The organism is Pseudarthrobacter sp. MDT1-56 (assembly GCF_059383555.1).
Genome location: NZ_JBWZCK010000014.1, coordinates 1 through 57,223, shown reverse-complemented (window position 1 = coordinate 57,223; position 57,223 = coordinate 1). Strand labels below are relative to the sequence as shown.

At 65.5% G+C, this 57,223-nt stretch carries 52 protein-coding genes and 1 pseudogene (1 of these 53 cut by a window edge); 25 read left to right on the top strand and 28 right to left on the bottom strand.

Going from position 1 to position 57,223, the window contains the following annotated elements; all coding sequences use genetic code 11:
* The 7 genes from AC50YC_RS17740 to AC50YC_RS17710 all read right to left on the bottom strand — a co-directional run.
* A protein-coding gene (locus AC50YC_RS17740) for a TRAP transporter permease (protein ID WP_494954612.1) crosses the window boundary here: on the bottom strand, positions 1-911 show its start. It extends 1,243 nt beyond the left edge of the window; only the first 911 of its 2,154 coding nucleotides appear in the window; it begins with the start codon at positions 909-911; the stop codon falls past the left edge of the window.
* Positions 908-1,423, bottom strand: a complete 516-nt coding sequence (locus tag AC50YC_RS17735) for a hypothetical protein (protein ID WP_494954611.1) — start codon at positions 1,421-1,423, stop codon at positions 908-910. Before AC50YC_RS17735 ends, AC50YC_RS17740 begins: the two co-directional genes overlap by 4 nt.
* Before the next feature lie 6 nt (positions 1,424-1,429).
* A complete protein-coding gene (locus AC50YC_RS17730) occupies positions 1,430-2,446 on the bottom strand; it encodes a TAXI family TRAP transporter solute-binding subunit (protein ID WP_494954610.1) in 1,017 nt (338 codons plus the stop codon).
* The gene (locus AC50YC_RS17725; RefSeq protein ID WP_494954609.1) at positions 2,443-3,132 is read right to left on the bottom strand and encodes a carboxymuconolactone decarboxylase family protein; all 690 of its coding nucleotides are present in this window, start codon (positions 3,130-3,132) and stop codon (positions 2,443-2,445) included. Before AC50YC_RS17725 ends, AC50YC_RS17730 begins: the two co-directional genes overlap by 4 nt.
* Positions 3,125-3,871 (bottom strand): SDR family NAD(P)-dependent oxidoreductase, encoded by a 747-nt coding sequence (locus AC50YC_RS17720; RefSeq protein WP_494954608.1) that lies wholly within the window; start codon positions 3,869-3,871, stop codon positions 3,125-3,127. The genes AC50YC_RS17725 and AC50YC_RS17720 overlap by 8 nt, the downstream gene beginning before the upstream one ends.
* 125 nt (positions 3,872-3,996) lie before the next feature.
* Entirely contained in the window at positions 3,997-4,680 is a 684-nt protein-coding gene (locus AC50YC_RS17715) for a GntR family transcriptional regulator (RefSeq protein WP_494954607.1), read from the bottom strand.
* Between the two features lie 676 nt (positions 4,681-5,356).
* Positions 5,357-6,565 (bottom strand): MFS transporter, encoded by a 1,209-nt coding sequence (locus AC50YC_RS17710; protein WP_494954606.1) that lies wholly within the window; start codon positions 6,563-6,565, stop codon positions 5,357-5,359.
* 163 nt (positions 6,566-6,728) lie between these two features.
* On the opposite strand from AC50YC_RS17710, the gene AC50YC_RS17705 reads away from it, so the two are divergent.
* Positions 6,729-7,058, top strand: coding sequence for a hypothetical protein (locus tag AC50YC_RS17705; RefSeq protein WP_494954605.1), 330 nt, complete (start codon positions 6,729-6,731; stop codon positions 7,056-7,058).
* 56 nt (positions 7,059-7,114) lie between these two features.
* On the opposite strand, the gene AC50YC_RS17700 is transcribed toward AC50YC_RS17705, so the two are convergent.
* The 4 genes from AC50YC_RS17700 to AC50YC_RS17685 form a co-directional block, all read right to left on the bottom strand.
* Positions 7,115-8,161: a hypothetical protein gene (locus tag AC50YC_RS17700; RefSeq protein ID WP_494954604.1), complete on the bottom strand. Its 1,047-nt coding sequence runs from the start codon at positions 8,159-8,161 to the stop codon at positions 7,115-7,117.
* Positions 8,162-8,206: 45 nt separating this feature from the next.
* Positions 8,207-9,064 (bottom strand): phosphatidylinositol-specific phospholipase C/glycerophosphodiester phosphodiesterase family protein, encoded by an 858-nt coding sequence (locus tag AC50YC_RS17695; protein ID WP_494954603.1) that lies wholly within the window; start codon positions 9,062-9,064, stop codon positions 8,207-8,209.
* 234 nt (positions 9,065-9,298) lie between these two features.
* Entirely contained in the window at positions 9,299-11,302 is a 2,004-nt protein-coding gene (locus AC50YC_RS17690) for a vWA domain-containing protein (protein WP_494954602.1), read from the bottom strand.
* Between the two features lie 45 nt (positions 11,303-11,347).
* Complete coding sequence (locus AC50YC_RS17685; RefSeq protein ID WP_494954601.1) at positions 11,348-12,736, bottom strand: sigma 54-interacting transcriptional regulator; 1,389 nt, start codon at positions 12,734-12,736, stop codon at positions 11,348-11,350.
* Positions 12,737-12,789: 53 nt separating this feature from the next.
* Between AC50YC_RS17685 and AC50YC_RS17680 the strand changes: the two genes are divergently transcribed.
* From AC50YC_RS17680 to AC50YC_RS17670, 3 genes are all read left to right on the top strand, one after another.
* The gene (locus tag AC50YC_RS17680; RefSeq protein ID WP_494954600.1) at positions 12,790-13,455 is read left to right on the top strand and encodes an MSMEG_4193 family putative phosphomutase; all 666 of its coding nucleotides are present in this window, start codon (positions 12,790-12,792) and stop codon (positions 13,453-13,455) included.
* A gap of 13 nt (positions 13,456-13,468) precedes the next feature.
* On the top strand, positions 13,469-14,170 hold the full coding sequence (locus AC50YC_RS17675) for an SCO1664 family protein (RefSeq protein WP_494954599.1): 702 nt from the start codon (positions 13,469-13,471) through the stop codon (positions 14,168-14,170).
* A gap of 167 nt (positions 14,171-14,337) precedes the next feature.
* Positions 14,338-14,730, top strand: a complete 393-nt coding sequence (locus tag AC50YC_RS17670) for a DUF8548 family protein (RefSeq protein ID WP_494954653.1) — start codon at positions 14,338-14,340, stop codon at positions 14,728-14,730.
* Between the two features lie 229 nt (positions 14,731-14,959).
* Here AC50YC_RS17670 and AC50YC_RS17665 read toward each other — a convergent pair whose 3' ends face one another.
* From AC50YC_RS17665 to AC50YC_RS17650, 4 genes are all read right to left on the bottom strand, one after another.
* Complete coding sequence (locus AC50YC_RS17665) at positions 14,960-15,136, bottom strand: CsbD family protein (protein ID WP_494954598.1); 177 nt, start codon at positions 15,134-15,136, stop codon at positions 14,960-14,962.
* Positions 15,137-15,263: 127 nt separating this feature from the next.
* Positions 15,264-15,728, bottom strand: coding sequence for a GNAT family N-acetyltransferase (locus tag AC50YC_RS17660; protein ID WP_494954597.1), 465 nt, complete (start codon positions 15,726-15,728; stop codon positions 15,264-15,266).
* Positions 15,729-15,913: 185 nt separating this feature from the next.
* Entirely contained in the window at positions 15,914-18,355 is a 2,442-nt protein-coding gene (locus tag AC50YC_RS17655) for an Ig-like domain-containing protein (RefSeq protein WP_494954596.1), read from the bottom strand.
* 26 nt (positions 18,356-18,381) lie between these two features.
* Complete coding sequence (locus AC50YC_RS17650) at positions 18,382-19,008, bottom strand: hypothetical protein (protein WP_494954595.1); 627 nt, start codon at positions 19,006-19,008, stop codon at positions 18,382-18,384.
* A gap of 330 nt (positions 19,009-19,338) precedes the next feature.
* Here AC50YC_RS17650 and AC50YC_RS17645 point away from each other — a divergent pair, with 330 nt between their 5' ends.
* Entirely contained in the window at positions 19,339-19,896 is a 558-nt protein-coding gene (locus tag AC50YC_RS17645) for a hypothetical protein (RefSeq protein ID WP_494954594.1), read from the top strand.
* Positions 19,893-22,763, top strand: a complete 2,871-nt coding sequence (locus AC50YC_RS17640) for an ATP-binding cassette domain-containing protein (protein ID WP_494954593.1) — start codon at positions 19,893-19,895, stop codon at positions 22,761-22,763. Before AC50YC_RS17645 ends, AC50YC_RS17640 begins: the two co-directional genes overlap by 4 nt.
* On the opposite strand, the gene metH is transcribed toward AC50YC_RS17640, so the two are convergent.
* Positions 22,753-26,400, bottom strand: a complete 3,648-nt coding sequence (metH, locus tag AC50YC_RS17635; RefSeq protein ID WP_494954592.1) for a methionine synthase — start codon at positions 26,398-26,400, stop codon at positions 22,753-22,755. The two genes, AC50YC_RS17640 and metH, sit on opposite strands and share 11 nt — an antisense overlap.
* 78 nt (positions 26,401-26,478) lie before the next feature.
* On the opposite strand from metH, the pseudogene AC50YC_RS17630 reads away from it, so the two are divergent.
* From AC50YC_RS17630 to AC50YC_RS17620, 3 genes and pseudogenes are all read left to right on the top strand, one after another.
* Positions 26,479-26,661: pseudogene (locus tag AC50YC_RS17630) on the top strand (IS3 family transposase); the annotation flags it as partial.
* A 599-nt stretch (positions 26,662-27,260) separates the two neighbouring features.
* Positions 27,261-28,412, top strand: a complete 1,152-nt coding sequence (locus tag AC50YC_RS17625) for an AAA family ATPase (protein ID WP_494954591.1) — start codon at positions 27,261-27,263, stop codon at positions 28,410-28,412.
* A 137-nt stretch (positions 28,413-28,549) separates the two neighbouring features.
* The gene (locus tag AC50YC_RS17620; protein ID WP_494954590.1) at positions 28,550-29,614 is read left to right on the top strand and encodes a hypothetical protein; all 1,065 of its coding nucleotides are present in this window, start codon (positions 28,550-28,552) and stop codon (positions 29,612-29,614) included.
* Positions 29,615-29,651: 37 nt separating this feature from the next.
* Here AC50YC_RS17620 and AC50YC_RS17615 read toward each other — a convergent pair whose 3' ends face one another.
* The 6 genes from AC50YC_RS17615 to AC50YC_RS17590 all read right to left on the bottom strand — a co-directional run bounded on the left by AC50YC_RS17615 (position 29,652) and on the right by AC50YC_RS17590 (position 34,729).
* Positions 29,652-30,119, bottom strand: a complete 468-nt coding sequence (locus AC50YC_RS17615) for a hypothetical protein (RefSeq protein ID WP_494954589.1) — start codon at positions 30,117-30,119, stop codon at positions 29,652-29,654.
* 126 nt (positions 30,120-30,245) lie between these two features.
* The gene (locus tag AC50YC_RS17610; protein ID WP_494954654.1) at positions 30,246-30,551 is read right to left on the bottom strand and encodes a hypothetical protein; all 306 of its coding nucleotides are present in this window, start codon (positions 30,549-30,551) and stop codon (positions 30,246-30,248) included.
* A 50-nt stretch (positions 30,552-30,601) separates the two neighbouring features.
* The gene (locus AC50YC_RS17605) at positions 30,602-31,696 is read right to left on the bottom strand and encodes a heme-dependent oxidative N-demethylase family protein (RefSeq protein ID WP_494954588.1); all 1,095 of its coding nucleotides are present in this window, start codon (positions 31,694-31,696) and stop codon (positions 30,602-30,604) included.
* A 13-nt stretch (positions 31,697-31,709) separates the two neighbouring features.
* Positions 31,710-32,681 carry a PDR/VanB family oxidoreductase gene (locus AC50YC_RS17600; protein WP_494954587.1) on the bottom strand — a complete coding sequence of 324 codons (972 nt, stop codon included), beginning with the start codon at positions 32,679-32,681 and terminating at the stop codon, positions 31,710-31,712.
* Positions 32,678-33,283 (bottom strand): dimethylamine monooxygenase subunit DmmA family protein, encoded by a 606-nt coding sequence (locus tag AC50YC_RS17595; protein ID WP_494954586.1) that lies wholly within the window; start codon positions 33,281-33,283, stop codon positions 32,678-32,680. The genes AC50YC_RS17600 and AC50YC_RS17595 overlap by 4 nt, the downstream gene beginning before the upstream one ends.
* Before the next feature lie 6 nt (positions 33,284-33,289).
* Entirely contained in the window at positions 33,290-34,729 is a 1,440-nt protein-coding gene (locus AC50YC_RS17590; RefSeq protein WP_494954652.1) for an APC family permease, read from the bottom strand.
* A 423-nt stretch (positions 34,730-35,152) separates the two neighbouring features.
* On the opposite strand from AC50YC_RS17590, the gene AC50YC_RS17585 reads away from it, so the two are divergent.
* The 3 genes from AC50YC_RS17585 to AC50YC_RS17575 are packed head-to-tail and all read left to right on the top strand — an operon-like array spanning position 35,153 to position 37,205.
* Positions 35,153-35,917, top strand: coding sequence for a FadR/GntR family transcriptional regulator (locus AC50YC_RS17585; RefSeq protein WP_494954585.1), 765 nt, complete (start codon positions 35,153-35,155; stop codon positions 35,915-35,917).
* The gene (locus tag AC50YC_RS17580) at positions 35,914-36,615 is read left to right on the top strand and encodes a cache domain-containing protein (protein WP_494954584.1); all 702 of its coding nucleotides are present in this window, start codon (positions 35,914-35,916) and stop codon (positions 36,613-36,615) included. The genes AC50YC_RS17585 and AC50YC_RS17580 overlap by 4 nt, the downstream gene beginning before the upstream one ends.
* 47 nt (positions 36,616-36,662) lie before the next feature.
* Positions 36,663-37,205, top strand: coding sequence for an HPP family protein (locus tag AC50YC_RS17575; RefSeq protein WP_494954583.1), 543 nt, complete (start codon positions 36,663-36,665; stop codon positions 37,203-37,205).
* Position 37,206: 1 nt separating this feature from the next.
* On the opposite strand, the gene AC50YC_RS17570 is transcribed toward AC50YC_RS17575, so the two are convergent.
* On the bottom strand, positions 37,207-39,246 hold the full coding sequence (locus tag AC50YC_RS17570; protein ID WP_494954582.1) for an ABC transporter ATP-binding protein: 2,040 nt from the start codon (positions 39,244-39,246) through the stop codon (positions 37,207-37,209).
* A complete protein-coding gene (locus AC50YC_RS17565; RefSeq protein ID WP_494954581.1) occupies positions 39,243-40,982 on the bottom strand; it encodes an ABC transporter ATP-binding protein in 1,740 nt (579 codons plus the stop codon). The genes AC50YC_RS17570 and AC50YC_RS17565 overlap by 4 nt, the downstream gene beginning before the upstream one ends.
* Positions 40,983-41,124: 142 nt before the next feature.
* Here AC50YC_RS17565 and AC50YC_RS17560 point away from each other — a divergent pair, with 142 nt between their 5' ends.
* Complete coding sequence (locus AC50YC_RS17560) at positions 41,125-42,609, top strand: amidase (RefSeq protein WP_494954580.1); 1,485 nt, start codon at positions 41,125-41,127, stop codon at positions 42,607-42,609.
* 103 nt (positions 42,610-42,712) lie between these two features.
* Here the strand turns inward: AC50YC_RS17560 and AC50YC_RS17555 are convergent, their stop codons facing one another.
* Together AC50YC_RS17555 and AC50YC_RS17550 are read right to left on the bottom strand one after the other, a co-directional pair.
* Complete coding sequence (locus AC50YC_RS17555) at positions 42,713-43,738, bottom strand: DUF808 domain-containing protein (protein WP_494954579.1); 1,026 nt, start codon at positions 43,736-43,738, stop codon at positions 42,713-42,715.
* Positions 43,739-43,870: 132 nt separating this feature from the next.
* Positions 43,871-44,791, bottom strand: coding sequence for a 2-hydroxyacid dehydrogenase (locus tag AC50YC_RS17550; RefSeq protein WP_494954578.1), 921 nt, complete (start codon positions 44,789-44,791; stop codon positions 43,871-43,873).
* A 174-nt stretch (positions 44,792-44,965) separates the two neighbouring features.
* Here AC50YC_RS17550 and AC50YC_RS17545 point away from each other — a divergent pair, with 174 nt between their 5' ends.
* Positions 44,966-45,880 (top strand): serine hydrolase, encoded by a 915-nt coding sequence (locus AC50YC_RS17545; protein WP_494954577.1) that lies wholly within the window; start codon positions 44,966-44,968, stop codon positions 45,878-45,880.
* 94 nt (positions 45,881-45,974) lie between these two features.
* Here AC50YC_RS17545 and AC50YC_RS17540 read toward each other — a convergent pair whose 3' ends face one another.
* The gene (locus AC50YC_RS17540; RefSeq protein WP_307464437.1) at positions 45,975-46,142 is read right to left on the bottom strand and encodes a DUF8730 family Cys-rich protein; all 168 of its coding nucleotides are present in this window, start codon (positions 46,140-46,142) and stop codon (positions 45,975-45,977) included.
* A 203-nt stretch (positions 46,143-46,345) separates the two neighbouring features.
* Between AC50YC_RS17540 and AC50YC_RS17535 the strand changes: the two genes are divergently transcribed.
* On the top strand, positions 46,346-47,191 hold the full coding sequence (locus AC50YC_RS17535) for an alpha/beta fold hydrolase (protein WP_494954576.1): 846 nt from the start codon (positions 46,346-46,348) through the stop codon (positions 47,189-47,191).
* Between the two features lie 291 nt (positions 47,192-47,482).
* Entirely contained in the window at positions 47,483-47,950 is a 468-nt protein-coding gene (locus tag AC50YC_RS17530; RefSeq protein WP_494954575.1) for a hypothetical protein, read from the top strand.
* Between the two features lie 111 nt (positions 47,951-48,061).
* Here the strand turns inward: AC50YC_RS17530 and AC50YC_RS17525 are convergent, their stop codons facing one another.
* The gene (locus AC50YC_RS17525) at positions 48,062-48,301 is read right to left on the bottom strand and encodes a hypothetical protein (protein ID WP_494954574.1); all 240 of its coding nucleotides are present in this window, start codon (positions 48,299-48,301) and stop codon (positions 48,062-48,064) included.
* 256 nt (positions 48,302-48,557) lie between these two features.
* Here AC50YC_RS17525 and uraD point away from each other — a divergent pair, with 256 nt between their 5' ends.
* The 9 genes from uraD to AC50YC_RS17480 all read left to right on the top strand — a co-directional run.
* Complete coding sequence (gene uraD / locus AC50YC_RS17520; RefSeq protein WP_494954573.1) at positions 48,558-49,055, top strand: 2-oxo-4-hydroxy-4-carboxy-5-ureidoimidazoline decarboxylase; 498 nt, start codon at positions 48,558-48,560, stop codon at positions 49,053-49,055.
* The gene (gene uraH / locus AC50YC_RS17515; protein ID WP_494954572.1) at positions 49,052-49,393 is read left to right on the top strand and encodes a hydroxyisourate hydrolase; all 342 of its coding nucleotides are present in this window, start codon (positions 49,052-49,054) and stop codon (positions 49,391-49,393) included. Before uraD ends, uraH begins: the two co-directional genes overlap by 4 nt.
* Before the next feature lie 409 nt (positions 49,394-49,802).
* Positions 49,803-51,143 (top strand): MFS transporter, encoded by a 1,341-nt coding sequence (locus AC50YC_RS17510; protein ID WP_494954571.1) that lies wholly within the window; start codon positions 49,803-49,805, stop codon positions 51,141-51,143.
* A 69-nt stretch (positions 51,144-51,212) separates the two neighbouring features.
* Complete coding sequence (locus AC50YC_RS17505; protein ID WP_494954570.1) at positions 51,213-51,896, top strand: GntR family transcriptional regulator; 684 nt, start codon at positions 51,213-51,215, stop codon at positions 51,894-51,896.
* On the top strand, positions 51,893-52,684 hold the full coding sequence (locus AC50YC_RS17500; RefSeq protein ID WP_494954569.1) for an aspartate/glutamate racemase family protein: 792 nt from the start codon (positions 51,893-51,895) through the stop codon (positions 52,682-52,684). Before AC50YC_RS17505 ends, AC50YC_RS17500 begins: the two co-directional genes overlap by 4 nt.
* 24 nt (positions 52,685-52,708) lie before the next feature.
* A complete protein-coding gene (locus AC50YC_RS17495; protein ID WP_494954568.1) occupies positions 52,709-54,160 on the top strand; it encodes an amidohydrolase family protein in 1,452 nt (483 codons plus the stop codon).
* Positions 54,161-54,168: 8 nt separating this feature from the next.
* Positions 54,169-54,897 carry a maleate cis-trans isomerase family protein gene (locus AC50YC_RS17490; RefSeq protein ID WP_494954567.1) on the top strand — a complete coding sequence of 243 codons (729 nt, stop codon included), beginning with the start codon at positions 54,169-54,171 and terminating at the stop codon, positions 54,895-54,897.
* A gap of 45 nt (positions 54,898-54,942) precedes the next feature.
* Complete coding sequence (locus AC50YC_RS17485) at positions 54,943-55,788, top strand: fumarylacetoacetate hydrolase family protein (RefSeq protein ID WP_494954566.1); 846 nt, start codon at positions 54,943-54,945, stop codon at positions 55,786-55,788.
* A gap of 201 nt (positions 55,789-55,989) precedes the next feature.
* Positions 55,990-57,223: thiamine pyrophosphate-binding protein (locus AC50YC_RS17480; RefSeq protein ID WP_494954565.1), on the top strand; the 1,234-nt coding region annotated here is incomplete at its 3' end.

The window sequence follows — 57,223 nt, the reverse complement described above, 5'->3', positions numbered from 1 at the left end:
CCCGACACGGTGCCGAGCAGGAAGCCGGCCAGGGTCACGGTCCGGCCGGGGCCCGACTTCGACTGCCCGAAAGCCGAGAACGAGAGGTCGATAAAGAATTTGGTGGCGCCCGAGGCGCCCAGAACGGCGCCGTAGATGGTGAAAAGAATGATGTACGACGCCGCGACCTCGGTGGGAACCCCGAACAGCCCTTGCGTCCCCATGACGTTGTGGCCGATAAGCCGGATCCAGTTAAAGGAAGCCGTGTTGAACGGTGCAGGGACGAAGGAACCGAGCGCCGCATAGGCGAAGAAACCGATCACGACGAGCGGGACGAGGATGCCCACCGTCCGACGGGCTGCCTCCAGCGTGACCAGGATCGCGATCACGCCCATGGCCAGGTCGAGGTAGGTCGGCGTGATTGCGCGGCGGAAAAAGCTGTCCCAGTCCGAGATGATATACGCGAACGGAACCACGGCAATTGCAGCGAGCATCCAGTCCAGTACGGGCGGGTTGTCGGAACTTCCGGCCTCCTTGGCCGCAGCCGAGCGGCCCCACCCGCGGTAGACCAGGAAGGTCAGGGGCAGCCCGAACATCAAGAACGCGGGCAGGTAGAACTGGGTGGGCATCGGTTTGAACACCCAGTAGAGCGCAAACAGGGACATTGCCACACAGATGGTTTTCACCACGGCGGCGGGTATCCCGCTCAAGTGGCGTGCGGGTTTCTCCGCCTCAAACTCCGCGATCAGCGCCTCTTCATCAATCACCCCGTCCCTGGCCAGGTCCATAGGGTTGACGTCGGCGTCCTTGTCCGCGTCCGCCCGCACGGTGCTCCCCTGCCGCGCGGTGCTCCCCTGCCGCACGGGACTCCCCGGTGGTTCAGGCGAGGTGCGTGCGTCAACGGCTCCGTTGCCGTTGGGTGTCTCGGTCATGGGGTCTCCTTGAGGGATAACACAACGAACGGGTCGCTGTCTTCGACTAACTTCCATAGTTCAAGCGGCGGGGCACCCGGGATGTACACGGTGCGGCGGCCCAGATCCGTTGCTGCCAGCGACAGCCGGCTAAACTCCGCAGGGTGCCCCGGATCGGGGTCGGTCACCCATTTCCTCCGGTCGGTGTCCCCGGCCGCCGACGGCGGTCCGGGAACGGCGTAGTACTCTTCCAGCACCGCCAGCTGGTCGGCGGCCAGCTGCGCCAGGCGATAACTCCCGTCCTCCTGCACGGTGTACCGCTCTTCAGCGACGGTGCCGTAGATGGAATTGCGGTAGCTCACCGCGAAGGTGTCCCCGGAAAGGGGAATGCTGGCCAGCACGCCGCCGTCGTTGCTGATCACCAGGGCGCGGGAACGGTGGGATTCAGCCGGCGCACCGGCCACGGCAATCCCACCCGCTCCCAGCATGCCGAGGCAAACGAGGCCGACGACCGCGGCGGCTGGCTTAGGCATGGGGTCCTAGCTTCCGGCCTTGTCGAAGTAGGCCTTCGAACCTGGGCAGGTCTCCACGAAGGCGACCTTCCCCGCGGTGGCCGGATCCATCTCGCTGGCTGCCGGATGGACCTTGATCAAGGCCTCCTTGTTGTCAAAGAGGGCGGTGGTGATGTCCTGCTGAAGCTTTTGGTCCATTTTCTTGCTGGCAACCAGGATGTTCGGCGAAGCGATCGCCGGGACGGCCTCGGTCTGCCCCTCATAGGTGTTGGCCGGGATGTCCTGCTTCACGTAGTAAGCGCCGTATTTCTGCGCGAGCGGGTCCGCGTACTCCCCGATGGGCAGCAGCTTCATGTCGCCGTCGCCGGCCAGGTCAATCAACGCGCCGGTGGGCAGCCCTCCGGACCAGAATCCGGCGTCGATCGTTCCGTCGCGCAGCGCAGCGATAGTCTCAGCCGCTCCGAGCTGGCGGCGCTGGATGCCCGAGGTCGGATCGATTCCGGCGGCCTCAAGGATGCGCAGCGCCCCTACCTCGGTGGCGGAGCTGGGCGCGCCGACCGAGACGACCTTGCCCGCCATGTCCTTTACGTTCTGGATGCCCTTGTCGTCAACGGTGACGGCCTGCATGAAGTTGTTGTAGATGTTGCCAAGGGAGCAGACCTCCTGGGGCTTTCCCTTGAATTCGCCTTCGCCTTTGACGGCATCGGAAACCACGTCGCCCACAGCGAAGGCAAGCTGCGCCGACCCGTTCTCGATCAGCAGCATGTTGTCCACGGAAGCGTTCGTTTCCTGGACGGTGGCGTTATAGCCCTCGACCTTGTCCCCGATCACGGTGGCGAAGCCACCACCCAGCGGATAGTAGACGCCGCCGGTGCCGCCCGTAGCGATGGACAACGTGCCGCCCTGGCCCGACGCACCGCCGCCACCGCCACCGCCGCTGGGAGCGGGGCTACCGCACGCGGTGAGGAAAACTGCCGGTACAAGGGCTGCTGCCGCCCACAGACGCTGCATGCGCCTCCGGGCAGGGATGGTCATTGCGGTCATGGTTGTTCTCCCTGGGTAGTGATGATGGTGTTGGTTGGATGAATGTCAGTTGGCCTGGTGAGCGTTTCTCCGGTGGCGGCCGGCGGCGCGGGAACATCTCCGGCGGCGAGGATGCCTGCCAGCAGGCGGTAGTACCCCACCAGCACCGAAAGCTCCGTAATGCCTGCCTCTCCGAAATGTTCAAGTGCGGCCGCATGTACTTCCGGGCCGACGGTTTTGCCGCGCAGCAGGGCACTCGTGAGGCCAAGCGCCGCGCTTTCGTCCGCGCTCAGCGTGTCCGGGATGTCGCCGTCGTGCAGCTTCTTCAGCTCTGTGCCGCTGATGCCCACGCTCGTGGCGACCAGGCTGTGCGCGTACCACTCGTAGGCGGACTCCAGTTCCGCGGCGACGGCGCAGATGACCAGTTCCCGAGTGCGGTCCGGCAATGACCCGCCAAAGCGCAGGACGGCGCCCAGGGTCTGTACTGCATTTCCAATCGCCGGCGAGTACAGCAGCGCGTTGAAGGGGCCGCTGAGACGGCCGGCTTCGTCGACGATGGAAAACGGGCCGTTTCCCCTCGGTGGGCCGGCGATCGCGCCATACAGATCGCGCTGCTGGTCCGAGAGTTCGTGGGGGGCGAGGAGGGGAAAGCGGCCGCCGCGGGCGGATCCCGGAGCGCCAGCTTCCCACTGAGTCGATTTAGACAAGGGTCCTGCCCCCGTCCACGTACAGGACATGACCGGTGACGAACGCCGCCTGGCGGGATGCCAGGTAGAGTACGGGACCGGTGAGGTCGTTGACCGTACCGAGGCGGCCGGCCGGGACCATCGAGGTGTAGTGCTCGCGTACCCCGGGGCGGTCCAGATGCGCCCTGGTGAGTTCCGTGTCCACGTAGCCGGGGGCGATGGCGTTTACCGTTACTCCGCGGGAGGCCCACTCGCGGGCCATGACCCGGACCAACTGGTTGATGCCGCCTTTGCTGGCTGCGTAGGGACCGTGGTCGGGATGTGCCAGGATGCCGGAGACCGACGAGCAGTAGATCTGGCGCCCGAAGCCGGCCCCGACCATAACGCGGCCGGCGGCGCGGCCCAGCCGGAAGGCACTGGTGAGGTTGAGTTCCAGGATGCGGTTCCAGTCCTCATCCGCTGTTTCGAGAATCGGCACCCGGTGGTTGACGCCGATGGAGTGCACCAGGACGTCGAGCCCGCCGAGCCGTTCCTGGGCTGCTGCAACGGCAGCCTCGCAGCCCTCCGTGGACGTGAGGTCGAGGCGTTCGGTGGCCACGCCCTGGCCCAGGGCAGCCAGCCGGGAGTCATCGCGGTCAACCGCGAGCACGCTTGCCCCTGCTGCTGCGAATTCCGCAATGCAGGCGCTCCCGATTCCACCGGCGCCGGCAACCAGCACCCGGGCACCACTCAACCCGAGCCAGTCGTTCACGGACGCCACGACGTTCCGGTGGGCGGTTGTGCCACACCAGCGGTGAAGGCCGCGTCATTGCGGATTACTCGAAAGACCATTTGGATAATGTATCCAATTTTGTAATCGGATGTAACCCATGTCACACAACTTTATTAAGTCTGGCTGATCTTCCCGTCCAGGAAAGTACGGAGAGCATCCACGGCATGCTCCCGGTGCTCGTCCATCAGCGCGACAAGCAGCTCGGCGTCCCCCTCCGCGTAAGCCTGGACAATGCGAGCATGTTCGCGCTCCACTCTGGCCCGGTTGCTCTCCGCCCCGTAGTACACGAACCGGTACGCCTCAGTCGCGTCCCACAGGACCTGAACGATCCGTTCCAGACGCGGCAGGCGGGCCGCTGCCAACAGTTCGAAGTGGAACCGCCGGTTAGCCTCGGTCATCTTCAGCAGATCACCGGCGGCGCTGGCCAGTTCAACGTCCCGGGCGGCCGTCCTCATCGCGGCGAGTACACCGTCGCTCCGGTACCCTACGGCAACCCGGGCGGCCTCGGATTCCAGCAGCTTCCTGAGCCGGTAGACCTCCAGGAGGTCCGTGAGCGACAGGCTGGCGACTTTGTGGCCGCGGTGGGGCTCGTAGACCACCTGGCCCTCGCTTTCGAGGACTTTGAAAGCTTCGCGGACCGGAACGCGGCTGACACCGAATCGCTCGGCGAGAGTGTTCTGACGCAGCGGCTGTCCCGGCAGGAATTCCCCCGCGATGATTGCGCGGCGAAGCTCGGTTAGGACGAAAGCCTGGGCGGTGGGAGGGCGCCTGGACTCTTTCGCGGCGTCCTCGCTCACGCCGCCACCGCCAACACGTCTGCTTTCACCCCTGAATTCTAACTGGCGGCATCCGTGGCCGTTATCCACTGCCGGACACACCCCGGGTTCGAACGCTAGGACTGGCCCCGCGGCTTTGGTTGCGGATCTTACGTTTCGGTTTCGAAAGGCGCGCCCGCGGCCGGCGGCTCTCCTGCCGCGAGACGGTCCGATTCCCGAGCCCCAACAACAGACTGGGCTCCCCCGGACCCGGCTTCGGCAGGTGAAGGTCCAGGCGGTACGCCCCCGGTCGTTAATGGCGAGCCGGTCACGGTCCGCTGCCCCTTGGTCATAGCGGGGTCGTTGAACACCTGCTCGACAGGCGCTTCGCCTGTCTTGGCCCGTTCGGGATGCGAGTGATCCCCCTGCGCACTGGTGCCTGACTCCGCGGTATCGACCGCCTCTCCCACATCTGCACCGCTGCGGGAGTCATCGGCCTGGAGGTCTGCACCGGCCGAGGCGCGCCGGGCTTGGGATGTAGCGTCTGGGGATTCTTCTGGTTCCAATTTTCTGGACGCCTGATCTGCAGGCAATTCAGAGTCGCTGCGGTCTGTCATGATCCTCACCCTTCCGAAACGAATTCGTGCGTCTGCTCCGGCGCAATTCAAGTCTAGACAGAGCCGCGGCAGCCCAACAGGCCCGCACGATGGACCTCATATCAAGCTGACACGCTGATCACCCTGTCACGCCCGGCAAGCAGCCCCATCACGGCGAGAACCGCCATAAGGCCCGCTGTGACGAGGAGCGGAAGCGTCCAGCCCCCGCTGAGGTCGCGAAGACCCCCGAACAACACCGGCCCCGCCGCAGCCAGACCGTAGCCGAGGGATTGCGCCATGCCCGACAATGACGCTGCCTGCGGGTAATTTACGGTCCGGAGGCTGAACAGCGACAAAGCGATGACAATGAGGCTCCCGCACCCGATTGCCCCAAGAACGACCCACAGCAATACGAGGTCCGGCGCCAGCGCCAGCCCGAGAAACGTCACGAACGTGAGCGCGCTGCTCGTGAAGGATACAAGCCGCTGGTCCGGACCGCGGTGAAGGATTCCCCCTGTGGCAAGGCTGGCGAACACGCTGATGAGCAGGAAGACGGACAGATGGACGCCCGCAGTAGTGGCGGGTACCCCCTGGCTTTGTTCGATGGTGGGCAACCATGCCATCAGGACGTAGAAGGCGATCGATTGCAGTCCCATGAAGATTGTCACCTGCCAGCCCAAGGCTGAGGCCCAGGGCGACCGGTAGGCACCCTCCGGCGTGCTGGCGCGCGCGGTGCCTTTGCTGGGCCGGCGCAGCCACGGCAGGAGCACCGCCATGGCGATGAGAGCCAGTCCCACCCAGATTCCAAGGGCAAGCCGCCAACCCGCCGGGGAGGTTTGTGCCACGGGAACGACGACGGCTGCCCCGATCGCGGCGAAGGCGGCCTGTGTGGCGGTGTAGCCTCCGGTGACCTGGCTGACCCTCATCGGAAAGTCCCGCTTTACCAGGGAGGGCACCAGGACATTGAGAAATGCGATAGCCAAGCCGATCAGTGCGGTGCCCGCCCAGATGACGCCGGGCAAGGGCAAGGAGCGAAGCACGATGCCCGAGGCGAGGATCAGCAGGGACATCCACAGTGCCCGGTCCAGACCCAGACGGAAAGCGAAGCCGGGTGCCAGCGGGGAGAAGACTGCGAAAGCAATGAGCGGAAGACCCGTGAGGAACCCCGCTGCGGCACTGGATAACTCAAGGTCGCTGCTGATGTTCCCGAGTACCGGTCCCACGCTGACAAAGGACACCCGAAGGTTTACTGCGATGAGCAGAACACCGATGAAAGCGAAGCCGAATCTGGCAGTGCGGTCCGGCGCGTTCCGGGTGGCAGCGGGCATCATGCGTTCTTCCGTCCTTCGGGAGGTGAGGAGCACCCTTGCGCCTCTTGCGTTTCCGCCTTTGTCAGAAAAAAGTTGACTGGGCATTTCAATTTGCCGACAACCCACCTTATGCCGACATAAGCTGATACCAGAACCGTCTCTTCCAGCGCCCGGGAGGGTCATCATGGACTCTGAAACCGCCGATGTGATCGATCATGATGTCACCACCATCACCTGCGTGTGCGGCAACACCGTCAGCAAGGACGGGTTGATTCAGGCCAACTCACAAGGCGTCCCCATTTACATCGGAGACAACAGCCCGGTTCCCGCCGAGTTGGCGGAATGGCCTGCGGATGAGGACCTCTACACCCTGTGTCCCTCCTGCGGCCGGGTCTACCGTGACTCGGTCATCGAAGAGACCGGGACCGCGCCCGTTGCTTTCCGGGTCGACGTCACCGCTGGCCCAATTGCTGAGGCCATCCGAGTCCACTGGAACCTCAGCGCCCAGGAGTGATCCTGGCGAGCGGACGACGGCGGCACCTCCCGCCGTCGTCCGCTTACGTCTGGTGCCTACTGGCTGAAGGGGACCTTTTCCCAAGCCAGAACGTCCGCGCCATCGGCACTGTTGCCGGCGACGGTGAACCTGACGTAGTTGGTGGCGTTGGCGGATCCGTCCACTGTGATGCGCTGCAGGTCATCGGCGGCGGGCTGGCCGTAGATGTCCAGCCAGGGTGAGCCCTCCGCGAGCGGCTGGTTCTCGGCGAAGACGTGGCTGTCGCCGTTGATGAGGTAAACCGGGGCGTCCAAGCTGTTGGTTTCGTCGATGATGGCCTGCACGATTTCGCGGAAGCCGGACATGGTGTCCGGGTTGGCGGTCGCGGCGGCGAGCAGGGACGGGTCGAACATGTCTGCCTGGGTCATCAGGACAACGGCGCGGTCGTTGCGGCGTTCGGCGTCGGCGAAGGTGTTGCGGATCTGGGCCAGGACGGCGTCCGTCCGATGCTCAACTTCGGCCAACTGCTCGGGCGTGGCGGTGGTTTCGCCCAGGCCGGTCCACGGCTGCAGCGAGTTGTTGCTGCCCTGGATATTCAGCACGGAAAACGCCACCCGGTTCTGGGTGAAGCGGACGTTTTCCGGCAGCCCGACGTCCGCCTGGGTCTTGACCGGCATGGTGGCGCCCAGGGTCTTGCCCGGCTCGTCGAAGAAGACATCCCGCAGCTTGTCGAGCCGTTCCAGCGGGTTGTAGGCGCCGTTGTTGGTGCGATGGCAGTCCACCCATTCGTTGTCGCCCGGGGTGAAGACCAGCGGGTGCTCGAAGGTGTCGAACTGCGTGCGGATGTTCTCGTAGTACTCGTCCGAGCAGACCGAGGAGCCGTTCTTGATGTCGCCCACGTGGGTGACGAACTTCAGCGCGCTGTCGGCATTGATGTCACGGATGCGGGCGGGGAACTGAGCGATTTCGGCCTCGCCGTAGGGGATGTCGCCGATCACGCCGAACGTGAACGCCTGGCTGTCGGCGGTGTTCTCTGCGGCGGTGGCGGTGGCGGGCTGGGACGCAATGAGGCCCAGCGCCAGGACGGCTGCCGCCGTCGTCGTTTTGATGGTCTTTGAAGGCATGGCGGTGTTCCTCTTCAGTGCGGGGTTGGGCAAGAGGCGTGCGGCTTAGGCCGCGCGGACGGTCAGGAACTGCTGCAGCGCGGCGAGGTCGTCAGTGTTGATGTGGTCCACGCCGGCGTCGAAGAGTTCGTTCCAGACGGCTTCGCGTGCGGTGCCGGGCATGTCCGGGGTGGCCCAGAAGCGGACGCGGTAGCCATTGGCGTGCGCCCCGGCCACGTAGTCGCGCAGTTTGGCGCGCTCGGCCTCCGGCATGGGGCCCACGCCCTGCCAGGTGAAGAGCTTGGTCCAGTTGTCGCTGACCAGCGGCATCAGGTCGGCAGGCTTTCCGGAGGTGAGGTCTGCGGAGCGGCCATCGTAGAAGCTGAAGCGCTTCTCCTGTGCCTGCATGGTGGCCAGCGGGCGGTTTCCGCTGATGACCGCGGTGACCGGGCCGGTCTTGGTCGCGCCGTGGCTGTAGCGGCTCATGATGTCGCGGTGCTCGGCCAGTTCCTGCTCGATTGCGGCGTAGGTGGATTCGCCGTCGCTCTTGATGTCGATCAGAAGCTGCAGGCTGCCATTCCACTTCGGGTAGACGCTGTGGCCCTGGCCGCGGACCAGGTCCTGGAGCGGATCGAGGTAGAGGCTCTCGAGCGTAACGCCGGGCTGGACATCCTCCAGGTCGTGGGCAACCAGCAGCTCGCCGTCCACCAGCCACACGTCCGCTTCCACGCTGGTGAAGCCATGCTCCAGCGCATCGAATAGTGGGCGATCATGCTCATAGTCGTTGTGCGCATGCGCCTGGGCGAGCGGCTGGCCGACAACGACGGGAGCCGGCTTGGTTGCCTCTGCCTGGGCAGGGGCTGCTACTGCCCCGGCCAGGGAGGCGAGGACGGCGACGGCGGCAAGGGTGCTTTTCACGAACACGGAGTACTCCTTAAAGACAGGGGATTCTCCGCCCGGCACACGGGGACGTGCCGGGCAAAAGGGGGCGTGAAAAGACTGCTGGTCGCGGGAGAACGCTGGAGGGCGTGTTGGTGGCTGGTGGATGAACTGGGAAGGATCATTGGCGTGGTGGGGCTGAGGGAGGCCCTGCCAGTACACGTTTCTTCAGAAACTCTCATCCGCGCCCGGTCACCGGGTTGCGTCTCGAACAGCGTTCTATTGGGCCCAGTCGCCTTCGTCGTAGGGCCGTCCGCGGAAGTGGGCCCGGAGGTATTCCCCCACCACGGCAGCCCCCAGATCGCCGGCCTCGGGTGCGACGACGCGGCCGTCGATCCGGCGGGCCATCTTCTGGACGAACCGTTCCAGGCCCGGGTCGTCGCCCAGCCGGAAGAACGTGGCCTGCGCGCCGGCACGCCCCAGGCGGTCCAGCTCGGCCACCGTCACGCGGATGGTCTCCGCGTCCGGTGGATACGCGAACCATGAGTCGCCGTCGGCCAGCAGGTGCGCGGTGGGTTCTCCGTCCGTCACCACGAGGAGGACGGGCTGCATCGACGGGTGCTGGCGGAAGAACCGGCCGGCCAGCAGCAACCCGTGGTGCAGATTGGTGCCCTGCTCCCGCAGGGCCGGCAGGGCGGTTAGCTCGCCGATGTCCATGGACTGCGCGGAGCGGCCGAAAGTGATCAGCTGCAGCCGGTCGCCGCGGAACCGTGTGGAGACGAGGTGGTGCACGGCGAGCGCGGTGCGTTTCATCGGCAGCCAGCGACCCTCGGCGGCCATCGAAAAGGACACATCGACCAGCAGTGCGACCGCGGCCTGGGTGCGGGCCTCTATCTCCGTCACCTCGATGTCCCCAACATCCAGCCGCAACCCGCGGCGCGGATCGCCGCCGTCGGCAATGGTCCGGCGGATCGCGTTGGTGATGGTCCGGGTGACGTCCCACGGTTCGGCGTCGCCGAACTCCCACTGGCGGCTGGAGCCGGTCTGCTCCCCCGCCGCCCCGGCCACCCGCGTGTCCCGGCGCCCCTGCCGGCCGGAGAGCTGCTGGGCCGTGTCCCGCAGCAGCGACCTGCCAAGCCTGCGCATCGCCTGTGGTGAGAGCCGGAGATCGCCGTCGGCACCGCGCCGCAGGAAGCCGCCGTCGTGCATGGCCCGCTCGATCTCCGCGAGGGTGCGGGCCGTCACCGCGGCATCTTGCCCGAGCTGGCGGGCGAGGGCGTCCAGGTCCAGGTCGTCGAGGCGCGAGCCGTTGTAGGACTGGGAGAGCTGTTCGGCCAGCTCGTCCAGTTCGGCGAGATCCTGCAGCACACCGGTGCCGTCGCCTAGACCGAGCCCTTCCTCCCCCTCGAAGCGTTCGGAGCCGGTCCAGTCCTCGCCGGGGCGCAGGGCGCGCAGGCTGTCGTCGAGCTGGCCGAGCTGGGCCATGAGTTCGGGTGAGCCGAACGCCTGGGCGGAGAGCTGCATGAGCTCCTCGCGCTGCTCGGCGGACATGGATTGCAGGAGCCGCTGGGCGGCGGCGGCGCGCTGGGCCAGCGCGTCCACCAGTTCCTCAACGGACTGCGGGTTCTCCGGAAAGAAGTCGCCGTGCCGGGCCATGAACTCCCGGAAGTCCGCGTCGGTGTCCTCGCCGCGCCGGTGCTTGCCGAGCAGCTCGTTGAGGTCCTGCAGCATCTCGCTCACGGCCGCGCGGTCCTCATCGGTGGCGCTCTCGAGGGCCTGCTTCATGCCGGCGAACCGCTGGTCCAGGAGTTCGCGGCCCAGCAGGTCCTTGATCCGCTCGTAGGCTTCCCGGGCGGTGCTGGACTGCCAGTCGTAGGAGGCCAGTTCGTTGACCGCCGCTGCCGTGGATTTGGGCAGGTTCTGCAGCTGCATCTCCCGGAAGGCGCGGTCGGTGGTGTCCATCATCGCGTCGCGGGCCAGCTGCTTGCGCTCCTCCAGCACCGCGGTGTCAAGGAGCTTCTGCACTTCGTTGAGGGTGCCATCCAGCCGGTGGCGGCCCAGCAGGTCGCTGCGCCGCTGCTGCACGCGGCCGGCGAGATCGTCAAGCCCTTCCCGGCTGCGGCCGCCGCGGCGCAGGTACTCCTGCAGGGCGTGCCGGGGCGAGTAGCCGGCCATGACGTCCTCGGCAATGGCGTCCAGCGCCTCCGCCAGGTCCACCGGCGCGGCGAGCGGATCCGGTCCTCCCGTGTACCGGCCGTACCGGGACCGGTGGTGAGCGCTCATGGGCCCTCCTGTCCTTGGCCTTGGAACTGCCTGGCCTGGTACTGCTTACCCGTAGATCGTCGTCTCGTCGTCGGTCTCCTTGGAGATCCGCCGGGCGAGGTAGAGACCTTCCAGTGCCAGTTCGACGGCGGCGGCGCGCTGCCCGTCGTTGGTCGCGCCCAGCCGCTCACTGATCTGGTCGTAGAGGCGCGATCCGTTGAGGGACGGAAGGTTTTCGAGGAACTCCCGCGCGGTGACCAGCTCCCCGGTGGTCACCGAGGTGTGGCCGTCCAGCGCCGCCACGAGCGCACCCATATCGATGCCGTGGAAGTGCGCCCGCACGGCTTCCGCGGTGGCCATACGCAGGAGGTGGTCCAGGATGTCCTGTTCCCGCCCTTCCTCCCCCGATTCGAACTCAATCTTCCCGGCGAGGACTTCCACGGCGGCGTCCAGGTCGATGATCCGGGCGACCGCCTCGTCCTCCCCGCGCACACTGGCCCGGCGCAGGGCCGCCGCGGCGACGGTTTCGGCACCGGCGATAGCGAACCGCGCGGATACTCCGGAGGTCTGGTTGACCGCCGGGGACTGCCGAAGCGCCCGGGTGTAGCGGGCCAGGATCTCGAGGATGACGGGCGGGACGCCGGCCACCAGGTGGCCCTCCTGGCGGATGACGGCGACCTCGTCGTCGAGCTCGATCGGGTAATGGGTGCGGATCTCGGCGCCGAAGCGGTCCCGCAGGGGCGTGATGATCCGGCCGCGGTTGGTGTAGTCCTCCGGGTTGGCGGACGCGACCACGAGAACGTCGAGCGGCAGCCGCAGCACGTACCCGCGGATCTGGATGTCGCGTTCCTCCATCACGTTGAGCATCGAGACCTGGATCCGCTCGGCGAGGTCGGGCAGTTCGTTGATGGCGATGATGCCGCGGTTGGAACGCGGGACCAGGCCGTAGTGGATGGTTTCCGGGTCCCCGAGGCGGCGGCCCTCGGCCACCCGCATCGGGTCGACGTCGCCGATCAGGTCCGCGACGGAGGTGTCCGGCGTCGCGAGCTTCTCGACGTAGCGTTCCGAGCGGTGCCGCCACGCCACCCGCAGCCGGTCCCCCTCGGTGAGGACGCGGGCGCGGGAGTGCTCGATGATGGGTTCGTAGGGGTGTTCGTTCAGTTCCGAGTCCTCGATCACCGGCGACCACTCATCCAGCAGCCCGGCCAGGGTGCGGAGGAGACGGGTTTTGCCCTGACCGCGTTCGCCGAGCAGGACGACGTCGTGCCCGGCAAGCAGTGCGCGCTCGAGCTGGGGCAGCACGGTCCGGCTAAAGCCGAACATCCCGGGCCACGGGTCGCGGCCGGCGGCGAGCGCGGCGAGCAGGTTGTCGCGGATTTCGCGGCGCAGGTCCTTGTGCACGTGGCCGGAGGCACGCAGTTCACCAACAGTGAAGATATCGGGGCGATCACTCACCCCTCCACCGTAGACCTCGCCTCGGGACCATGGCACCCCCTAGGCTGAATCTGATGACTGCAGCAACGCCTGGACCTTCATTGGAGCCCCAACCGCAGGGCACGCTCCTCCTTCTGGTGCGCCACGGGGAGACGCCGACGACGGGAACGGTGCTGCCGGGGCGGGCTCCGGGACTGCATATTTCCGACCGCGGCCGGGCCCAGGCTGAACGGGTTTCTGAACGGCTCGCTGGTCTTCCGATCGACGCCCTCTATTCCTCCCCACTGGAGCGTGCCTGCGAGACGGCGGAGCCGACGGCGGCCCGCACGAGGCTTGACGTGAAGCACGACGACGGCCTGCTCGAGTGCGACTTCGGCGACTGGACGGGCGCCGCGATCGCCGACCTGGCGGCCCTGCCGGAATGGCAGACCGTACAGCACCGTCCTTCCGCATTCCGCTTCCCGGACGGCGAGAGCTTTCCGGAAATGCAGGCACGGATCGTCGGAGCGATAGAGGCACTATGCGCAGCGCACGCCGGGGGTGTCGTCGTCTGCTTTTCCCACGCCGACCCCATCAAGGCCGCCGTCGCCCATGCCCTGGGCACCCCGCTGGACCTCTTCCAGCGCATCGTCATCAGCCCAGGCTCGGTGTCGGCCATCTCGTTTGTGGAGGGCCAGGCACCCGCGGTGATGATGGTGAATTCGACCTCGGAACCGCTCAGCGGGCTGAGGGCGTCGTGAGACGGGGCAGCCGGTGTCCGGCCGGGAGCTGACGCTGCTCGCCGAGGGCCGCGTTGAACTGCTCGGACGCATTCCGCGCAGCAGCAACGAGACGTTCTTCGTCCAGGTTTCCTGCGGGGACGACGTCGCGTATGCGGTCTACAAGCCGGAGGCCGGGGAAAGGCCGCTGTCCGATTTCGCGCCCGGGCTCTTCCGGCGGGAACGCGCCGCCTACCTGCTCAGCGAGTCCCTGGCGTGGGGACTCGTGCCGCCGACAGTGATCCGTGAGGAGGCGCCCCTGGGGATCGGATCGTTGCAATGGTTCATCGAGTGCGACTTCCAGGAGCACTACTTCACGTTGTACGCAGACGCCCCCGAAACCCACCACGAGCTGGCGCGGATCGCACTGTTCGATTACGTCGCCAACAACACGGACAGAAAGAGCGGCCACGTGCTGCGCGGCGACGACGGACGGGTGTGGGGCATCGACCACGGGCTGTGCTTCTCGGCAAGCTTCAAGCTGCGCACCGTGATCTGGGACTTCGCCGGCGAACCCATCCCCGATGACCTGCTCCAGGGCATCGCCCCGCTCGCAGAGGCCGTGCCTCTCGAAGTCGTCGAGCTCCTGGACGACGAAGAGGTCAGCGCCCTGCAACACCGCGTCCAGCGACTGCTCCACGCGCGAGTGCTGCCGGTTGACCGCACCGGCATGCGCTACCCGTGGCCGCTCGTTTGATCGCATGCTCCTCCGCACGTCCGGTTCCGGTACGGCAGGCCTCGGAACGACGGGTCGTGGACAGGCGCACGCGGCGCGGTCCTTCGGTATGAGAAGCACACAGAGCACGTGTCCCCCTCTGAGAGGATGCAGTATCTGGCGGGTCAAGACCCGGTCGCACTCGAAAGATACTGAATCGCCAGAAATTGCATGCAGGAAAGAAAAAGGCATTTGCCATCGTGGAAGCGGCTAAGCGCTTCGCTGCCATCGGCGTGACCGAGCCTGCTCATCTGAGGCCCGACGACGCTGATCACAGGACCGAGTACACGGGGGTCTCAGGCCTCGGCCCCGTAACGTGGGAGTACTTCACCATGCTCCTCAGCCACGACGGCGTGAAGGCAGACACCTGGATCACTGAATTCGTGGGGCGCGCGGTCGGGCAGCGCGTGCATTCTGAATTTGCCGGTGCCCTGGTCAAGGAGGCTGCGAAGAGCCTCGACGAAGGGCCAAAGGAACTCGACGACGCCATTTGGAGCTACGCCAGCACCACAGGGCTGAAGGACATGCCGGAAATAACCTGAGCCACCGGGGGAGGAAAGCGGACGACGGCCGGACCTCTCTCCGGCGTCGTCTGCCTACCTTATGTGCCGCTCCCGCTACAGCGAGACTAGACCGACATAGCTCAGCCAGAACACTTCTTCGGGAGCAGTCAGATTCGCATAGATGTATGCAGCCCGCCCACCGCGGCGATTCCCCCGCTCGACGGCTCGAAAGGAACCCTGCGGGATTGAGTCCCGGCACCACCGGTCCTCAACGCTTCTTGAAAGCGTCCTTCACCTTTTCGGCCGCCTGCTTCAGGGCCGCCTTGACCTGGTCGCCCCTGCCTTCGTTCTTGAGGCGGTCGTCACCCGTTGCCTTGCCTGTGGCTTCTTTGGCCTTGCCGGTCAACTTTGTCGACGCATTCCGAATCTTGTCACCCAGACCCATGGTCTTCCTCCTTGGAGAACTGCTCGGCGGGCTGCCGAGGGATCACAAATTCATGCTATCCGCCGCCCGGCGCGACGGCCATCCTCCACCCCGCAGCGCCGTTACGGACGTGCACAAGGTGCCCGTTTCAGAGCTCTCGATAGTAGTACAGCATTGGGTCTGTCCGGTTGGGTTCGGTGTTGGTGAACCCACGTGCTTCATAGAAGCGGCGCGCATCTGTGTCCTCGCCATCGACATTGATCTCAATGAGGGCACCGCCCCGGTCGCGTACCAGGCCGATTGCCGCGTCCAGGAGTGCGCTGCCGAGGCGGTGACCGCGCAGCTCTGGACGGACGTAGAGCTCGTCGAGGATCGCGACCGGCCCTCGGTACCAGACGTTGGGCCGGAAACACAGCACAGCAACACCGCTCACCGGCTCGCCGATCAGCAGGACCACCACGTCGTCCCCCGCCAGGAGCTGCGTCAGCCGCGATTGAAGCTCGCGAACGTCCGGGGTCGGCGTCGAGAACTCAGTGTTGAAATTATGAAGCAACTGGGCGACGACAGCGGCGTCGGCCATCGTCGCCCGCCGCATAGATCCGCCGGAGGTCATGAACTCATCTTGAGCACCAGGCGACGCGGTGTCCACCCTGACCCCCGGAACGCGAGGATAAAGAGCCAAGCACGCTGCGCAGAACCTTCGTGGGGAGCGACTCCTTGAAACCCTTCATCCCGAAGGACTTGGTGTCGGTAATGAGGGCAGTGAGGTTTCCCGGGGCCCTGCCGGCGTGGTCTTGGTTAGAACTCTCTGTCGATTGTGCCGGTTTCGGTAGCTGGCGCGAGGGTGCAGGCGACGCCGGCTGTGCTGGTAACGGACGACGTCGGCGTCCACACCATCGCGGCTGCCGTGCTGGACGTTCGGATGCTGCCGCTGCCGCTCGTCGCGCTGCCCAGGGTCACGGTGACCACGGTGCGGGGAATGCCGGCCACGGTCACCGTGGCGGCTGTCATGGTCGCGTTGAAGGTGACGGCCCTCCGGTTCTGGGCGTAATTGCCTTTGGTGTTCACCGTCCCCAGGTTCACCGTACTGCCGGGGCGTTGGACGTCCAGGGTGTCCCCGCTGTTGCCTGTGCCCAGGATGTTGCCGTCGCGCAGCCGGAGGGTCACGGGTAGCGCGGCGCCGGTCCATCCCGGAGTGACGGAGGCCAGGTTGACCTGTTGGCTGTACGTGAAGCTCAGGGTGTCTCCGGCGTCAAGCCTGGCCTGGATGCCGGTGCTGTTGGCGGACTGGACGTCGGCGCCGCGCAGGGGGCTGTTGTCCACCCGGCGCCCGGCCACGATGGCGGAGATGGTTTCCTTGCCGGCTCCGTCGGTGAGGACCGCGCGGAGATCGTACTGCCCGTCGGCCACGGTCCGGGTGTCCCACGCACAGGAATAGGGTGCTGCGGCCAGGGTGCAGCGCGTGGCCCAGGTGCCGGTTCCGGACGGCGCCGTCTGGATCCGCACACTGCCCACGCCCGCTGTCGAGTTCGCGGCAGCGGTGAGCGTGGTGTTGCCCGTGAGGTAGGCGCCCGGATCCTCCATTGAAACCGAGGACACGGTGTTGTCCACCACCTTGTTGGTGACCGCGGCCGACGTCGTACTGAGGCCCGCCTCATCCGTGGCGATGGCCCGGACACTGTAGGAGGCGTTGGCCAGGGTGATGGTGTCGAACCGACAGGAATACGGCGCCACGAACACCGTGCAGAGAGGCGCCCATGCGGTGGTGCCGGAGCGGGCGTACTGCAGCTGCACCTGGGCGATGCCCGAGTGGGCGTCCGCGGCCGCGGCGGCAAACGTGCTGACGCCCCGCAGCGGGGTGCCTGGATCGTTCATGGTCACCGTGGGTGCCAGGTTGTCCACGAGCACGTCGGTGACAGTTTCCGAGAAGGTGGACATAGATCCGGAGACGGCGACGGCCCTGAGGTCGTAGTAGTCGTTGGCGAACGTGCCCGTGGCCCAGGTGCAGTTGTACGGGGCGGTCAGGTTCTGGCACAGGGTGTTCCACTTGCTGGTCCCGGCCAGGGAATACTCCACACGAACGGCGTAGACGGTACTGCCCGGGCTGTAGAGCGTGGCGCTGAGGTTGACGGTGCCGGACTGGGTTTCGCCGGGATCGTTGAGGGCCACCGCGAAGCTGTTGGCCACCGTGGTCTGCACTGCGGCGGAGGTGCTGGTGAGACCCGAGTTGTCAGTGGCCGCGGCCCGGAGGCTGTACGCGCCGTCCGGCAAGCCCCGGGTGTTCCACACGCACGAATAGGGCGGGGCCGCCGCCGTGCACAGCGTGGTCCAGGCGCCGTTGGGCGGCTGGTACTGGATGGCGACATTCCGGATGCCCGTTTCGGCGTCGCTCGCTTCTGCGGTCAGCGTCACGCTGGCCCGCACTGTGGTCGCGGGGCTGGCCAGGCTAACCGCCGGCGGTGTCCAGTCCGCCGCCGCGCCGAACGTGTTTGCGGCGTTCGCGGTGGCGGCCGTGAACGCGGCTGAGGAAAACGCTGTGGATGTTGCGATGACCAGCACGGCCAGGGCTGCCACGATGCCGACGGCGGCACCCGCCTTCCAGCGCTGCGAGGTGGGGGCAGGCGGGGTAGCGCCGCCGTCTTCGTCCTCGTCCCCGTCCTCGTCCTCGTCTTCGGCGGTGCGGACGAAGAATACGGCCACGACGACGGCGAGCAGCGTCAGCACGCTCCACCACGCCAGCGCGGGAAGGTTGCCGCTGTTCAGCCAGAGGCCAGGGAGCCCCACAGCGGGGACCAGGAGTCGGGCCTGGCCGGTGATCTGACCGCGCTCCAGCGGGGTACTGTCCACCTCGGAGTTGGCATCCCCGGCCGTGACGAAAGTGCCGTCCGGGTTTTCGGCAACAATCCGGTGCAGACGGGTCTTTTCCACCCCGCCCGGCTCCGCCTCGGCCGGGCTGGTGAACTCCACCACACCTCCCACCGGAATATTTTGGGCAGTGCCGAACTCGGCCGCGAGCACCACGTCGCCGGCGCTAATGTGCGGTTCCATGGAGCCGCTCTGCACCACGGTGCCGTGCCAGCCCAGCAGGGCAGGCAGCACCGCAATCAGGGCAAGGCTTAACAGGACGCCCAGATACAGCCGCGAAGCGAAGGACGCCAGGAACAGCGCCCAGCCGTCAGCGGAAAACAGCGGACCCCACCAGGAGGGCACCCGGGCGGACCCGGGCTCCTCCCGGTTCACGGACGTTTATCTCCGAAGCCTCCCGGCTACGGGACTACCGGGGAATCGTCCGACTGGAGCTCCCATGCCAGGTCGATGCCCACACGGGCTCCCTGCAGGGCATTGATGTCGTCCTGGCTCAGGCCGGTGGTGTCAAAGCGCCAGGTGCCGCGGTAGCTCTGGGTTTCGCCCGGCGTTCCCGCCGTCTGCCAGGATGCGCCGCCGGTAGCAAAGTCACGATTGACCGAGGCGAGCGTGGAGATGGGCAGTTCGGGGACGTTGTTGGCGGTGGGCGTAAACCCGGTGCAGTCATTGAAGGAGCCACCAGACCCCTGCTCCAGATCGAAGTAGATCCTGTTCTCCAGGCCCTTGGAGCTGATCAGGTTCTGCGTGTAAGCGCGGACCTCGCCGGGGACGTTGGACTGGGACGTGACCACGATGCACTTTTGGCCAGTCTGGCCGGGGACGATGTTCTCCACCGTGAACGCGGCCGCGCCCAGGTCATCATCGGTGAGGACAACGTTGCCGGTGCTCCAGGAGCTGCCGGCGTTGCGGGTGGAGGCAGTGAAGGCCGCCTGGGATCCTTGCCAGACCATGCCGCCGGCGATCAGGACAGCCAGCGGAGCGGCCGCAAAAAGGGCGATCTTACGGGTGCGAGCAGAAGGATTATTCATGATTGAGACCTTGTCTTGGAACCGATGATGAGTTGATTGCCCGGTTCACCCAACGGACCCTCCCAGGTATCCGCCAGCCCCCAAGCTCTGACCCTCCCAAGGTACGGTAATGTCATGTTACTTGACAGTAGCTGTCACACTCTCGACAAGCCTGCAATAGCCAGTGCCCCACGACACTTCTGCCGGCGTTGTCGGTGATGTGGATATCTGAAACGATCCGGGCCCAAGGTGGCAGGGCCCGCTGGTTGCGACGTTGGCTGACCAGGAGACCTAACGTCACACAGCGCGACGGCCTCCGCATCCGGATCAGCAACGCCCTACCCTTGACACGTGACTTTCACTACGATCCGCACCGCCGCCGCGAGCTCCCTCGCCGCTGCCGGTCTCCTGTTTACCCTCGCCGCCTGTTCCACGCCGGCCGCCACCCAGCCAACCACCTCCGCGCCGGCGTCTACGGCAACGGCTTCATCCAGCGCCGCCTCCGAGCCCTGCGCAGGGGTGAAGGTCATCGTCGATTCTGGCGCCCTGAAGCAGGCTGCCGCTGATTCCTCCGTTTGCGTGACCGTGGACGGGCCGACTCCCGCTTCCAAGGTGCTGGACGAGGCAAAGGTGAAAACCGAGGGCACTGCGCAATATCCCAACGAGCTGGTGTGCCGTGTGAACGGTGTGCCGGCACCAGACCTCGACATCACCCACAAGGGCGGCACGTACCGGGAAGAATGCAGCAAGATGCCCGCCGCCTTCGCCTACTGGGCTCTCTGGGTAAAGCCGGCCTCCGGTGACTGGGCGTACGCGCAGGAGGGCCTCGCCACCCTGCAGGTGAGCCTGGGCGAGAGCCTGGAACTGCTCTACACGGTCGACGGCGCACCGGCCGCACCCGCGGCATGACTTTTCGGCCCGCGCCGCTACGCGCGGCGGCGGCTCTCGCCGTCGTGTTCATCGCGGCGCGGGTCATCTACCGCATCCTCTTCAACGGGGCGGGCATTGGCGAGCCGGTCCTGCTCGACCTGCCGGCGGTCCGGCTGCCTGCCCCGTTCGCCCATGTGGTCCTCCTTGGTCCGGTCACGGCACCTGGCCTGTGGCAGGCGGTCCTCTCCGCCCTGCCGATTGCCGGGATGTTCCTCGCTTTCGGCCTGCTCAACGCCTGGGTGGACGTGGCCCGCGGCTTCGTGCATCTAGCCCGCGGCGGCGCCATGCAGGGCCTGGCCCGGACGCTCGTGGTGGCATGGGCGGCGCTTCCGGCGCTTGCCGACGCCGTGACCTCCGTCCGCCTGGCGTTCCGGTTGCGGGGCGAACGCTTCGGGCCCCGCGCCCTGGTGCCCGTGCTCGAGCGCACCCTCGAGCACGCGGGCCGGGTCGCCGCCGTCCTGGAGATGCGTGGCTTCGGCAGCCGGCCAGCCCACCAGCCCGGCCAAGGTACCGAAGCCCCGGTTCTCGTCCGGGACGCACACTTCCGCATCGGCGACGGGCAGGTCCGCGTCGCCGGCTTCACGCCGTCGAGCGGGTCCATAACCGTCATTACCGGACCAACGGGCTCCGGTAAATCCACCATCCTGCGGGGTATTGCCGGCCTCCTCTCCCACGTAGACGGTGGGGAGATCTCCGGCACCGTGTGCGTCGCCGGGACGGACCGTGCCGCCACGCCGCCGCGCGACACCGCCCGTCTCATCGGCGTCGTATTGCAGAATCCCCGCGCAGCTTTCGCCAGCACCCGGGTCCGGGACGAAATCTCCCTCGCACTTGAGCTGCGCGGCATGGCATCCGGGACCGCCAAGGTCCGGGTGCTGGAGGTCGCGGAGCGTATCGGAGTGTCGGCGCTGCTGGACCGGAATGTCAGCACCCTCTCGGCGGGTGAGGCAACGCTCGTAGCCATCGCCGCCGCGGTGGTGGAGCATCCGGCCCTGCTCCTGGTTGATGAGCCCCTGGCGGACCTCGACACCGCAGCTCGGCGGCACGTCATCGCCGTCCTCAACGATCTCGCCCGCGATGACGGTGTCTGCGTCATCGTGGCGGAGCACCGGGCTGCGCAGCTCGTACCGGTTGCCGATTCGTGGTGGATCATCGACGACGGCGCCCTGGTGCCGGGTGCCGCGCCATCCGCGCCTTCATCCCCTGCCGTTGCCCGTCCAACGCCGGCGGAGCCAGCGAAGCCAGCGCCGGTGCTGACTGCGGCAAATCTCGCGGTGTACCGCAAGGGCAAGCCACTCGTTCGCGAGGCCTCCCTGACCCTGCACCGCGGTGAGGTGGTGGCCCTGGTGGGTCCGAACGGCGCCGGGAAGTCGTCCCTCCTGGTGGCGCTCGCCCTCGGTGAGGGCACCCGCGGTGAAGGAACCGTCGACGGCGGCACGGTCGACGGCGGCCGGGTCGCCCTCGTGCCGGACGCCTCGGACGACCTCTTCACGAGGGATACGGTGGCGGGAGAGCTCCGCGCAGCAGAGCGGCGCCAGGCGCGTGCCGATCGCCGCTCAGACCGCCGCAATGACCAGCTTCCTCCAAGGCCCGCGGCGTCACACCTGGCCCGTCTGCGGGGAGACGTCCGTATTCCCATTGGGCACGAGCATCCCCGGGACCTCTCGGCAGGAGAGCGCCGGATCCTTGCCATCGCGCTGCAGACCATGGATGACCCCCAGGTACTCCTGATCGATGAGCCCACCCGAGGACTCGATCCTGCGGCGCGCTCAGCAGTTTCGGCAGCGTTGCGGGCGGCAGCGGACTCCGGCGCGGCGGTCTTGATCGCCACGCACGACCTCGACTTTGCCCACGGCCTGGGCGCCCGGATCCTCCCGATGCGTGACGGCGTCGCGCCCTCTTCCGCGGCCGATGTCCCTGAATCGACCCATCCGCTTCCCCGGCAGGTAACTGCTGGACCGAGGCCACGGGTCATTGAACAAACAGACACCCAGAGCCCGGCAAGGCAGCGCCGCATCCGGATGCCGCGGGGCGTCGAGCTCGCAGTTCTGGCAGCGGCAAACGTTCTGGCCCTGGCGGCGTTCTGCTGGCCGCTGCTCGCCGCGGCCTTCCCGGAGGATGCCGCCGCGGCCCTCCCCTACGCGGCGCTGGCCATTGCGCCGCTCGCCGTCATCGCCATCGTTGTGTCCCTCGACGGTTCCGTCCGCTCCGCACACACGGTGGCGTTGCTCGGCGTCCTGGCCGCAGTAGGTTCCGCGGTGCGGGTGGCAAGCACCGGCGTCGGGGGCGTGGAGGCAGTGTTTATCCTGCTGATCCTGGCCGGACGGGCCTTTGGTCCCCGTTTCGGCATGCTCCTCGGCGCCGCCACCATCGCCCTCTCCAGCGCCCTATGGGGTGGCATCGGGCCCTGGACGCCGTTCCAGATCTTCGCCTGTGCGTGGGTGGGCGCGGGGGCCGGCCTGCTTCCCCGCCGGGTGCGGGGACGAGCCGAACTATGGATGCTGGGCGGCTACGGCGTCCTGGCGTCCTACGTGTTCGGGCTGCTGACCAACCTGTGGTTCTGGCCCTTCGCGGTGGGCGCCGGCACCGGCATCTCCTACGTGCCCGGCGCGCCTCTGGGCATAAACCTCAGCAGCTTCCTGCTCTACTCGCTGGTGACGTCGACGGCGGGGTGGGACACGTTGCGAGCCATCACCACGGTCATCGGAATCGCTGTGGTGGGGCGCGCCATTCTCGCCGCACTCCGGCGGGTGAAGCCGGTCTCCAGCGTGGGCGGACACGCGGGCGGGCAGGCTGCGGAGGCCCCACCCGCCCAGTCCAGGGACCGGCTGCAACTCACACCTTGAAGTACTTCGCCTCCGGGTGGTGGAACACGAACGCGTCGGTGGACTGTTCGGGGTGCAGCATCAGCTCATCGCTCAGGACCACGCCCATCCGCTCGGGCTTCAGCAGTTCCGTCACCTTGCGGCGGTCCTCCATGGCCGGGCAGGCGGGGTATCCGAGCGAGAACCGCGCACCGCGGTAGTCGAGTTTGAACAGGCCGGCCTTGTCCTTCGGCTCCTCGGCCGCGAATCCCAGCTCCGAACGGATGCGCGCATGCCAGAATTCCGCGAGCGCCTCCGTGAGCTGCATGACCAGGCCGTTGAGCTCGTAGTAGTCGCGGTAATGGTTGCCTTTGAACAGCTCGCCAGTCACCTCGTCGATCTTGGAGCCGGCGGTGACCAGCTGCACCGGCAGCACGTCGATCTGTCCCGATTCGCGCGAGCGGACGAAGTCGGCCAGGCACAGGTGCCGGTCGCGGCGCTGGCGCGGGAAGTTGAAGCGCAGCCGCTCGGTGCCGATCGGGCCGCCTGAGCCGCCGTCGGGGGCGAGCAGTCCCGCGGTGCCGAGGACGCCGTCGCGATCCTCCCCGTGGTGCAGCACCACCACCTGCTCCCCCTCGGAGACCACCGGGAAGTAGCCGTACGCGACGGACGCGTCGAGCATTCCCTCGCCGAGGATGCGGTCCAGCCAGTACCGCAGCCGCGGCCGGCCCTCGCGTTCCACCAGTTCCTCATAGGAGGCGCCGTCCTCGCCGCGGCCGGGCTTGAGCCCCCACTGCCCCATGAAGGTGGCGCGTTCGTCCAGGAAAGTAGCGTAGTCGTGGAGTGCGACGCCGCGCACGATGCGCGTGCCCCAGAACGGCGGCGACGGCACGTGATTGTCGGCGGCGACGTCGGAGCGGCCGGGCATCGCCTCCGGCTCGGTCACCGTGAACTTCGGGCCGCCTTTATGGATCCGCTTTTTCAGCGGCGGAAGGCCGACGGCGGCCGGGTCGGCGCCGCGGGCCACCTGCACCAGCGGTTCCATCAGTGCCAGCCCCTCAAAGGCGTCCTTGGCGTACCTGACGGTTCCTTCAAACTGCTCCGCCAGGTCCTGCTCCACGTAGGCGCGGGTCAGGGCTGCGCCGCCGAGGATGATGGGCCACTTTTTCGCGAGCCCCCGGGACTGCAGTTCGGCGAGGTTCTCTTTCATCACCACGGTGGATTTTACGAGCAGGCCGGACATGCCGATCACGTCCGCGTCGTGCTCCTCGGCCGCGGCCATGATCTCGGCGATGCCCTGCTTGATGCCGATGTTGATGACTTTGTAGCCGTTGTTGGTGAGGATGATGTCCACCAGGTTTTTGCCGATGTCGTGCACGTCGCCGCGCACGGTGGCGATCACCATGGTGCCCTTGCCCGAGGAATCCGATTTCTCCATGTGCGGCTCGAGCAGAGCCACCGCGGTCTTCATCACCTCGGCGGACTGCAGCACGAACGGGAGCTGCATCTCGCCGGCTCCGAAGCGCTCGCCCACCACCTTCATGCCCTCGAGCAGCTGGTCGTTGATGATGGCGAGCGGGGTCATGCCTTCTGCGCGTGCGAGGTCGAGGTCCTCTTCGAGGCCCTTGCCCTCGCCGTCGATGATGCGCCGCGCCAGGCGTTCGCCGGTGGGCAGCGCCGCAAGTTCCGCCGCGCGCTGGTCCTTCAGCGCTGCGGTGTCGACGCCGGCGAACAGGTCCAGCATGCTGTTCAGGGGGTCGTACGTAACGTTGCCGTCGGCGTCGTATTCGCGGCGGTCCCAGACGAGGTCCAGGGCCACCTTGCGCTGCTCCTCCGGCAGGGACGCGAGCGGCACGATCTTGGCCGCGTCGATGATGCCGCTGGACAGGCCCGCCTGCACGGCCTCGTGCAGGAACACCGAGTTCAGGGCCATGCGCGCTGCCGGGTTCAGGCCGAAGGACACGTTGGAGACCCCGAGCGTGGTGTGGATGCCGGGGTACTTCGCGGTGATCTGGCGGATGGCCTCGATCGTTTCGATGCCGTCCCGGCGGGTTTCTTCCTGGCCGGTGGCGATGGGGAAGGTCAGGCAGTCGACGATGATGTCCTCCACGCGCATCCCCCATTCACCCACCAGGGAATCGATCAGGCGCGAGGCGATGGCCACCTTGCCCTCGGTGGTGCGTGCCTGGCCCTGTTCGTCGATGGTCAGGGCGATCACGGCGGTGCCGTGTTCCTTCACGAGCGGCATGATGCGCCCGAAGCGGCTGTCCGGGCCGTCGCCGTCCTCGTAGTTGACGGAGTTGATCACGGGGCGTCCGCCGATGTGTTCGAGCCCGGCCTGCAGCACCTGCGGTTCGGTGGAGTCGATGACGAGCGGGAGCGTGGAGGCCGACGCGAAACGCGAGACGATCTCCTTCATGTCGGCCACGCCGTCGCGCCCCACGTAGTCAATGCAGACGTCGAGCAGGTGCGCGCCGACGCGGACCTGCCCGCGGGCGATGTCGACGCAGTCGTCCCAGCGCTCTTCGAGCATGGCCTGGCGGAACGCTTTCGAACCGTTCGCGTTGGTGCGCTCGCCAATGGCGAGGTACGCGGACTCCTGGTCGAAATTCACATGATGGTAGAGGGACGCGATGCCGGCTTCACGCTCGGCAGGAACGCGGCTGCCGTCGGCGCCCCTCCCGCCGCTGGTGACGGCGGCAGTGCGCAAGGGCGCAAGTCGCTCGACGACGGCGGCCATGTGCGCCGGCGTCGTACCGCAGCAGCCGCCCACCAGGCCCAGGCCGAATTCGCGCACGAACTGCTCGTGCGCGGTGGCGAGTTGGCTGGGCGAGAGCGGATAGTGCGCGCCGTTGGCACCAAGGACGGGCAGGCCGGCGTTGGGCATGCAGGCGATCGCCACGGAGGACTGCTTGGCCAGGTGGCGCAGGTGCTCGCTCATCTCATCCGGCCCGGTGGCGCAGTTCAGGCCGATGGCGTCGACGCCGAGCGGCTCGAGCGCGGTGAGCGCGGCGCCGATCTCGGAGCCCATCAGCATGGTTCCGGTGGTTTCGACGGTCACTTCGACGAAGATGGGGAGCCGGATGCCGCGGGCCACGATGGCCTGCTTGCAGCCGTTGACCGCGGCTTTGGTCTGCAGGAGGTCCTGGCTGGTTTCGATGAGGAAGGCGTCCGCTCCCCCGTCGATGAGGCCCTCGGCCTGCAGGGCGAAGGTCTGCTTGAGGTAGTCGTAGCTGGTGTGCCCGAGGCTGGGGAGCTTGGTGCCCGGACCCATCGAGCCCAGGACCCAGCGCATGCGTCCGTCTGTTTTTTCTGCCGCTTCGGCGCGGTCCCGGGCGATCTCCGCACCCTTCTGGGCGAGCTCTTCAATCCGGTCGTCGATGCCGTAGTCGGAGAGGTTTGACCAGTTCGCGCCGAAGGTGTTGGTTTCGACCGCGTCGATTCCCACCGCGAAGTACGCGTCATGAATGTCCGCGAGGACATCGGGACGCGTGGCATTGAGGATCTCGTTACAGCCTTCCAGCCCGAGGAAATCGTCCTCGAGAGACAGTTCCCGATCCTGCAACATGGTGCCCATCGCCCCATCGGCAATCACGACCCGATGGTTCACGGCATCCAGCAGTTCCTGCGAACGGACGGGTCGGGGCACGGACTCAATATCAAGCGCAAAACGAGGCATCTAGACAGGTTACGGGTGGGGGCGGCAACGTTGCGCTGTGTGTCCATGTACTACGACGGCGGGAGGTTGCCGTCCTTAGAATCTTCCCTAGCGAAAAACGTCCTGGACCGTCAGCGGTGGCTCACCAGGCAGAATCTCCGGCTTGCCATCACGACCTGGATCGAAAGGACCTACCACCGCAGGCGACGGCAAAGACGGCTGGGAAAACTCACGCCAATCGAATATGAAACAATCAACCGAACCGCGCTCACGGCGGCCTAAGACCCCGAGTCAACTAAAGCCCGGGCAGTCCCCTTTGTGGTTGAATAGTTCTAGCTTTCATAGACCCGCTTGGGCCGATGGGGAGTGTTGTAGCCGTAGCGCTAATCCTAATCTCTCTCGGGATTTCAATGATTCAATCAATCCGAGATGACGAGAAAGGGGGGACGCCTATGACCAGTTGCGTTGCTTGGCTTTCCATTTTGTCCGGAAATGTCGGCGCTGGCATGGCTGCAACGCTCCTCCTAGGGCATCATATTCCCTTAACTTCAACGGGCACAAAATGAACCACAGCGTCCTTTTATCTCGAAAGATGCCCGTCCGTCATGTAGCCCGCGAGGGTTTTCGGCTGAGAACCAACCCGGACAGATCTTCATGTGAAGATGAAGGAAATGCCTGACGAGTCTTAGGACGTACAAATTGACCGAGAAACGCAAAGACCAGCCGAAGCAGTCCTTGGTCAAGGTCGTCTATTTTGACGAGCAGTCTGCCTCGGATTACCTCGACATCTCCGCCGGCGGGCAGAGCAGACCTACTGGACCCAACCAGGGCCACGGCCGAGATGTTGTATGTGTACGACGTACTCCTCGCGGGGGTCGAGCATGTCCAGTGACACGAAAGTCACCATCTATTACGGGCCGCTATCCTGGTTCCACAAGCAGCTAGGCAATGAAGAGCGAGAGAGCCTGCTCGAGCTCGCTTATGCGCGTGATGAGCTCTCTCGACAGCACAGGATGGTCTTAGATGGGCATGAGGAAGCAGCCTCAGACGATCAAAACGCGCAGGACCGTCCCAATCGAGTGGCAGCCGAGTCGAGCGACTATGCCAGCCTGAACGAACACGTAATCTCAAACTTCGCCGGTCTGATCCGCTCGATCCACCCTGAGCGTCTGCATCTTCACAACCCTCCCGCTCAGGTGCAAGCTCAGGTTCAAAGGGCGATGCCCGCGACAACCGTTCAACACTTCGATTACCCCCTATTCACGCGAGAGACGCTCGCTAAGGTGCAAAAGGGGTTCGCAGAACACCTGGTGGGGCAGCGCAACGTTAAGGATCGGCTGCTGGCCGCGCTATATCCGCTGACTAGACCAGGAAGAACCAAGCCAGTAGTGCTCATGTTCTACGGCCCCTCGGGTGTCGGCAAGACGGAGACTGCCCAATTCGTCAACAGTCTGCTCGGCGGCGCTTTGCTGCGGAAACAATTTTCCATGTTCCACAGCGAGAAGTTCGCGTCCTACCTGTTTGGTGGAAAGCACTCCGAGCCGTCCCTCGCTCACGACCTCCTGGATCGCGAGTCCGGGGTGATTTTGATTGATGAGTTCGATAAGGCCAATCCGGTCTTCCACAGCGCCTTCTACGAGCTCTTCGACGGAGGCTTCTTTGAGGACAAGAACTACAACGTGCGGCTCGGCCCGTCTCTGATCATTTGCACTTCTAACTACGGCTCCGACAGTGAAGTCCAGGAAACGCTCGGAGAAGCGCTGTATTCCCGATTTGATGCGGTTATTCGGTTTGAGCGGCTCTCCCCCGATGAGATCATTCAGGTCATTGACCGACTCGTCGAGGATCGCTTTGCGAGACTAACGGAGGACGAACGGCTGCTTCTTGATCATGAGGACATCAAGCAGCGCATGTATCCTCTCGCCAAGACTTCTGGGAACGTTCGTAAGCTCGGTAAAACGGTCGATGAGTTGATCTCACTTCTCCTGGTTCAATCAGTATTTTCTGACAACCACTCTTCGACTGAGAGCTGACCTAATCTCCGGGGCGCTCACCGGGCTTTCTGGGGGGGGGAACAGCGCTCAAGCCATTTTTTCTTAGAATGGGCTACGCAGCATGGTTACTAGGCGACGCCCAGGCTCCTAGAGCGTCGCAGGAGATGGGGTTTGGGATGGCAATGCAACGGTTCATGCTTATAAAGCTAGAGAATCCGCTCACGGACGACGAGACGGCGGAGAGTAGGCGTTCAGCTGTGCGGCCGGATTTGGATGAACACTTCTTCCATGTGAACCCGGCCCACCATTTCGAAAGCCGGCTTTGGAGCATCATTTCTCTAGCTGACGTTCCGGCGAAGGATGTCCACGTTGCCAGTGACGATCCGAAATCAGTCTTTAGCCGATTCCGGCGTCTGCTTGCGGAAATGCCGTTCTCGGAAGTTGAGGACCCGGATGACGACGTGTCCCGGGAAGCGCTAGCAGCGCTCGAGGCCCATTCGCTAATGCACCACGTTATGGAGACTGCGCTCCGGCTCTACGTCATGCTCAGCGACCTAGAAGTAGGCCAGTCGCCGTGGATTCCGCTAGCGGAGCTCCCGGCGAATTTCCGCTTTCGGGAAAAGGTGAAATCCCTTCTCACCGGTGCCCACGCAGCCGAAACCGCTGTGAAGGTGGCGATGCCGCACTACGGTCAATTGGTCACCACCCTTGGAAAAGAACAAGCTTTAGCGCACGCCCGTTTCGTGTCCCAGTGGCTGATGTTCTTTGCCGAACTCTTCAACCAAGAGGGCTACAACGCGGCCCAGAGCCACAACCAGATGAAACACGGCATGGCAGCCATCGCCCGCGATGACATCAAAATGACGCTAGTTCATGACCTCGTCGACCCGTCTGCACCTACAGCTGCTGAGCTTAACTGTGGATACGATCTGATCAATGCTGTATCCATTACTTATCTCTCCAAAGTCAAGGTCGAGGGTAAGGGCGGGGCTCATGGTTGGAGTCTCAGGACTGACAATGCCGATCCGTCACTCTGCCTCGCCATCGCCCAAGCAGGGATCTGTGTGGTGCGTTCCCTATGGCAGGTCAGTCGTATGATCGCTCAGCCGGGATCCGCGCAGGAATACGAATACAACGGCAGTCCACTTCCGCAAGTGGTCTTCGAACGATCGAGCTCCGGATTTCAGTCGATTTTGAGAGAGTTGATCCCGCCGAGGATTGGCCCCGTCCCACCGAAGTGAAACCCATGGCCTTTTCGGCGAGTTCGTCCGTTCTTGCTTAGGCATTGGAGTATACGGGGGTAAGCCAGCGCTCGTATTCTGTGTCGGTGGAATCGGCTGCATACAGCTCGCTTCGTTTCGGGACCCTTCCTCGTACCCGGTCCCACAAACCGTGCTCTCTATACACGATGGTGACGGTTTCGATGCTGGTCGAGGGATGAACGGAGATCAGGTCTGTGTCTCCCCTTCGATATACCTTCATCGGGAATCCGGCTGGATTCGCGGCGTCGAACTGAAGGCCTGAACAACCCTGGCCGTACTCAAACCTGCGAATCTGCGCTGGCTTCCGGTGGATACGCTCAAGCAGCCACAGCCCTCCTCCGACCGCTGTGAACTTCCATGGCGATTCCATTCCAACCTGGCGCCAGTCGAGGTAGGCAACAGTCAGAGCTGCCACGGCAATTGCTGTTCCAAAAATGCTCACAATAAGCGCCCAAAGCGCAAGTGTGTCCCCCATCGAGGTCATCGCTATTTGTCTCCCTGGTTGTGCGCCGGCCCCAAAAGACCGGCGAGGACTGGTCTTAAAGGAGACAGGGCCGACTCACGTCGACCCTGTCTGGTTCCCCTCTGCAAAGGAAATCTGTGGTTCAGCTTAGCTGAAATCGTTTGTGGTGCTGCCACGGGCCGGGACCTCGTTGTTCCCAGGCCCGCGGGCGGTGGCCCGCCGGTCGCGTCGTCGCGGTACTGGCGGTCCGTCGCTGGTGAGTGGCTGCTGTGGTTCGCCCCGCTCGGCCGAGGCAACCCCGGACTGCAGCAGGTTCGCCATCGACCCCAGCTGGGCCAGCGGCTGGGTGAACTGCCGCGAGTACTGGATGAACGCCTGCACGTCCCCCAACTGCATCGCCCCGGCGGCCACCTGGAGCCCGCCCACCACGGCGATCCCCACGGGGGGCGGCATCACCCCTAACCTGCTGGATGATGCCGCCACGCGGTTTCCCTTCGCAGGGATTAGCTATTACCGGGCTGGATCCCGTCCTCGTTCCAGGGGTAGCCCGTCGCCAAGGGGGCACCGTCGTCGTGCTGCGAGAGCCACTCGACGGCAACGTCGTGATAGCGGTGGAAGCCCTTGTAGTCGACAAGCTCATGGTCAATCGATGCAAGCGCCCGATGCACTCGCTTTGCCCAGTCCGGAGCGTACTGCACCAGTTCAGCCAAGCTGACGAGGTAAGTGCGGACCGGGAACACGATGGCGTTGGACCGTGGCAGACGGTGCAGGGGCTGCAGTTCGATGCGCAGGTACACCATCTCTCCTGCGTTCTCAGCGGTGACCTTCGTCCGGTCCGGCGCCCAGTCCGGGAGCGTCTCCACTGAGGTCTCCAGACGCGGGTGGACGGTAAGGGACCAGTTGACCCGCCGGACCGGGTGGCCGGGCTTCATCCGAAGCAGGAACTTGAGCGCTCTGTCCAGGATGCCCGTCTCGTGCAGCTTGGGCACCGGACCGTGGAACTCGAAAAAGCTCATGCCCATGTTGAACTGCAGGGAGTAGTCGGCCCTCTGCGTGGTCATCCCGGCACCGATTACCAGCGTGTTGTCCTTCTCCTCGAGAACGACAAATTCGCCCTGCGCCTGGCGCGTGGCATATTCCATCGGATCCATCGGCAAGGTTGCCGGGTCGCCGAAGGTGAACGAATCATCGATCCCAAGAAGACGGTTCTGCCACCGCCACTCATTCCCGTTCTTGGTGAGGGTGAAGTGCTCCGGGAAATCTCTGGCATAAGACTCAAAGATGAGCTCCAGCAGGTCCCATTGCGCCTCCAGCATGTGCGGCAAGGCAATGTAGTTGACGCCCGGCATTTCTTCCAGCATCTGGGCCCGGTGGGCGCATTCGGACACATAGTGTTCGTCAACATCGAACGCGGCTCTAAGCGCCCCGGCGCCGGCGGGAACGTGGGGTTCGAGATTCATCGAGTACGCGTAATCGTCGTCCGGGAACGGGAACGGAAGACGGCGGACTGCCTCGCGGGAGTTCCGGAATTGGTACTCGCCTTCCGGTGTGTATGTCTCATCCGGGGTAAATCCGGCTGAGGTGAATGTCGCTGTCATAGGGGAAATCTCCTTAGGCATCAATTATGAGTTTTGTGCAGGTGGCCCGCGAAACGCAGGGCATGATGAGCTTGTTCGTGCATCGATCAGATTCCGACAGCCAGTCGTCCCGGTGATCAATGGTGCCCTCAAGCTCCAAGACCTCGATCTCGCACTCACCGCATGCGCCTCCCCGGCAGAGATAGGGCAACTTGTGGCCTGCCTCTTCGGCTGCCTCCAGCAACGACTGCTCGGGAGAAACCTCGACCACCGCTCCGGACCGTGCCAGGGTGACAGTGAAGGGACTGCCGGTTGACCCGACGTCATCGAACCTTTCGTAGTGAATGTGCGACTCGGTCCATCCCAGGGCATGAGCCGACCCGATGACGTCGTCCACCATTCGTGCCGGTCCGCAGACGTAGGCATGGGTGCCGAGCGGCCGTCCGGCCAGGATCTCCGACACGTTCAACCGGGGCCCGTCGCCAACGCCGTAAAGCGTGACTTTTTCGCCGTAGAGTTCCTCAAGTTCACGGCCGAGGGCGGCATGCTCGGAACCTCGAACGGCAAGGTGGAGTTCGAAGGACCCTCCCTTGACGCTGAGTTCTTCCAATTGCGCGTAAATAGGGGTAACTCCGACGCCACCGGCGATGAAGAGGTGGTGCCGGGCGTGCTTGGAAACTGGGAAGAGGTTCGCGGGCGTCGTAACGGACAGGACATCGCCCTCGCGGACGTTCTCGTGCATGGTGATCGAGCCACGCTTGCCATCCTCGACGCGACGGACGGCGATTTGATACTGGCTTGTGTCGTAGGGCGAACTCATCAGCGAATACGCGTTGCGGCGGGTGCCCCCGTCGGACTCAATCAGGACTCTGACGTGGCTGCCTCCTGAAAAGGGAGGAAGCCAAGATCCGTCTGCGGCGGAAAATGTAAATCGATTTATTTCCGGGGTGACTGATTCAATGCGGTCGACTTTCAGCCGCAGGGCTCCGTGCTGCGCCTCACTCATGTATCCAACTCCTCGTTTTCGGGCAGTTCCCCGGGAACTTCGCCATCTGCTTTTACTCCCTGGAATGCAGCGAGCCTTCCGGAGTAGTGATCGCGAACGATCAGATTGCGTTCACAGCCGGGGCATTGGAATATCCGCCGGGTCACGTTCTCCGAGTAGTGGCTGCAGTGCGCGCACCACACACGTCTGACGAAGGAACCCGCGTGCTCACGCAGCACCTCGTCCCGGTTCACGCCATAGGACGTTGCTACCTGCATTGATGTGCCGATGAACCCCTCCGAACCGGATATGTACAGGCGGGTTCCCATCCTCGTTGTGGCGAGGAATGCGTCGAGTCCCTTGACGGCGTCGGCGTTGCTCTGGAACACGATGAGATCGCGTACGTTGAATTTTTCGATGTCCGCCAGACAGTTCTGGCCCGTGAATGACTCGGTTGAATACAGCACGCTGGTCGCAGCCAGTTGATCTGAGTCCATCTCTCCAAGCAGGCGCACCAGAGGCCCTCCGCCGCTGCCTTGCGCAGCGGCGACGTGGCTAAGGCCGGTCGCCATCGGTGTGAGCTCGTCGTAAACCGGACGGCTCTTGATGCCAGTGATAAGCATGACCTGTTACCTCTCATCCATCGACGCCGCGACGAGGGCATCCGAGCGGTCGCGGGCAGGGGCGGTCGGAATGGCGTCAGCTGCCGGCGCATCACCCTTGAGGTGCGGCTTCTTCCAGGCCATGTAGATGAGGCCGACCACGACGACAGTGACAGCGGAAATCAGGACGACGTAGTTGGCGAACCAGCCATCTTCCGGTGTCCTGGGCCAGGCCATGTTGATGATGCCAAGGATTCCCCACACCAGGGCTGCGATGTTGATCGGGATGCCCCAGCGGCCAAGCTGGAACGCTCCGTTCGGCTTCCATCCCAGGATGCGGGCGCGCAACGAGGCCAGGACCACCATCTGGAAGCCCATGTACATGCCCATGGCTGCAAAGGAAATGATCACGGTCAGGGCATCGCTGGAAACTTTCGATCCAATGACAATAAGGGCCGGCACCACACCCGCCAGGAGCAGGGCGTACGGGGGCACGCTCCGCGATTCACTGAAGGTGCTCAGGAGCCTGCTCCCCGGAAGCATGTCGTCGCGGGCCATCGAATAGGCAAGGCGGGACGTGGCAGCCTGGAGGCTCAACACGCATGAGAGGAAGGAGACCATAACGATGCCAAGAACTACCTTGAAGCCGATCGGGCCGAACGCCGCGAGGAGGACGTTGCCCACCGGGTCCGGGTCCTGGCCGGATATTACGGCCGCAAAATCGGGAACGGCGAGGATCAGAGACAAGCACACGAACATTGCTGCGAAGCCACCGATGTAGATGGTCATCCTCATGGCTTTTGGAATGGTGCGGCCGGGGTTAGGGACTTCCTCGGCCACATCGCCGCAGGCTTCGAAGCCGTAGTACTGGAAGATTCCGATCAACCCGGCCGCCGCGAAGGCGACGAAATAATTGCTGCCTTCGCCTGCACCGAATCCCTGAAACAGGACGCTGAGGTCGTGGTGCCGGGCGGTTACGAGCAGCCAGGTTCCCACTGCCAGTGCGCCACCGAGTTCCGCGAGGAGTCCGATCATCGCCACAGTGTTCAGCACCTTGGTTCCCCCGAGGTTAAGAACCGTAGCCAGGGCTATGACCGCGAGGCCCGCAATGATGATGGAGTCAACGCTGCTTTCCATCCCGAGGAGGGCGCTCAAGAATGGGCCTGCACCGTAGGCGACGCTGGCGATAGTGGTCAGGAGCGCGACGAGGTAAACCCAACCGTTCATCCAGCCCCATTTGCGGCCCCAAAGCCTCCGTGACCAAGGATAGACCCCGCCCGCCACCGGATACGCCGCAACCACCTCGCCGAAAACTGTCGCAACGAGGAGCTGCCCGACCCCCACGATAACCAGAGACCAAAACATAGGAGGCCCAGCAACACTCAGGGACGCTGCGAACAACGAATAAATCGCCACCACAGGCGACAGGTAGGTAAACCCCAGAGAGACGTTCCCCCAGAACGACATCTCCCGCTTGAATTGGCTCTCATACGAGTAGCCAATACTGGCGAGGTGCTGAGCGTCTTCGTCGCCGGCGAACTCCTTCGCGGGCTCCGTGATCTGTTCACGCATAGAACTCCTTCTGCTGGGCCCTGGTTCCGTGTGAGCGGGGCCACATGACTAAAACCCTACTTTCAAAGGTTTAGAAGCGCAACACTGGTGAAAGATCCGCTGATTTCCGCGCACAAAGCGGCACCTGGCCAAGTGAACCGAGTAATAAACATTGTTTCCAGTGGATTGCGCCCGCTTCTCCCGCTACTCTTGACGCAAGGCAGGTCAAGAAGGAACGTCTTCCAGGTGCGGAACGTGGCACACACGTCCCGCCAGGGGATAGACCTTCGGCACCGGATTAGAATCAGTTCTGGTCCCTACATCGCACGGAGTCTCTTTTTGGCATCTACCACCGCATTTCAAGCCCAGGTCTACCGGTCGCTACCCGAGACCGAGCGCTCCGAGGCCATCGTCGACCGGATTTCCAAGGCGATCGCCCTTGGCCTGCTAAAGGTTGGCGAGCGGCTTCCGTCCGAGACGGCTCTTTCGGAGATGTTTGGCGTTGCATCCTCTACTCTCCGGGAAGCCTTGGCGGACCTCCGGGACCAGGGAATCGTCACTACACGGCGGGGACGCAATGGCGGAACGTTTATCGTCAAGCAACCCTTCACCTCGGATGACGCCATCAAGAAATGGTTCCGGGACACGTCCATCGCCGAGATCCGAGACTTCGGAGATGAGCATGCTGCCGTTGCCGCTGCCACTGTGCGACTGGCCTGCGAACGGGCGGAAGCCCATGAAATCGAAAGGCTCCTGGACCTCGCCCGAGCTGTCGCCATGGCAGACAAGCCGGAACAACGCGCACGCGCAGACAGCAGATTCCACATCGAACTGGCGGTCTTGGCTCAGTCCCCGAGGCTTACGAACGCAGAAATAAGGCTGCAGGCGGAAACCGTTCAGGCCCTTTGGGCGCCTGTGTCACTGGCACAGGATCCCGAACGAGTGGCAGCCGAGCATTTAGCTCTGGCTCGCGCCATAGCAAACGACGCACCCGAGGACGCACAACGGTTAGTGCTGGAGCACATCCGACACGACGTACATCACTTAGTGGATGCCAAATTATCCCTCGGGTACCCGACGACGCATCAGCAGGAGCGCCAATGACGACCCCTACCCCTGCACACCAGGCTGCGGCCGAAATTGCTGCCTGGATGAGCACACTCGGCCTCGATGTCCACAAATTCGCGGCACGGACAGAAGCACTGTGGTCAGATCGACCAAGTCCCATGAATATCACCCCTCGCGATCTGGCCAACCTGGAGGGCCTGGCCAAGGAGTTCCTGGAAACGCATAGTTTCGTTGTGGGCGCCGGCGTTATTTTCTCCACGGAAGCCGTCAAGAGCAGAGACGGCGGCCTCGAATGGTGGATCAAACGCGAGCAAGGCGTTGAAAAGCTGGAATTTGACCTGACACCAGGTGGTGAACGGTTCTACGACTACCAGAACATGCCCTTCTTCGCCGCGGCGAACCGCACAGGCGAACCGACGGCATGGGGTCCATACGTCGATTATCTGGGGTTGGATGAATACATCCTCACCCACTCCGCGCCCATCCAACTGGACGGAAAATTCGCGGGAGTAGCCGGCTGCGACATCCGAATCAGGAAACTGGAAGAAATATTAATGCCCGTCCTCCGGGCAATCCCAGGAGACGCCGCACTGCTCAACGGAAGCGGCCGCGTCGTCGTAGGAAACTCCGGTGCTTATTTGGTCGGCGAAAGACTACGCGCCACTCCAAGCGACAAAGAGCTGATCCCGATCAACGTTCCGCATCTCGGATTCTCACTGCTCTGCAGCCGCTAGCGCCTCGGCGGCGTGATTCGTACCCTCAGCAACGTCAGGAATACCTCATGCCGGTTACCGGTTCTGCCCGGCTAAGCGCCTCAACGGCCGACTCCCCCAAGCCCCGTTCGCGCTGGTCCTCCCGTGCTCCCGGCCGGCCTCCGGCCTCGACACTCGTGGTGGCGACGCTTACCAGCGTGGCCGCACTGGGCTGCCTCGTGCTGCTGGGTGCGCTGTCGGGCCACCTCCTGCTCGTCCCTCCAATGGCCGCATCCATGGCACTCATGGCGGGGGCACCCCACTTGCCTCTTTCCCAGCCCCGGAGCGTGATAGGTGGCCAGGTGGTTTCCGCCCTGCTCGGCGTCGGCACCGGGCTGCTCAGCCACTCGATCTGGGCCGCGGCGATTGCCGGCGGTCTGGCGATCGGGGCGACGATGTTGTTGAGGATGCCGCATTCACCGGCGGCCGCCACTGCAGTCATCGGCACGATGGCCACTACAGGGCAGATGTCCTTCGTTGTGTGCGTCGGTGTCGCCGCTTGCATCCTCGTGGGTTTTGGCATTCTGGGGTCTCAGGTGCGCGGAGCCACGTACCCCACCTACTGGATCTGACCTAAACCTCCGCCACCGGGGCCGCGAACTGTGCAGCATACAGCGCCGCGTACGCCCCGCCTGAAGCCAGCAGCTCGGCGTGGTTCCCCTGCTCCACGATCTGCCCGGCCTCCATCACCAGGATGAGGTCGGCGTCGCGGATGGTGGAGAGCCGGTGCGCGATCACGAAGCTGGTCCGGTCCGACCGCAGCGCGCTCATCGCCTTCTGCACCAGCACCTCGGTGCGGGTGTCCACGGAGCTGGTCGCCTCGTCCAGGATCAGCACGGACGGGCGGGCCAGGAATGCCCGGGCGATCGTGAGCAGCTGCTTCTCTCCGGCGGAGACGTTGGAGCCCTCGTCGTCCAGCACGGTGTCGTAGCCCTCCGGCAGGGACCGGACGAACCGGTCCACGTAGGTCGCCCGCGCCGCCTCCAGGATCTCGTCCGCGGTAGCGGCGGGCCGTCCGTAGGCGATGTTGTCCCGGATGGTCCCGCCGAACAGCCAGGTGTCCTGCAGTACCATGCCCATCCGCGAGCGCAACTCATCCCGGGTCATCGCGGTGACGTCCACGCCGTCGAGCGTGATCCGCCCGCCGTCGAGCTCATAAAAGCGCATCATCAGGTTCACCAGCGTGGTCTTCCCGGCCCCGGTGGGGCCGACGATCGCCACGGTCTGCCCCGGCTCGGCCACCAGGCTCAGGTCCGCAATCAGCGGCTTGTCCGGGGAGTAAGCGAACGAGACGTTCTCAAACACCAGCTTCCCCCGCGTCGCCGCCGGAGCCACCCCGGGCGAGGGATCCGGGGACTGCTCCTCGGTGTCGAGCAGCTCGAACACCCGCTCGGCCGACGCCACCCCGGACTGCAGCAGGTTCGCCATCGAGCCCAGCTGGGCCAGCGGCTGGGTGAACTGCCGGGAGTACTGGATGAACGCCTGCACATCGCCGAGCTGCATCGCCCCGGCGGCCACCTGCAGCCCGCCCACCACCGCGATCCCCACATAGACCAGGTTCCCGATGAACGTCATGGCCGGCATGATCAGCCCGGACACGAACTGCGCGCCGAAGCTGGCCTCGTACAGCTCCGCGTTCTTCTGCCGGAACCGCTCCTCCACCTCCCGCTGCCGGCCGAACACCTTCACCAGCGCGTGCCCGGTGTAGGTCTCCTCGATCTGCCCGTTCAGCTCCCCCGTGTGCTTCCACTGCGCCACGAACAGCTTCTGGGAGCGCTTGGCGATCAGTGCCGTCGTCACGAGCGTCAGCGGCACGGTGACCAGCGCGATCAGGGCGAGGGTGGGCGAGAGGATGAACATCATCACCAGCACCCCCAGCACGGTCAGCAGCGAGGTGACCGCCTGGCTGATGGACTGCTGCAGGCTCTGGGAGATGTTATCCACGTCGTTGGTGACCCGGCTGAGCAGCTCGCCGCGCTGGACGGTGTCGAAGTAGCGCAGCGGGAGCCGGTTGATCTTGGCCTCGATCCGCTCGCGCAGCCGGAACATGGTGCGCTGCACAACGCCGTTGAGGATATATGCCTGCATCCACATAAAGCCCGAGGCCAGCACGTACAGCACCAGCGCCCACAGCAGCACGGTGGCCAGCGCGGCGAAGTCGATCCCCTCGCCGGGCGTCAAGGTCATGGCACTGAGCATGTCCGCCTGCTGGGTTTCGCCCGCGGCGCGCAGCTGCGCGATCAGCTGCTCCTGGCTCACCCCGGCCGGCAGCTCCTTGGACACGACGCCGGCGAAGATCAGGTTGGTGCCCTCGCCCAGCAGCCGCGGCCCAATCACCGAGAACGCCACACTCACCACCGCGAGCATCAGGACCAGCACCAGCCAGAGCCGCTCGGGCCTTAGCTGGCCCAGCAGCCGTTTGGCGGAGGGGCCGAAGTTCATCGCCTTCTCCGCGGGCACGTTCATCCCGGCGAACGGTCCCCCGTGGCCGGGGCCGCCGCGCGGACGGGGGATGCGTTCGACGGCGGGAGCGGCACCGGGCGCCCCGGCTCCCCCGCCGTGCCCCGACCCGCCGGCCGGGGCGGCTGGCCCGGTGCGGTTCGGAGCGCTCATGCCGCCTCCTCCGCCGCGAGCTGGGAGTTCACAATCTCCTTGTAGGTCTCTGAAGCCTCCAGCAGCTCGGCGTGCGTGCCGTGCGCGACCAGCCTGCCGCCGTCGAGCACCAGGATCTGGTCCGCGTCAATGATGCTGGAGACCCGCTGGGCGATGATCACCAGGGTGGCGCCGGCGGTGTGCTGCCGGAGCGCCTGCCGCAGCCGGGCGTCGGTGGCGGTGTCCAGCGAGGAGAAGGAATCGTCGAAGATGTAGAGCTCGGGCCGTTTCACCAGCGCCCGGGCAATCGCGATCCGCTGTCGCTGCCCGCCGGAGACGTTGGTGCCGCCTTGGGAGATCGGAGCGTCCAGCCCGCCCTCCATTTCCCGGACGAAGTCCTCCGCCTGCGCGATGGACAGCGCCTGCCAGAGTTCGTCCTCGGTGGCGTCGGGTTTGCCGTAGAGCAGGTTGCTGCGCACCGTGCCGGAGAACAGGTAGGGCCGCTGCGGGACCAGGCCGATGTGTCCCCAGAGCAGGTCCGGGTGCAGCTCGCGGACGTCCACGCCGTCGATCCGCACCGAGCCGGCCGTGGCGTCGAAGAGCCGCGGCATCAGGTTCACCAGGGTGGTTTTGCCGGAGCCGGTGGCGCCGATGATCGCCGTCGTCTGCCCCGCCCGGGCGGTGAAGCTGATCCCGGACAGGACCGGCTGCTCGGCACCCGGGTAGGCGAACCCGACGTCGCGCATTTCCAGCTCGCCGCGGCCGGCGCGGCCGTCAAAGCCGACCGGGTGCTCCGGCGGCCCGACGCTGGACTCGGTGCCCAGCACCTCGCCGATCCGGTCCGCGGAGACCGCCGCGCGCGGGATCATGATCGCCATGAACGTGGCCATCATGACGGACATCAGGATCTGCATGAGGTAGCTCAGGAACGCGATCATGGTGCCCACCTGCATGGAGCCGTCCTGGATCCGGAACGCGCCGAACCAGATCACGGCCACACTCGAGACGTTCAGCACCAGCATCACGGTGGGGAACGCTAGAGCCATCAGCCGGCCGGCGCGCAGGGCGGTGTCTGTGACGTCCTCGTTGGCGCGGGTGAAGCGGGCGGTCTCCACGTCCTCGCGGACGAAGGCGCGGACCACGCGGATGCCGGTGAGCTGTTCGCGCAGCACCCGGTTCACGGTGTCGATCCGGATCTGCATGAGCCGGAACAGCGGCACCATCCGGGTGATGATCAGCCCCACCGCGCCCAGCAGCACCGGCACGCTGACCGCGATCAGCCAGGACAGCTGCACGTCCTGCCGGATCGCCATGATCACCCCGCCGACACTCAGCATGGGCGCGGCGACCATCAGGGTGGCGGACATCAGCACCAGCTGCTGGACCTGCTGGACGTCGTTGGTGGAGCGGGTGATCAGGCTCGGCGCGCCGAAACGGGTAACCTCCTGCTCGGAGAAGGCCGCCACGCGGCTGAAGATCGCCCCGCGCACGTCCCGGCCCATCGCCATCGCCGCCTTCGCCCCGAAGTACACGGCCGCGATGGCGCAGGCGATCTGCAGCAGGGTCACCAGCAGCATCACCCCGCCGGTGCGCAGGATGTAATCCGTGTCCCCCTTCGCCACCCCCTGGTCGATGATGTCCGCGTTCAGGGTGGGCAGGTACAGCGAGGCGATGGACTGCGCCAGCTGGAAGACGACGACGGCGAGCAGCAGCCTGCGTTGCGGTGCCAGGTATTCAACGAGCAGTTTCCAGAGCATCCGTACTCCCAGCCACGCGTTCCGCCGAGTGATCCGAAGGTCAGTTTACGTCCGGAGGCCGGGGGTGGGACCGGTTCCTCTCACGGCGGACCGGGTCCGGAACCCCCTTCCCTGACCAGAACGATTAGGGAACAGTGAACCTATGGCTATTAGACGACCCATCGAAGAGTTGACCATTGCCCAAGTGCACTCGGCATTCCTTAGCGGTGAATTCACCGCCGAGGACCTTGTCAGCGCCTACTTGGACCGCATCGAGCTAATCGACCGGTCCGGGCCGGAACTCAACTCACTGATTGCCGTCTCACAGACCGCTTTGGATGAGGCGCGCCGGCTCGACCGGGAACTCTCCGAGACAGGCCGGCTGGCGGGCCCCCTTCATGGTGTACCGATCGTCGTTAAGGACCAGATCGAGACCGCCGGCCTGCCCACGACATTCGGCAGCATCGCCTCCGGTGGTTACCAGCCCGAACAGGACGCGACCGCCATTACGAAACTCCGTGAGGCCGGTGCGATCATCCTCGGCAAAACCACACTCCCCGACTTCGCAACGTCCTGGTTCTCGACCTCCTCCCGCAGCGGGGTGACCAAAAACCCCTACGACCTTGCTCGGGATCCCGGCGGATCCTCCAGCGGAACCGCCGCAGCCGTAGCCGCGAATCTCTCACTCGTCGGAATCGGGGAAGACACTGGGGGTTCGATCCGCTTGCCCGCGTCCTTCTGCGGCCTCGTCGGGCTTCGTGTCACCCCCGGTCTCATCAGCCGCGCCGGGATGTCCTCCCTCGTGAAGCCCCAGGACACCGCCGGGCCGATGACCCGGACAGTCGAAGACGCCGCCCGGCTTCTCGACGTCATGGTCGGCTACGACGAACGCGACGATTACACCGCCGCCGCGGTCATCGCAGGCCGCGACAAGCCCTATGCGGATGCACTTCAGGACGCGACCCTCACCGGCAAGCGCATCGGGATACTCCGCCAGGCCTTCGGCGACGACTCCGACCCGGACAGTGCCCGGGTCAACACAACCATCGAGACCGCGCTTTCGGCTCTGCGCGGCGCCGGCGTCGAACTCATCGACATCACCATCGACAACCTCGATGATCAGGTCGGCTTCACATCGCTCTACACCACACGCTCGCAGTCGGACATGAACGAATTCGTGGCCGCCCGGCCTGCAGCCGGAATCCCCTCCATGCGGCACCTGATCGACACCAAGCAGTACCACGAAAAACTCGACCTGCTCGAAGCGATCGTGGCGGGCCCGGCCCAACCCACCGATGATCCCCACTACGTTGAACGCCTGCTCGCCCAGACCGCGTTCCAGCGGCAGGTCATCGGAATCATCGCGCGGAACCGGCTCGACGCCATCGCCTTCCCGGACGCCAAACTCCCGGCCCCGACACGCGAAGACATCTTCGCTGACCGCTGGACCTGCCTGACCTACCCGACGAACACCGTCATCGCATCCCAACTCCTCTTCCCCGCGATCACCGTCCCGGCCGGACAGACACCCGACGGGCTGCCCGTCGGCCTGGAGTTCATGGCCGTTCCGTACAGCGAACGGGCCCTCCTGGCACTCGCAGCCGCATCCGAAGCCACCCTGCAAGGACGAACAGCACCACCCCTCTAGGACAGCATGGCTTCTCTGGGAATCGCATCGCTGAGTGGTGGCAGTCCCGCGGTCCGGGCATCAGTGCCCGCCCGCCCCTGCCTCCCCCTCCCGTGGGTTCGAGCTAGGAGGAGGGATCGGCGTCGTGCTTCGCCGGCTGATTGCCGTCGACGGCGGCGCGGACGTCGCCCTCTTCGTGCCCGCCTTTCTTCTTGCCGAACGGCAGCACTTTGAGCAGCGGTTGCAGGATGGCCATGACGACGAGGCCCCAAGCGAGTCCGAGGACGGCCGAACTCAAGGTGTTCACTAGCCAGACCAGGGAGCCGCCCACCACCGGGATCCCGGCGAAAGGTGCCTCGAGGACATGGACCAAGTCGTACGGCAGGTGCCAGCCGAGGTCGTAGGCCCCCTGCAGCATGATGTGACCGCCAACCCACAGCATGGCGACCGTCCCGACAACCGTGATCGTGGTCAGCACGGAGGGCATCCCCTTGACGAGCAGCTCGCCAACGCGCTGGGAGCCCGCAGAGTCCTTGGCTGCCAGGTGCAGGCCGATGTCGTCCATCTTGACGATGAGGGCGACGGCGCCGTACACGATCACCGTGATCGCGAGCGCCACTACGACCAGGATGACCGCCCGGGCCCACAAGGACTCGGCGGACACCTCGTTCATTGCGATGACCATGATCTCGCAGGAGAGGATGAAGTCGGTAGTGATGGCGCCCTTGGTGACCTTGGCCTCCGCCTCCGGGCCCCGGTCGACCGCCGGTGTGTCTTCGTCGGCCTCGTGGTGGCCGCGGAGTTTGTGCCAGATCTTCTCGGCACCCTCGTAGCAGAGGTAGGTGCCGCCCGCCATGAGGATGAACGGGATAACCCCCGGGATGAAGGCGCTGATGAGCAGCAGCGCTGGCAGGATGATCAGGAGCTTGTTCCCGAGCGAGCCCCAGAAGATCCGCTTGATCATGGGCAGTTCGCGGGACGGGTCCGCCCCGGACACGTACTGCGGGGTGACGGCGGCGTCGTCGATGACGACGCCGGCTGCCTTGGCACCCGCCTTGGCCGCCCCGGCAGCGACGTCGTCCACCGAGGCGGCCGCTATCCGGGCCAGGGCTGCGATGTCGTCCAGCAGGGCGACGAGACCGCCGCTCACAGCCCGCTTCCGAACTGCTCGAGGGCGGACGGCTGAGCATGGATGCATCGATCGGGGCGCGTGATTGGCATGCTCGAATTATATGGCGGCGGGCAGCACCTGTGGCCAACACCGGTGGCAGCGGCCCGGCTTTTAGGCGCCAAGCACGACATTCACCGGCGGTTCGCCCGCCAGCATGAGCTCGATCTGCCGTTGGACCAGCTTCCCCATCCGCGGGCGCATCGCCGAGCTCGCCCCGCCCACATGCGGGCTGATGATCACGCCGGGGGTGCCCCACAGCGGGTGGTCCTGCGGCAGCGGCTCGGGATCGGTAACATCCAGGGCGGCGCGGATCCGGCCGGTGGCGGTGTGCTTCATCAGGGCGTCGGTGTCCGCGACTGGTCCGCGGGCGACGTTGACCAGCAGGGCGCCGTCGGGCATGGCCGCGAGAAAGGCGTCGTCGATGAGGTGGCGGGTGGCGTCGCTGAGCGGAACCCCCACGATCACAATGTCGTGCTCCGGGAGCAGGCTGGGCAGCTCGTCGATGCCGTGGACGTGGCCGCGGGGGTCCGTCCGTTCCCTGCTGGCCACCCGGGTCACGGTGGTTTCGAACGGCAGGAGCCGGTCCTCGATGGCCTTGCCGACGCCGCCGTAGCCGACGATCAGCACGCGCCGGTCCGCGAGGCTGGCGGTGGGCCGAGTCTCCCAGCGGCCCTCCTGCTGGTTCTGCAGCAGCCGCGGGAGCTCGCGCTGGCTGGCCAGGATCAGGGCCAGGGCCAGTTCCGCGGTGGAGGTCTCGTGGACGCTCGCGGCGTTGGCGAACACCCGGCCCGCCGGCAGCGACTCCGCGACGCCGTCGTACCCGATCGACTGGCTCTGCACCAGCCCGGTGTCCACCCCTTCCAGGCCGCGCAGGATCTCCGTGCTGCCCATATAGGGCTGGACCACGATGTCGAGGCGCGGGCGGGGCGGTTCCCCGGTCAGGTCCCATTCGAGGACGGTGACGTCGGGGTGGGGCGTCAGGTACTCGCGCAGGGTCGGGTCCGGCAGGCTCACGGTTATTTTCCTCGGCATAGCTGCCAGCCTAATGGTGCTTCCGCCGTGGGCCGTGTCACACGTCAGGACCCGTCCCAGCCGGGAGTTTGCCCTAACCTTCGCGCTGCCCCGCGCGGCTTTTGGACATGCCCATTCCCCGGGCATACATTGCAGGAAACCCCTCCTCTTTAATGACCTGGAAGGTCCTGCACGATGAACCCCTCGGGACCCACCCGCCCAGCCGCCAAGTCCCTCACTGCGCGGGGGAAGCTGCTGTTGGTCTGGGCGGCCACGGTCCTGGTGCTGCTGGGCATGGTGACCCTCGCCGTCGTCCGCACCGGGCCGGTCCCGGGGACGGACTTCCTCGCCGGCCCGCAGGAACAGTGGGAGGAGCCGCCCGCGGCCGAGGCCCCGGCGACGGAAGCACCACGGGCCGCCGTCGACCTCGACGCCCTCGACGCCGAGGTGCGGCGGATCCTGGCCGACAACTCCGGCTACCGGATCGGCGTCGTCCTTGCGGACACCCACGGCGGGGAGCCGCGCAGCTACGGTGACGGCTCCGAGTTTGTGGCGGCCAGCACCGCCAAGGTCATCACGGCGGCCGCCTACTACCACCTGGTTGAGACCGGCGAGAAGTCGCTGGACGTGCCGCTGGGGAGCTACGACGCCGCGTTCCAGCTCAAGGCGATGGTCAACGCGAGCAGCAACGACGCCTGGCTGCTGCTGATGCAGGACATCGGCTACCCCCGGCTGATCGAGTACGCCGCGTCTATCGGGATCAGCTACGACCCGGAACAGAACCTGCTGACCCCGGCCGAGATGGCGGACGTGCTCAAACAGCTGTCCACGGGCACTCTGCTCAACGCTGAGCACACGCAGGAGCTGCTCGGGTACATGCAGCAAACCAACAACGAACGTCTCATCCCGGCCGCCGTCGGCCCGGGCATCACGGTGCAGCACAAGTATGGCGAGCTGGAGGGCTATGTCCACGACGCGGCCCTCCTGAGCTCCGGCGAGCGGTCCTACGCACTGACCATCTACTCCTGGGGCGAGGACGGCGAGAGCGAGGAACGGCTGGCCATGATCCACGAGCTGACCGGTGTGGTCACGAAGGCGCTGCTGGAGTAGGCCGGGCGGTCACGCGGAGGGCTTATCGCTTTAACGCGCAGAGCCCCGCCGAACGGTGTGCGAAGGGGCCCTGCGATCCAGCTGGAGAACCGGTTTAGCGGCCGAAGAGCTTGGCGAAGAAGCCGGTCTTGGTGCTGACTTCACCCTCGTGACCTTTGCAGCGGTCGGCGCTCTTGACGCCCCGCATGACCGAGTCAACGTGCTGGCCGCAGCCGGCCCAAGTGGTCTTACCGCACTTCTTGCATGCAACCTGTCGGCACATCTGGTTCTCCTTGTTGGTAGGTCTACGATTATTACTATACCCCCAGGGGTATCACCGTCAAAATGCACACTGTCAAAATGCGCACTGTCAAAATCCTTACCGTGGGAACACCCTGTTGCCTGCCTGCGTTGGTTCCGTACAGTGGCACCAGCACTGCGCCCCGCACGACCTGACTTCCGAACCGTACCGAGAGGACTGCTGGCATGGCTTACATCAAGGTTGGAACCGAGAACAGCACCGACATCGAGCTCTACTACGAAGACCACGGGAGCGGGCAGCCGGTGGTCCTGATCCACGGCTACCCGCTGGACGGATCCTCCTGGGAGAAGCAGACCACGGCCCTGCTGGGCGCCGGCTACCGGGTCATCACCTACGACCGCCGCGGCTTCGGCCAGTCCAGCAAGCCCACCGACGGCTACGACTACGACACCTTCGCCGCCGACCTCAACACCCTGCTCACCAGCCTGGACCTGAACGACGTCGCGCTGGTGGGCTTCTCGATGGGAACCGGCGAGGTGGGCCGCTACCTCGGGACCTACGGTTCGGCCCGGGTGGCGAAGGCCGCGTTCCTCGGCTCGCTGGAGCCATACGTCCTGCAGACCGAAGACAACCCCGACGGCGTCCCGCAGTCCGTGTTCGACGGCCTGATGGAGGCTGTAACCACCGACCGCTACGCCTTCTTCACCGAATTCTTCAAGAACTTCTACAACAGCGACACCTTCCTCGGCACGCCGCGGCTCAGCGAGGAAGTCATGCGGGCGGGCTGGAACCTCGCCACCTCGGGCGGACCCACCGCCTCGGCAGCCGCGCAGCCCACCTGGCTCACCGACTTCCGCGCCGACATCCCCAAGATCGACGTCCCCGCGCTGATCATGCACGGCACCGAGGACAGGATCCTGCCGATCGACGTCACCGGCCGGCGGTTCACCAAGGCCCTGCCCGGCGCCGAGTACGTGGAAATCGAGGGCGCACCGCACGGCATGCTCTGGACCCACGCCACCGAGGTCAACGAGGCGCTGCTGGGGTTCCTTGGGAAGCCGCGGGCTTAGCCTGAGCCAGCCCCCGCCGCCCGGGGGCACTTCGACACGGAACGCCGGGCCGGCGTCGGCCATTTCGACGCCGGCCTGCCGCAAAGCGCCGCAGCGGGCGGAGGATTAGAGGACCGGGTCCCTCAATTGCCACGAGGAGACGCCGGCCGGAGCCCCCGCCGAGTACGGGTGAGCTCATTGAACTGGATTGGAATGCCGCCGCCTGATTGCGGCGCTAGCGCGATGTGATCATGGCGGGCAGACGCCGTCCAAAGCTACAGATTCGCATCCTCAGGCAGAAGAACGAAGACAATGTCCATCATCAACCCAACACGTAAATCCCGCCCCCGGGCTGCCAGGATCGCACTGATCCCGGCCCTCGCTCTGGGGCTCATCGGGGGACCTGTTGCAGCGGCCGGGCCGGCCACCGCATCAACCTCCGAACGCGGCTGCACCGTGGATCCGATGAAGCCCATCAAGCATGACAACAAGGACCGGGACAAAGTCAGAGTAGACTTCCGGATCTACGTGGACTGCGATGGCAAGAAGACCGTGCAGATCAGGCAGTTGCGCTTTGAAGACGACCGCGGCAGGGATGACGATTTCCTGGGACGGTCCACGTTCCGGGAGTCCTTCGATCCCCGTGACGACTCCGTGACGATCCACAGTTACGACCGCGTGCCGAACCTGGACCGCCGGGGCAGCGAGGAGGTCTACCAACTCGTTTCCTTCCGCGTCCGCAGCGGCAACAGCGACAATTGGTCCGAATGGACCCGCTGAGAAAAGAGTGACGTGGCCAAGATCCACAGCCGGTAGTCCAGCACCGCAGCGACTGCGCACCGAGAGCCAGGGGCACTGTCCCCTGGCTCTCTTCGTGCCCGGACGTGGAAGCTACGTTTCGTCGTCCCACATGCCGGCGTCGGCGGTGTCTTCCGGCTTCTCCTCCGCGAACGGGTCGCCGGACCCGACGTAGGCGGCGGGCACCGTCCCTGCGGCCTGGGTCAACTGCTCCTCGCGGATGTTGCCGGCCTGGCCAGGTTCGGCGTGCGGCTGGCGGGCCTCGACGGCGTCCGGGTCGCCCGGCCCCCGCAGGCCGGCCGGATCGTTGCCCGGATCATTCGGATCACTCATGACACTGCCTTTCATCCGTGGATTGACTGCTTCCCACACTAACGTGGAGAGCGGATTGGTGTCCGGGCCGCGGCGGCTTAAAGACTCTGTGCTCCGGGAGCTTCCCCGCCGTCAACCACCGACCCCAAAGTTGACACCGGCAGGAGGGTACGGTTCACTTCTTGCATATGCTGAAATAACAGTTCCATGATACGGAATGAATTGTCCGTATAGCCTTACACCGTGGATGCCAGCATCAAACACAAGGACCTGCCTCATGCACCTTGAACAGTTCAACGCGGCCAGCCGCACGGAGGCCGCCGATGCCCTGCGCCCTTGCCTGGATATCCAGCGCTGGATCGACGAACTCGCCGACGCTCGGCCTTATTCTGGCCTCGAAGCCGTCCTCGAGGCAGGCCGCCAAGCGGCCGACCCGTTCACCCCGGCGGAGATCGAAGCAGCACTCGCCCACCACCCGCGGATCGGCGAGCGGGCCCAAGGAGACAGCACGGAAGCCCGGCTTTCCCAGTCGGAACAGGCCGGACTCGGCAAGGCCGACGCAGCCGTCGCGGAAGCCCTGGCAGAAGGCAACCGGATCTACGACGAGAAGTTCGGGCGGGTGTTCCTGATCCGCGCTGCCGGCCGCAGCCGCGAGGAGATCCTGGACGCCCTCAACACCAGGCTCGGGAACACACCCGAAGAAGAACAGGCAATTATTGGCCAGCAGCTGCGGGAAATCGCAGTGCTCCGACTCGAAGGACTGATCGGCAAATGAGCATGTCCCACGTCACCACCCATGTGCTCGACACCGGCTCCGGCAAGCCGGCTACGGACGTCCCGGTCACCCTGCACGTGCTCGACGGCGAACGCTGGGTCCGGATCGCCGAGGGCGCCACCGACGCGGATGGGCGCATCAAACAACTGGGACCGGACCGGCTGCCCACGGGCACTTACCGGCTGGCCTTCGACACGGGCCAGTACTTCGCCGCCAGCGGAACCGATACGTTCTTCCCCGAAGTGACACTCACCTTTGGCGTGGTGGATTCGGAGGCCCACTACCACGTGCCGCTCCTGCTGAGCCCGTTCGCATATTCCACCTACCGGGGCAGCTGAACACACCGCAGATCGGATGTGACGGAAAGGCCCGCGGCCACGCCGCGGGCCTTTCCTGTGTCCGCACGCAGGCCGGCCGACCCCTCCCCCAGCCCGTAGCCTCGCGGCCTCCAATCTCCCACAGTCTCCAATCCCAGCGGGATCAGGAGGCCCGGCTGTCACAATCGGTTATTTGGCCCGGGTGGGCCACTACGGAACAAATTCCTTGACAGTGGCCCCCGTCACTTCTATTCTAAATTTTGGGATCCCAAATTGGGATCCCAAAAGATCGCGTTTACGGATCCCGGGCCGCTAGTCATTGCCCGGCGCTTCCGATTTGGACCCAGGACGCCCCACCAGTCGGCCTCCTGCCCCGCGAGCACCCAAGTCTTTCCCCGTCTGCAATTTTCCTCTCTGTAAAGGAGAAGTTGTGTCTGTTCAAAACACTGAAACCGCAGTACCGCTCCCCGACGAAAAAACCGGCAAGGACGGCGTGCAGCGTCGCACCAACGTCCGCTGGAAAATGTTCCTGCTTTTGCTGGTCCTCGTCGCCGTCAACTACATCGACAGGGGCTCCATCTCGGTGGCGCTCCCGATCATCCAGAAGGAATTCAACCTGCCCCCGGAGCTCGTTGGCCTCCTGCTCTCCGCGTTCTTCTGGACCTACGCGCTGATGCAGGTGCCGGTGGGGCTGCTGATCGACAAGTTCGGCCCCCGCAAGGTTATGACGGCGTCCTGCGTCGGCTGGGGCGCAGCTACCGCTGCCTCCGGACTGGCCGGCGGCTTCCTCAGCATGTTCATTGCCCGGCTGGGCATCGGCGTCACCGAAGCCGGCGTCATGCCGGCCGGCGGCAAGCTCAATGCGATCTGGATGCACAAGTCCGAGCGCGGACGCGGCGCCACCATCCTGGATGCCGGCGCACCTCTCGGCGCTGGCCTGGGCGGCATCTTGATCGCCGGCCTGATCGCGTCCACCGGCAGTTGGCGCACCGCCTTCATCATCGCCGGCGCGGCCACGGTCCTGATGGGCCTGGCCGTCTGGTGGTACGTCCGCGACCACCCCCGTGAGCACCGCGGAGTCAATGACGCCGAGGCCGAGTACATCGAGGCCTCCCACGCCGCCGAGGACGCTGCCGCCGAACTCGACGGCAGCAAGGGCAAACGCGCACTCCTGCCCTATCTGAAGTTCCGATCCTTCTGGGCCATGTGCTTCGGCTGGCTGGGATTCAACGGCGTCTTTTACGGACTGCTGACCTGGGGACCGCTCTACCTGGCCCAGGACAAGGGCTTCGACCTCAAGACCATCGGCTGGTCCACGTTCGTGATCTTCGGCGCCGGCTTCGTCGGCGAAATTCTCGGCGGCGCGATAGCCGACAAGTGGCAGTCCACCGGCGCGTCCGCCAACCGGGTGATGCGCACCCTCCTGGGCACCTCCAGTGTGGTTGTGATCGGCGGCCTGATCGGCGTCACGGTCGTGTCCGACCCCACCACCGCCGTTGTCCTCCTCTCCGTGGTCATGTTCTTCCTCCGCTGGGTGGGCCTGTTCTGGAGCATCCCCTCCATCCTCGGCGGCCGGACCAACGCCGGCGTCCTGGGCGGCGCGATGAACTTCAGCGGCAACATCTCCGGTTTCGTGACGCCGATTGCGGTGGGCCTGATCGTGGGCGCCACCGGCTCCTACACCTGGGCCCTGCTGTACTTCGTGGGATCCGCGATCATCATGGGCGTATCCGTCCTGACCCTGAACTACAACAAGCGGCTACCTGTCTAAGCTAGCCACACGCGCCCTGCTCCTGACGCCGGGAACGCAATGCCGGACAAGAACCGAAAGTGGAGAATCATGCAGACCGCAGAAGAGACCCAGGACAAGGAACGCCCCCTCCGGGAGGCTGTCCGGGACACCCTCCGCAACAGGATCTTTGAAGGGCATTACGTTCCCGGCACCAGGCTGGTGGAACGCGACCTCGCCGCCGAATTCAACGTGTCCCGCCTCCCCGTCCGCGAGGCGCTCCGCATGCTGCGCCAGGAAGGGCTCATCAGCGACCGGGGCGCCCGCGGGGCCGAGGTCAGCACCCTGAGTCCCAAGGACGTCGAGGACCTGTTCGACGTCCGGCAGTCCCTCGAAGTCCTTGCCTGCCGTCTGGCCGCCACCCGTGCCACCCCCGAAGACCTCAGCGCCCTCAAGGGCCTGCTGGACGAAGCCGACCGCTGCCTGGCCAAGGGCGCCATCATGGAAGCCCACCGCGCCAACAGCGAATTCCACGATGCCATCACCCGGATCGCGGACAACGGCTTCCTCAAATCCGCACTGGAACCGCTCCAGGGCCGCATGCACTGGCTCTTCCGCCACGTCAGCGACCTGCCGGAGCTCATCGAGGAACACCGCAGCCTCTACGCCGCCATCGCCAGCGGCGACCCGGACCGGGCAGCCGCTCAGTCGACGTCGCACATCGGCAAATACCGCGCACAGTTTCCGGAGGATTTCAGCCGGACCGAACCCTCCCTTCATCGGAAGAACATATGAAACTTCTTGTCATCAACCCCAATATCAGCGACGACGTGACCGCCCTGATCGAAGCGGAGGCCCGCCGCTCCGCCTCCCCGGGAACCGAACTGGTGGTCCGGACGGCCGGGTACGGCGTCGAATACATCGAAACCCGATTTGAGTCCCTGATCGCGGCAGGAGCCGTCGCCGAAATCGTCGCCGAGTACACCCACGACGGCGCCAGCGTCGACGGCGTCGTGGTCGCCGCCTTCGGAGACCCCGGAATGCCGGCGCTGAAGGAACTCGCCGACGTCCCCGTCATCGGGATCACCGAGGCGGCACTCTGCGCCGCCGCCCTGCAGGGGCAGCGGTTCTCGATCATCGCCATTTCCGACCGGATCAGGCCCTGGTACCAGGACTGCGTGGAACGCTTCGGACTCGGCGGCCGGCTGGCGTCGATCCGCTCCATCAACGAAGCCCTCCACGGCATCGCCTCGGTGCAGCAGGACTTCAAGGCAACCCTGCTGGCCCTCAGCCACCAGGCCGTCACCGAGGACGGGGCCGACGTCGTGATCCTCGCCGGGGCGCCACTCGCCGGACTGGCCCGCGAACTCCGCGGCCAGATAGGGGTCCCCGTCGTGGACGGCATCTCCGCAGGCATCCGGATGGCGGAGGCCGTCGTCGGCCTCGATTCCGGCCCGCACCGCGCGGGCGCCTTCGCCCCTCCCCCGGCGAAGGCCCGACGCGGCCTCACGGAGAACCTCGACGCCGCCCTCGCCACCGCGCAGAAGGCCGCCCAGCCGGCCGCGCCCGCCCCGGTTAACTAGCTACTTCTACTTAGGAGGACACCGATGTCCGACACCCCAGAACTCGTCATTGCCCACGGCACCGTGGTCAACAGCTTCGGACGCCAACAGGCCCACGTGGTGGTCCGGGACGGCCGCGTCGACCGGCTCGTGGACGCGGCCGAGCCCGTGCCCGCCGCTGCCCGCGTGATCGATGCCGCCGGCCGGCTCGTCATCCCCGGCGGCGTGGACGGGCACTGCCACGTGGCTCAGGTAACCGGCCGGTTCCGCACCCTCGATGACTACCGGACGACGTCGACGGCCGCTTTGTGGGGCGGCACCACCACCATCATCGATTTCGGCATCCCCCGGGACTCCCGGGAAACCCCGCTCGCCGCCGTGCTGCACAAGAAGGAACTGGCCCGCGACTCCCGGTGCGACGTCGCACTGCACGGCTCCGTGGTCAGCTGGGACGAGACTGTACCGTGGCAGCTGGAGCAGCTCGCCGCCGAGGGCGTCCGGTCCGTCAAGATGTACACCACCAACCGCGGCACCACCATGGCGGACGGGGAAACCATCCTGAAGGTCATGCGCGAGATGGTCCGACTGGACGGCCTCACCTACATCCACGCGGAGCACGACCCCATCATCGCGGACTGCACCCAGCAGCACGCCGACGACGGCCGGATCGGCATCGAACACCTGCACCGCACCCGCCCGGAACTGGCCGAAGAGGTCTCGGTCAGGGAAACCCTGGCCATGGCCGAATACACCGGCGCCCCGGTCTACTTTGTGCACCAGTCCACTCCCGGCGCCGTGGATCTGGTCAGCGACGCCCGCAGCCGCGGCCAGGAGGTATTCTCCGAGACCTGCCCGCACTACCTCACCCTGGACGACAGTGTCTACGGCTCGGTGATGCCGGAGTGGTTCGCCTGCTGCCCGCCCATGCGCAGCCCGCAGACCGTCGCCGCGCTCCGAGAACGGCTTGCCGAAGGCGCCATCCACACCGTCGCCTCCGACCATTCCTGCTACGACCTCACGCAAAAGCGGGAGCGTGCGGACGACATCCGCGAGATGCCGCACGGCCTCCCGGGCGTTGAAACCCGGATGCCCGTCACTTTCACCGCCCTGATGCAGGCCGCCCGCGGCGAAGCGCGGGTGGAGGATTTCGTCGAGGTCTTCGCCGCGGGCCCGGCCCGGATCAATGCCCTGCCCCGCAAGGGAACCATCGCACCCGGGTTCGACGCCGACCTGGTCATCTTCGATCCAGCCGAGGAACGCGCAGTCGACGGCGGCGCCCTGCACATGGGCACCGATTTCTCCCCGTTCGACGGCCGGACGCTCACGGGTTGGCCCGCCGTCGTCGTCTCCGCAGGACGCGTGGTGCTGGACAGCGACGGGTTCCACGACCCCGGCCCCGTGGGCCGCTTCGTGCCCCGGGCCGGCTTCCGCGAGCATCAGTCTTCGCTTTCCGTCCCCACTGCAGCCCCCACTCCCGCCGCCCAGACCACCCGCTAGGAGCCCCCGTGCCTTCCGCAACCCGCGCCACCCGCATCGGCATGATCGTGCCGTCCTCCAACACCTGCCTCGAGCCGCAGAGCTACCGGATCCTGGGCGACCGCACCGACGTCACCATCCACTTCGCCCGGATCCCGGTCACCCGGATTGCCTTGGACGCATCCTCGGACAAACAGTTCGATGCAGGCGTCATGCGGTCGGCCGCCGAGCTCCTCGCCACCGCCGATGTGGACGTCATCGCCTGGAACGGCACCTCTGGCTCCTGGCTCGGCGCCGACCATGACCGCCGGATCGTGGAGGACATCACGGACGCCACGGGCATCCCGGCCACCACATCCACGCTGGCCTACATGGAGGCGTTCCGAACCTTCGGCACCGGGCGCATCGGGCTGTTCACCCCTTACACCGGGGACGTCAACGAACAGATCGTGGCGTCCTATGAACGGGATGGCATCAAGACCCTGGACCACCGGTTCCTGGGCCTGAGCGACAACGAGTCGTTCGCCCGCGTGGCCGATGAGGAGATGCGTCCGGGCTCGCTGGAGCTGGCCGCGGCCCGGCCGGATGCCATCATCTACCTCTGCACCAACCTCTACGGCGCCAACATCACCGCCGAAATCGAGGCCGAGACGGACGTTCCCGTCCTGGACTCGGTGGCCGTCACGCTGTGGCACTGCCTCCGGATGGCGGGCGTCCCGCTGCTGGATCCGCGCTGGGGCAGGCTCTTGGGGAACTGATGCGGCCAAGGAACCTGATCCAAACCTCAAGAAGGAAATAACCGCATGAAATTTGCACGCCTCGGCGCCGTCGGTGCCGAAACTCCCGCCATCTTGGACGGTGGCAAATTCTATTCACTGGCCGGGCTCACGCCGGACCTGGACGCGGACTTCTGGTCCTCGGGCGGTCCTGCCCGGGCAGCAGCCGCCCTGGCTGCCGGGGAACTGCCAGAAATGGATGCCGCGAGCCTCCGCATCGGCGCACCCATCACCCGGCCTTCTTCCGTGTTCGGCATCGGATTGAACTACGTCGCACACGCCGCTGAGTCGGGTTCGGAACCACCCACGACGCCGGTCCTGTTCCAGAAGGCTGCCAACACTGTCGTGGGACCCAACGACGCCGTCGCCATCCCCCGCGGTTCCACCAAAACGGACTGGGAAGTCGAATTAGGCGTAGTCATCGGCACCCGCGCCTCCTACCTTGAGTCACCATCGGATGCGCTCAGTCACATCGCCGGCTTCGTCACGGTCAACGACCTGTCCGAGCGGACCTTCCAGCTGGAAGGTCCCGGTGGTCAGTGGTCCAAGGGCAAGAGCTGCGCCGGATTCTGCCCCACCGGTCCATACCTGGTCACCCCTGAGGACGTGGACCCAAGCCACCTCCGGCTGCGCAGCTGGGTAAATGGCGAACCGCGCCAAGACTCCACCACGCAAGACTTGATCTTCGACGTGGCCACCATTATTCATGATCTCAGCCAGTACCTGGTCCTGGAGCCAGGCGACCTGATCTGCACCGGAACTCCGGAGGGCGTGGCCCTGTCCGGACGCTTCCCTTATCTAAAAGCCGGGGACGTCGTGGAGACAGAAGTGTCTGGCCTTGGACGCCAGCGACAGGAATTCATCCAGGCCTAGCCGGGGCAGGCAGGTCCGGTGGGAATCGCCTTCCGGCCCGCAGTCACAATCCGCCCGGAGGCTTTCGGAAGGCCCTGCTGGCAGCTGGCCGCCGTCCTGTTTTGACTGCCCGCAATCGGCTGAGTAATCTCGAATTGCAAGAATGTTTTCTCACTCAATGAAAACTTGAGCCGACCATTCAATGACGAAAAGAGGTTGGACGTGGCTGCAGGAGAAGAGACCTCCCATATCCTCAGCGGGTTGACTAACCAGCTGCCTGATCGTGATCCGGAAGAGACCGCCGAGTGGCTGGAGTCCCTGGATACGCTGATTCAGGAACAGGGCACCGAGCGTGCCCAGTACATAATGCGCAGCCTGCTCCAGCGGGCCGGCGCGCAGTCCGTGGGTGTTCCGATGGTCACGACCACGGACTACGTCAACACGATCCCGGTGGACCAGGAAGCCCCGTTCCCCGGGGACGAGGAGATCGAGCGGAAGTACCGGGCCTGGCTGCGGTGGAACGCCGCGGTCATGGTGCACCGGGCGCAGCGGGCCGATATCGGCGTTGGCGGGCACATCTCGACCTATGCCGGGGCCGCGACCCTGTACGAGGTCGGGTTCAACCACTTCTTCCGCGGCAAGGACCACCCCGGCGGCGGGGACCAGGTCTTCTTCCAGGGCCATGCCTCCCCCGGCATGTACGCCCGGGCGTTCATGGAAGGCCGGCTCTCCGAGGAGGACCTGGACGGGTTCCGGCAGGAGAAGTCCAAACAGGGCCATGCCCTCTCCTCCTACCCGCACCCGCGGCTGATGCCGGAGTTCTGGGAGTTCCCCACGGTCTCGATGGGCATCGGGCCGATGAACGCGATCTACCAGGCCCAGTCCAACCGGTACCTGCACAACCGCGGGATCAAGGACACCTCGGACCAGCAGGTCTGGGCGTTCCTGGGCGACGGGGAAATGGACGAGCCCGAGTCCCGCGGCCTGCTCCAGCTCGCCGCGAACGACAAGCTCGACAACCTCAACTTCGTGATCAACTGCAACCTCCAGCGCCTCGACGGGCCCGTGCGCGGCAACGGGAAGATCATGCAGGAACTCGAGGCGTTCTTCCGCGGCGCGGGCTGGAACGTCATCAAGGTCGTCTGGGGCCGGGAGTGGGATGACCTGCTGGCCAAGGACGAGGACGGCTCGCTCGTGAAGATCATGAACGAAACCGTCGACGGGGACTACCAGACCTACAAGGCCGAGTCCGGCGCGTTCGTCCGCGAGCACTTCTTCGGGCAGACCCCGCAGACCAAGGAAATGGTCCAGGACCTCACGGACGACCAGATCTGGAACCTCAAGCGCGGCGGTCACGACTACAACAAGGTCTACGCCGCGTACAAGGCCGCGACCGAGTTCAAGGGCAAACCCACCGTCATCCTGGCCCACACGGTCAAGGGCTACGGCCTGGGCA

Bases quoted from the DNA above. Each gene is read 5' to 3' on its own strand.
- AC50YC_RS17735 (WP_494954611.1), bottom strand. From the start codon at position 1,423: ATGCCTAAGCCAGCCGCCGCGGTCGTCGGCCTCGTTTGCCTCGGCATG.
- AC50YC_RS17730 (WP_494954610.1), bottom strand. From the start codon at position 2,446: ATGACCGCAATGACCATCCCTGCCCGGAGGCGCATGCAGCGTCTGTGG.
- AC50YC_RS17710 (WP_494954606.1), bottom strand. From the start codon at position 6,565: ATGATGCCCGCTGCCACCCGGAACGCGCCGGACCGCACTGCCAGATTC.
- AC50YC_RS17705 (WP_494954605.1), top strand. From the start codon at position 6,729: ATGGACTCTGAAACCGCCGATGTGATCGATCATGATGTCACCACCATC.
- AC50YC_RS17700 (WP_494954604.1), bottom strand. From the start codon at position 8,161: ATGCCTTCAAAGACCATCAAAACGACGACGGCGGCAGCCGTCCTGGCG.
- AC50YC_RS17690 (WP_494954602.1), bottom strand. From the start codon at position 11,302: ATGAGCGCTCACCACCGGTCCCGGTACGGCCGGTACACGGGAGGACCG.
- AC50YC_RS17680 (WP_494954600.1), top strand. From the start codon at position 12,790: ATGACTGCAGCAACGCCTGGACCTTCATTGGAGCCCCAACCGCAGGGC.
- AC50YC_RS17665 (WP_494954598.1), bottom strand. From the start codon at position 15,136: ATGGGTCTGGGTGACAAGATTCGGAATGCGTCGACAAAGTTGACCGGC.
- AC50YC_RS17660 (WP_494954597.1), bottom strand. From the start codon at position 15,728: ATGACCTCCGGCGGATCTATGCGGCGGGCGACGATGGCCGACGCCGCT.
- AC50YC_RS17650 (WP_494954595.1), bottom strand. From the start codon at position 19,008: ATGAATAATCCTTCTGCTCGCACCCGTAAGATCGCCCTTTTTGCGGCC.
- AC50YC_RS17640 (WP_494954593.1), top strand. From the start codon at position 19,893: ATGACTTTTCGGCCCGCGCCGCTACGCGCGGCGGCGGCTCTCGCCGTC.
- metH (WP_494954592.1), bottom strand. From the start codon at position 26,400: ATGCCTCGTTTTGCGCTTGATATTGAGTCCGTGCCCCGACCCGTCCGT.
- AC50YC_RS17625 (WP_494954591.1), top strand. From the start codon at position 27,261: ATGTCCAGTGACACGAAAGTCACCATCTATTACGGGCCGCTATCCTGG.
- AC50YC_RS17620 (WP_494954590.1), top strand. From the start codon at position 28,550: ATGGCAATGCAACGGTTCATGCTTATAAAGCTAGAGAATCCGCTCACG.
- AC50YC_RS17615 (WP_494954589.1), bottom strand. From the start codon at position 30,119: ATGACCTCGATGGGGGACACACTTGCGCTTTGGGCGCTTATTGTGAGC.
- AC50YC_RS17610 (WP_494954654.1), bottom strand. From the start codon at position 30,551: ATGCCGCCCCCCGTGGGGATCGCCGTGGTGGGCGGGCTCCAGGTGGCC.
- AC50YC_RS17605 (WP_494954588.1), bottom strand. From the start codon at position 31,696: ATGACAGCGACATTCACCTCAGCCGGATTTACCCCGGATGAGACATAC.
- AC50YC_RS17600 (WP_494954587.1), bottom strand. From the start codon at position 32,681: ATGAGTGAGGCGCAGCACGGAGCCCTGCGGCTGAAAGTCGACCGCATT.
- AC50YC_RS17595 (WP_494954586.1), bottom strand. From the start codon at position 33,283: ATGCTTATCACTGGCATCAAGAGCCGTCCGGTTTACGACGAGCTCACA.
- AC50YC_RS17590 (WP_494954652.1), bottom strand. From the start codon at position 34,729: ATGTCGTTCTGGGGGAACGTCTCTCTGGGGTTTACCTACCTGTCGCCT.
- AC50YC_RS17580 (WP_494954584.1), top strand. From the start codon at position 35,914: ATGACGACCCCTACCCCTGCACACCAGGCTGCGGCCGAAATTGCTGCC.
- AC50YC_RS17575 (WP_494954583.1), top strand. From the start codon at position 36,663: ATGCCGGTTACCGGTTCTGCCCGGCTAAGCGCCTCAACGGCCGACTCC.
- AC50YC_RS17570 (WP_494954582.1), bottom strand. From the start codon at position 39,246: ATGAGCGCTCCGAACCGCACCGGGCCAGCCGCCCCGGCCGGCGGGTCG.
- AC50YC_RS17565 (WP_494954581.1), bottom strand. From the start codon at position 40,982: ATGCTCTGGAAACTGCTCGTTGAATACCTGGCACCGCAACGCAGGCTG.
- AC50YC_RS17560 (WP_494954580.1), top strand. From the start codon at position 41,125: ATGGCTATTAGACGACCCATCGAAGAGTTGACCATTGCCCAAGTGCAC.
- AC50YC_RS17550 (WP_494954578.1), bottom strand. From the start codon at position 44,791: ATGCCGAGGAAAATAACCGTGAGCCTGCCGGACCCGACCCTGCGCGAG.
- AC50YC_RS17545 (WP_494954577.1), top strand. From the start codon at position 44,966: ATGAACCCCTCGGGACCCACCCGCCCAGCCGCCAAGTCCCTCACTGCG.
- AC50YC_RS17540 (WP_307464437.1), bottom strand. From the start codon at position 46,142: ATGTGCCGACAGGTTGCATGCAAGAAGTGCGGTAAGACCACTTGGGCC.
- AC50YC_RS17535 (WP_494954576.1), top strand. From the start codon at position 46,346: ATGGCTTACATCAAGGTTGGAACCGAGAACAGCACCGACATCGAGCTC.
- AC50YC_RS17530 (WP_494954575.1), top strand. From the start codon at position 47,483: ATGTCCATCATCAACCCAACACGTAAATCCCGCCCCCGGGCTGCCAGG.
- AC50YC_RS17525 (WP_494954574.1), bottom strand. From the start codon at position 48,301: ATGAGTGATCCGAATGATCCGGGCAACGATCCGGCCGGCCTGCGGGGG.
- uraD (WP_494954573.1), top strand. From the start codon at position 48,558: ATGCACCTTGAACAGTTCAACGCGGCCAGCCGCACGGAGGCCGCCGAT.
- uraH (WP_494954572.1), top strand. From the start codon at position 49,052: ATGAGCATGTCCCACGTCACCACCCATGTGCTCGACACCGGCTCCGGC.
- AC50YC_RS17505 (WP_494954570.1), top strand. From the start codon at position 51,213: ATGCAGACCGCAGAAGAGACCCAGGACAAGGAACGCCCCCTCCGGGAG.
- AC50YC_RS17500 (WP_494954569.1), top strand. From the start codon at position 51,893: ATGAAACTTCTTGTCATCAACCCCAATATCAGCGACGACGTGACCGCC.
- AC50YC_RS17495 (WP_494954568.1), top strand. From the start codon at position 52,709: ATGTCCGACACCCCAGAACTCGTCATTGCCCACGGCACCGTGGTCAAC.
- AC50YC_RS17485 (WP_494954566.1), top strand. From the start codon at position 54,943: ATGAAATTTGCACGCCTCGGCGCCGTCGGTGCCGAAACTCCCGCCATC.